At 66.0% G+C, this 55,293-nt stretch carries 56 protein-coding genes and 2 tRNA genes (2 of these 58 running past the window's edge); 42 read left to right on the plus strand and 16 right to left on the minus strand.

Annotated elements, in window-relative coordinates:
• From dnaK to VGT77_RS11625, 3 genes are all read left to right on the plus strand, one after another.
• A protein-coding gene (gene dnaK, locus VGT77_RS11615; RefSeq protein ID WP_327462728.1) for a molecular chaperone DnaK crosses the window boundary here: on the plus strand, positions 1 to 1,221 show its 3' portion. The gene continues 693 nt to the left of window position 1, outside the view; only the last 1,221 of its 1,914 coding nucleotides appear in the window; its start codon lies off the left edge, out of view; it ends in the stop codon at positions 1,219 to 1,221.
• Positions 1,222 to 1,349: 128 nt separating this feature from the next.
• A complete protein-coding gene (gene dnaJ / locus VGT77_RS11620) occupies positions 1,350 to 2,465 on the plus strand; it encodes a molecular chaperone DnaJ (protein ID WP_327462730.1) in 1,116 nt (371 codons plus the stop codon).
• Positions 2,466 to 2,535: 70 nt separating this feature from the next.
• A complete protein-coding gene (locus VGT77_RS11625) occupies positions 2,536 to 3,132 on the plus strand; it encodes a hypothetical protein (protein ID WP_327462732.1) in 597 nt (198 codons plus the stop codon).
• 5 nt (positions 3,133 to 3,137) lie between these two features.
• Here the strand turns inward: VGT77_RS11625 and purB are convergent, their stop codons facing one another.
• The 5 genes from purB to VGT77_RS11650 all read right to left on the minus strand — a co-directional run bounded on the left by purB (position 3,138) and on the right by VGT77_RS11650 (position 7,656).
• Complete coding sequence (gene purB / locus VGT77_RS11630; protein ID WP_327462734.1) at positions 3,138 to 4,454, minus strand: adenylosuccinate lyase; 1,317 nt, start codon at positions 4,452 to 4,454, stop codon at positions 3,138 to 3,140.
• A 56-nt stretch (positions 4,455 to 4,510) separates the two neighbouring features.
• The gene (gene argC, locus VGT77_RS11635; RefSeq protein WP_327462736.1) at positions 4,511 to 5,449 is read right to left on the minus strand and encodes an N-acetyl-gamma-glutamyl-phosphate reductase; all 939 of its coding nucleotides are present in this window, start codon (positions 5,447 to 5,449) and stop codon (positions 4,511 to 4,513) included.
• On the minus strand, positions 5,446 to 5,817 hold the full coding sequence (locus VGT77_RS11640; RefSeq protein WP_327462738.1) for an SH3 domain-containing protein: 372 nt from the start codon (positions 5,815 to 5,817) through the stop codon (positions 5,446 to 5,448). The genes argC and VGT77_RS11640 overlap by 4 nt, the downstream gene beginning before the upstream one ends.
• On the minus strand, positions 5,756 to 6,118 hold the full coding sequence (locus VGT77_RS11645; RefSeq protein ID WP_327462960.1) for a MarR family transcriptional regulator: 363 nt from the start codon (positions 6,116 to 6,118) through the stop codon (positions 5,756 to 5,758). The genes VGT77_RS11640 and VGT77_RS11645 overlap by 62 nt, the downstream gene beginning before the upstream one ends.
• A 137-nt stretch (positions 6,119 to 6,255) precedes the next feature.
• Positions 6,256 to 7,656: a leucyl aminopeptidase family protein gene (locus VGT77_RS11650; RefSeq protein WP_327462740.1), complete on the minus strand. Its 1,401-nt coding sequence runs from the start codon at positions 7,654 to 7,656 to the stop codon at positions 6,256 to 6,258.
• An 87-nt stretch (positions 7,657 to 7,743) separates the two neighbouring features.
• On the opposite strand from VGT77_RS11650, the gene VGT77_RS11655 reads away from it, so the two are divergent.
• Complete coding sequence (locus VGT77_RS11655; RefSeq protein ID WP_327462742.1) at positions 7,744 to 8,193, plus strand: hypothetical protein; 450 nt, start codon at positions 7,744 to 7,746, stop codon at positions 8,191 to 8,193.
• On the opposite strand, the gene VGT77_RS11660 is transcribed toward VGT77_RS11655, so the two are convergent.
• Positions 8,190 to 8,654, minus strand: a complete 465-nt coding sequence (locus VGT77_RS11660; protein WP_327462744.1) for a PA2169 family four-helix-bundle protein — start codon at positions 8,652 to 8,654, stop codon at positions 8,190 to 8,192. The two genes, VGT77_RS11655 and VGT77_RS11660, sit on opposite strands and share 4 nt — an antisense overlap.
• Positions 8,655 to 8,707: 53 nt before the next feature.
• On the opposite strand from VGT77_RS11660, the gene VGT77_RS11665 reads away from it, so the two are divergent.
• On the plus strand, positions 8,708 to 9,220 hold the full coding sequence (locus tag VGT77_RS11665; RefSeq protein WP_327462961.1) for a DUF1697 domain-containing protein: 513 nt from the start codon (positions 8,708 to 8,710) through the stop codon (positions 9,218 to 9,220).
• Between the two features lie 126 nt (positions 9,221 to 9,346).
• Here the strand turns inward: VGT77_RS11665 and tyrS are convergent, their stop codons facing one another.
• Complete coding sequence (gene tyrS, locus VGT77_RS11670; RefSeq protein WP_327462746.1) at positions 9,347 to 10,576, minus strand: tyrosine--tRNA ligase; 1,230 nt, start codon at positions 10,574 to 10,576, stop codon at positions 9,347 to 9,349.
• A 94-nt stretch (positions 10,577 to 10,670) separates the two neighbouring features.
• On the opposite strand from tyrS, the gene VGT77_RS11675 reads away from it, so the two are divergent.
• From VGT77_RS11675 to VGT77_RS11710, 8 genes are all read left to right on the plus strand, one after another.
• A complete protein-coding gene (locus tag VGT77_RS11675; protein WP_327462748.1) occupies positions 10,671 to 11,522 on the plus strand; it encodes a GIY-YIG nuclease family protein in 852 nt (283 codons plus the stop codon).
• Positions 11,519 to 12,715, plus strand: a complete 1,197-nt coding sequence (locus tag VGT77_RS11680; RefSeq protein WP_327462750.1) for a DUF1343 domain-containing protein — start codon at positions 11,519 to 11,521, stop codon at positions 12,713 to 12,715. Before VGT77_RS11675 ends, VGT77_RS11680 begins: the two co-directional genes overlap by 4 nt.
• Positions 12,716 to 12,904: 189 nt before the next feature.
• Entirely contained in the window at positions 12,905 to 13,027 is a 123-nt protein-coding gene (locus tag VGT77_RS11685) for a hypothetical protein (protein WP_327462752.1), read from the plus strand.
• A gap of 43 nt (positions 13,028 to 13,070) precedes the next feature.
• A complete protein-coding gene (locus VGT77_RS11690; protein WP_327462754.1) occupies positions 13,071 to 13,805 on the plus strand; it encodes a TlyA family RNA methyltransferase in 735 nt (244 codons plus the stop codon).
• A 74-nt stretch (positions 13,806 to 13,879) separates the two neighbouring features.
• Positions 13,880 to 15,796 carry a TonB-dependent receptor domain-containing protein gene (locus VGT77_RS11695; protein WP_327462756.1) on the plus strand — a complete coding sequence of 639 codons (1,917 nt, stop codon included), beginning with the start codon at positions 13,880 to 13,882 and terminating at the stop codon, positions 15,794 to 15,796.
• Positions 15,797 to 15,850: 54 nt separating this feature from the next.
• Positions 15,851 to 16,405 carry a TspO/MBR family protein gene (locus tag VGT77_RS11700; protein WP_327462758.1) on the plus strand — a complete coding sequence of 185 codons (555 nt, stop codon included), beginning with the start codon at positions 15,851 to 15,853 and terminating at the stop codon, positions 16,403 to 16,405.
• Between the two features lie 12 nt (positions 16,406 to 16,417).
• Complete coding sequence (locus VGT77_RS11705; protein ID WP_327462760.1) at positions 16,418 to 16,687, plus strand: accessory factor UbiK family protein; 270 nt, start codon at positions 16,418 to 16,420, stop codon at positions 16,685 to 16,687.
• 118 nt (positions 16,688 to 16,805) lie between these two features.
• Positions 16,806 to 17,315: a YbjN domain-containing protein gene (locus VGT77_RS11710; RefSeq protein ID WP_327462962.1), complete on the plus strand. Its 510-nt coding sequence runs from the start codon at positions 16,806 to 16,808 to the stop codon at positions 17,313 to 17,315.
• A 3-nt stretch (positions 17,316 to 17,318) separates the two neighbouring features.
• On the opposite strand, the gene VGT77_RS11715 is transcribed toward VGT77_RS11710, so the two are convergent.
• Complete coding sequence (locus tag VGT77_RS11715; RefSeq protein WP_327462763.1) at positions 17,319 to 18,461, minus strand: GGDEF domain-containing protein; 1,143 nt, start codon at positions 18,459 to 18,461, stop codon at positions 17,319 to 17,321.
• A 102-nt stretch (positions 18,462 to 18,563) separates the two neighbouring features.
• Between VGT77_RS11715 and VGT77_RS11720 the strand changes: the two genes are divergently transcribed.
• Positions 18,564 to 19,373 (plus strand): pyrroline-5-carboxylate reductase, encoded by an 810-nt coding sequence (locus VGT77_RS11720; protein WP_327462765.1) that lies wholly within the window; start codon positions 18,564 to 18,566, stop codon positions 19,371 to 19,373.
• On the opposite strand, the gene VGT77_RS11725 is transcribed toward VGT77_RS11720, so the two are convergent.
• Entirely contained in the window at positions 19,366 to 19,818 is a 453-nt protein-coding gene (locus VGT77_RS11725) for a MarR family winged helix-turn-helix transcriptional regulator (protein ID WP_327462767.1), read from the minus strand. The two genes, VGT77_RS11720 and VGT77_RS11725, sit on opposite strands and share 8 nt — an antisense overlap.
• 37 nt (positions 19,819 to 19,855) lie before the next feature.
• Here VGT77_RS11725 and VGT77_RS11730 point away from each other — a divergent pair, with 37 nt between their 5' ends.
• Together VGT77_RS11730 and VGT77_RS11735 are read left to right on the plus strand one after the other, a co-directional pair.
• Positions 19,856 to 20,941, plus strand: a complete 1,086-nt coding sequence (locus VGT77_RS11730) for a branched-chain amino acid aminotransferase (RefSeq protein WP_414713399.1) — start codon at positions 19,856 to 19,858, stop codon at positions 20,939 to 20,941.
• A 52-nt stretch (positions 20,942 to 20,993) separates the two neighbouring features.
• Positions 20,994 to 21,068: transfer RNA gene (locus VGT77_RS11735), tRNA-Gln, on the plus strand.
• A gap of 12 nt (positions 21,069 to 21,080) precedes the next feature.
• On the opposite strand, the gene VGT77_RS11740 is transcribed toward VGT77_RS11735, so the two are convergent.
• Positions 21,081 to 21,947, minus strand: a complete 867-nt coding sequence (locus VGT77_RS11740) for an oxygenase MpaB family protein (RefSeq protein WP_327462771.1) — start codon at positions 21,945 to 21,947, stop codon at positions 21,081 to 21,083.
• 75 nt (positions 21,948 to 22,022) lie between these two features.
• Between VGT77_RS11740 and VGT77_RS11745 the strand changes: the two genes are divergently transcribed.
• Positions 22,023 to 22,098 (plus strand) — tRNA-Thr (locus VGT77_RS11745).
• 142 nt (positions 22,099 to 22,240) lie between these two features.
• Here the strand turns inward: VGT77_RS11745 and VGT77_RS11750 are convergent.
• Complete coding sequence (locus tag VGT77_RS11750; RefSeq protein ID WP_327462773.1) at positions 22,241 to 25,855, minus strand: PAS domain S-box protein; 3,615 nt, start codon at positions 25,853 to 25,855, stop codon at positions 22,241 to 22,243.
• Between the two features lie 206 nt (positions 25,856 to 26,061).
• On the opposite strand from VGT77_RS11750, the gene VGT77_RS11755 reads away from it, so the two are divergent.
• From VGT77_RS11755 to VGT77_RS11770, 4 genes are all read left to right on the plus strand, one after another.
• Positions 26,062 to 27,501 carry a M48 family metalloprotease gene (locus VGT77_RS11755; protein ID WP_327462775.1) on the plus strand — a complete coding sequence of 480 codons (1,440 nt, stop codon included), beginning with the start codon at positions 26,062 to 26,064 and terminating at the stop codon, positions 27,499 to 27,501.
• 72 nt (positions 27,502 to 27,573) lie between these two features.
• A complete protein-coding gene (locus VGT77_RS11760; protein ID WP_327462777.1) occupies positions 27,574 to 28,374 on the plus strand; it encodes a crotonase/enoyl-CoA hydratase family protein in 801 nt (266 codons plus the stop codon).
• On the plus strand, positions 28,375 to 29,523 hold the full coding sequence (locus VGT77_RS11765; RefSeq protein ID WP_327462779.1) for an acyl-CoA dehydrogenase family protein: 1,149 nt from the start codon (positions 28,375 to 28,377) through the stop codon (positions 29,521 to 29,523).
• Between the two features lie 56 nt (positions 29,524 to 29,579).
• Positions 29,580 to 30,182 carry an acyl-CoA dehydrogenase family protein gene (locus VGT77_RS11770; RefSeq protein ID WP_327462781.1) on the plus strand — a complete coding sequence of 201 codons (603 nt, stop codon included), beginning with the start codon at positions 29,580 to 29,582 and terminating at the stop codon, positions 30,180 to 30,182.
• On the opposite strand, the gene VGT77_RS11775 is transcribed toward VGT77_RS11770, so the two are convergent.
• The 3 genes from VGT77_RS11775 to VGT77_RS11785 are packed head-to-tail and all read right to left on the minus strand — an operon-like array spanning position 30,179 to position 32,823.
• The gene (locus VGT77_RS11775) at positions 30,179 to 31,366 is read right to left on the minus strand and encodes a CoA transferase (protein WP_327462783.1); all 1,188 of its coding nucleotides are present in this window, start codon (positions 31,364 to 31,366) and stop codon (positions 30,179 to 30,181) included. The genes VGT77_RS11770 and VGT77_RS11775 overlap by 4 nt on opposite strands.
• A complete protein-coding gene (locus VGT77_RS11780) occupies positions 31,367 to 32,086 on the minus strand; it encodes an SDR family oxidoreductase (protein WP_327462785.1) in 720 nt (239 codons plus the stop codon).
• The gene (locus VGT77_RS11785; protein WP_327462787.1) at positions 32,083 to 32,823 is read right to left on the minus strand and encodes a methyltransferase; all 741 of its coding nucleotides are present in this window, start codon (positions 32,821 to 32,823) and stop codon (positions 32,083 to 32,085) included. Before VGT77_RS11785 ends, VGT77_RS11780 begins: the two co-directional genes overlap by 4 nt.
• Before the next feature lie 62 nt (positions 32,824 to 32,885).
• Here VGT77_RS11785 and uvrC point away from each other — a divergent pair, with 62 nt between their 5' ends.
• The 4 genes from uvrC (at position 32,886) to VGT77_RS11805 (ending at position 37,803) form a co-directional block, all read left to right on the plus strand.
• Positions 32,886 to 34,808, plus strand: a complete 1,923-nt coding sequence (gene uvrC / locus VGT77_RS11790) for an excinuclease ABC subunit UvrC (RefSeq protein WP_327462789.1) — start codon at positions 32,886 to 32,888, stop codon at positions 34,806 to 34,808.
• A gap of 101 nt (positions 34,809 to 34,909) precedes the next feature.
• Positions 34,910 to 35,491 carry a DNA repair protein RecO gene (gene recO, locus VGT77_RS11795; protein WP_414713393.1) on the plus strand — a complete coding sequence of 194 codons (582 nt, stop codon included), beginning with the start codon at positions 34,910 to 34,912 and terminating at the stop codon, positions 35,489 to 35,491.
• A gap of 78 nt (positions 35,492 to 35,569) precedes the next feature.
• A complete protein-coding gene (gene leuB / locus VGT77_RS11800; RefSeq protein ID WP_327462791.1) occupies positions 35,570 to 36,613 on the plus strand; it encodes a 3-isopropylmalate dehydrogenase in 1,044 nt (347 codons plus the stop codon).
• Between the two features lie 104 nt (positions 36,614 to 36,717).
• Complete coding sequence (locus VGT77_RS11805; protein WP_327462793.1) at positions 36,718 to 37,803, plus strand: glycosyltransferase family 2 protein; 1,086 nt, start codon at positions 36,718 to 36,720, stop codon at positions 37,801 to 37,803.
• Here VGT77_RS11805 and VGT77_RS11810 read toward each other — a convergent pair.
• Entirely contained in the window at positions 37,800 to 39,020 is a 1,221-nt protein-coding gene (locus tag VGT77_RS11810; protein WP_327462795.1) for a glycosyltransferase family 39 protein, read from the minus strand. The two genes, VGT77_RS11805 and VGT77_RS11810, sit on opposite strands and share 4 nt — an antisense overlap.
• Before the next feature lie 146 nt (positions 39,021 to 39,166).
• Between VGT77_RS11810 and metZ the strand changes: the two genes are divergently transcribed.
• The 5 genes from metZ to VGT77_RS11835 all read left to right on the plus strand — a co-directional run bounded on the left by metZ (position 39,167) and on the right by VGT77_RS11835 (position 43,426).
• Entirely contained in the window at positions 39,167 to 40,372 is a 1,206-nt protein-coding gene (metZ, locus tag VGT77_RS11815; protein WP_327462964.1) for an O-succinylhomoserine sulfhydrylase, read from the plus strand.
• A complete protein-coding gene (apaG, locus tag VGT77_RS11820; protein ID WP_327462797.1) occupies positions 40,369 to 40,767 on the plus strand; it encodes a Co2+/Mg2+ efflux protein ApaG in 399 nt (132 codons plus the stop codon). The genes metZ and apaG overlap by 4 nt, the downstream gene beginning before the upstream one ends.
• Complete coding sequence (locus VGT77_RS11825; RefSeq protein WP_327462799.1) at positions 40,764 to 41,549, plus strand: LysR family transcriptional regulator; 786 nt, start codon at positions 40,764 to 40,766, stop codon at positions 41,547 to 41,549. Before apaG ends, VGT77_RS11825 begins: the two co-directional genes overlap by 4 nt.
• A 152-nt stretch (positions 41,550 to 41,701) precedes the next feature.
• On the plus strand, positions 41,702 to 42,382 hold the full coding sequence (locus tag VGT77_RS11830; RefSeq protein WP_327462801.1) for a PEPxxWA-CTERM sorting domain-containing protein: 681 nt from the start codon (positions 41,702 to 41,704) through the stop codon (positions 42,380 to 42,382).
• Between the two features lie 195 nt (positions 42,383 to 42,577).
• Entirely contained in the window at positions 42,578 to 43,426 is an 849-nt protein-coding gene (locus tag VGT77_RS11835) for a PEPxxWA-CTERM sorting domain-containing protein (protein WP_327462803.1), read from the plus strand.
• Positions 43,427 to 43,457: 31 nt separating this feature from the next.
• On the opposite strand, the gene VGT77_RS11840 is transcribed toward VGT77_RS11835, so the two are convergent.
• Complete coding sequence (locus tag VGT77_RS11840; protein ID WP_327462805.1) at positions 43,458 to 44,096, minus strand: 2OG-Fe(II) oxygenase; 639 nt, start codon at positions 44,094 to 44,096, stop codon at positions 43,458 to 43,460.
• A gap of 127 nt (positions 44,097 to 44,223) precedes the next feature.
• Here VGT77_RS11840 and VGT77_RS11845 point away from each other — a divergent pair, with 127 nt between their 5' ends.
• The 12 genes from VGT77_RS11845 to gspN all read left to right on the plus strand — a co-directional run.
• Positions 44,224 to 45,066 carry a type II secretion system protein N gene (locus VGT77_RS11845; protein ID WP_327462807.1) on the plus strand — a complete coding sequence of 281 codons (843 nt, stop codon included), beginning with the start codon at positions 44,224 to 44,226 and terminating at the stop codon, positions 45,064 to 45,066.
• On the plus strand, positions 45,066 to 47,273 hold the full coding sequence (gene gspD / locus VGT77_RS11850) for a type II secretion system secretin GspD (RefSeq protein ID WP_327462809.1): 2,208 nt from the start codon (positions 45,066 to 45,068) through the stop codon (positions 47,271 to 47,273). The genes VGT77_RS11845 and gspD overlap by 1 nt, the downstream gene beginning before the upstream one ends.
• Before the next feature lie 65 nt (positions 47,274 to 47,338).
• Positions 47,339 to 48,817, plus strand: a complete 1,479-nt coding sequence (gene gspE, locus VGT77_RS11855) for a type II secretion system ATPase GspE (protein WP_414713400.1) — start codon at positions 47,339 to 47,341, stop codon at positions 48,815 to 48,817.
• Between the two features lie 104 nt (positions 48,818 to 48,921).
• Entirely contained in the window at positions 48,922 to 50,139 is a 1,218-nt protein-coding gene (gspF, locus tag VGT77_RS11860; RefSeq protein ID WP_327462811.1) for a type II secretion system inner membrane protein GspF, read from the plus strand.
• Positions 50,139 to 50,636 carry a type II secretion system major pseudopilin GspG gene (gspG, locus tag VGT77_RS11865; RefSeq protein ID WP_414713394.1) on the plus strand — a complete coding sequence of 166 codons (498 nt, stop codon included), beginning with the start codon at positions 50,139 to 50,141 and terminating at the stop codon, positions 50,634 to 50,636. Before gspF ends, gspG begins: the two co-directional genes overlap by 1 nt.
• 97 nt (positions 50,637 to 50,733) lie before the next feature.
• Entirely contained in the window at positions 50,734 to 51,168 is a 435-nt protein-coding gene (locus VGT77_RS11870; protein WP_327462813.1) for a GspH/FimT family pseudopilin, read from the plus strand.
• Positions 51,143 to 51,601: a type II secretion system minor pseudopilin GspI gene (gspI, locus tag VGT77_RS11875; protein WP_327462815.1), complete on the plus strand. Its 459-nt coding sequence runs from the start codon at positions 51,143 to 51,145 to the stop codon at positions 51,599 to 51,601. The genes VGT77_RS11870 and gspI overlap by 26 nt, the downstream gene beginning before the upstream one ends.
• On the plus strand, positions 51,598 to 52,170 hold the full coding sequence (gspJ, locus tag VGT77_RS11880) for a type II secretion system minor pseudopilin GspJ (protein WP_327462817.1): 573 nt from the start codon (positions 51,598 to 51,600) through the stop codon (positions 52,168 to 52,170). The genes gspI and gspJ overlap by 4 nt, the downstream gene beginning before the upstream one ends.
• Positions 52,167 to 53,144 (plus strand): type II secretion system minor pseudopilin GspK, encoded by a 978-nt coding sequence (gene gspK / locus VGT77_RS11885; RefSeq protein WP_327462819.1) that lies wholly within the window; start codon positions 52,167 to 52,169, stop codon positions 53,142 to 53,144. The genes gspJ and gspK overlap by 4 nt, the downstream gene beginning before the upstream one ends.
• A complete protein-coding gene (gene gspL, locus VGT77_RS11890; RefSeq protein ID WP_327462821.1) occupies positions 53,141 to 54,211 on the plus strand; it encodes a type II secretion system protein GspL in 1,071 nt (356 codons plus the stop codon). Before gspK ends, gspL begins: the two co-directional genes overlap by 4 nt.
• Positions 54,208 to 54,684, plus strand: coding sequence for a type II secretion system protein GspM (gene gspM / locus VGT77_RS11895; RefSeq protein ID WP_327462823.1), 477 nt, complete (start codon positions 54,208 to 54,210; stop codon positions 54,682 to 54,684). The genes gspL and gspM overlap by 4 nt, the downstream gene beginning before the upstream one ends.
• Positions 54,684 to 55,293, plus strand: the 5' portion of a protein-coding gene (gene gspN / locus VGT77_RS11900) for a type II secretion system protein N (protein ID WP_327462825.1). 101 nt of this gene lie beyond the right edge of the window; 610 of the gene's 711 nt are visible here — the first part of the coding sequence; its start codon is at positions 54,684 to 54,686; the stop codon falls past the right edge of the window. The genes gspM and gspN overlap by 1 nt, the downstream gene beginning before the upstream one ends.

The following is a 55,293-nucleotide window of genomic DNA, read 5'->3' on the forward strand; positions in this document are numbered from 1 at the left end:
GTCGAGTATCTGGCCGACAAGTTCAAGGCCAAGGAGCAGATGGATCTGCGCACCGACAAGCTCGCGCTCCAGCGGCTGAAGGAAGCGGCCGAGAAGGCGAAGATCGAGCTGTCCTCCACCCAGACGACCGAAATCAACCTGCCGTTCATCACCGCCCGCATGGAAGGCGGCGCGACGACGCCGCTCCATCTGGTAGAGACGATCACCCGCGCCGATCTCGAAAAGATGGTCGCCGACCTGATCGAGCGCACCAAGGCGCCGATGAAGAAGGCGCTCGAAGATGCCGGGATCAAGGCGTCCGACGTGGACGAGGTCGTGCTCGTCGGCGGCATGACCCGCATGCCCAAGGTCCGCGAGGCGGTGAAGGAGTTCTTCGGCAAGGAACCGCATACCGGCGTCAACCCGGACGAAGTCGTCGCCATGGGCGCGGCGATCCAGGCGGGCGTGCTGCAGGGCGACGTCAAGGACGTGCTGCTGCTGGACGTGACGCCGCTGTCCTTGGGCATCGAGACGCTGGGTGGCGTCTTCACCCGGATGATCGACCGCAATACGACGATCCCGACCAAGAAGACGCAGACCTATTCGACCGCCGACGACAATCAGCAGGCGGTGACGATCCGCGTGTTCCAGGGCGAGCGCGAAATGGCGGCGGACAATAAGCTGCTCGGCCAGTTCGACCTGGTCGGCATCCCGCCGGCGCCGCGCGGCGTGCCGCAGATCGAAGTCACCTTCGACATCGACGCGAACGGTATCGTCAACGTGTCGGCGCGCGACAAGGGCACTGGTAAGGAACAGCAGATCCGCATCCAGGCCTCGGGCGGCCTGTCGGACTCGGATATCGAGCAGATGGTCCGGGACGCCGAGAAGTTCGCCGAGGAGGACAAGAAGCGGCGTGCCGCGGCCGAGGCTAAGAACAACGCCGAGTCGTTGATCCACACGACCGAGCGCCAGCTGGCCGAGCATGGCGACAAGGTCGACGAGTCGGTCAAGTCGGAGATCGAGACGGCGATCGCCGATGCCAAGTCGGCGGTTGAGAGCAATGACACCGATCGGATGACTTCGGCGACTCAGACGCTTGCCCAGGCGGCGATGAAGCTCGGCCAGGCGATCTACGAGAAGGAACAGGCAGCGGCGGCGTCACCGGGCGCCGATGCTCCGGAGAGCGCCAACGACGATGTCGTCGATGCCGAATTCTCGGAAGTGGACGAGAACAAGGGTTAAGCCATGACCCCCCTTCGTCATTCCCGCGGAAGTGGGAACCCAGCTTTTCTTCCGGATGAGGACAAGCTGGGCCCCCGCTTTCGCGGGGGTGACGAAGGAAGGGCGGACGATCTCGAGGCGGAGCCCCGATGAGCACCGATGTAGATTATTACGAGCTGCTCGGGGTCGAGCGCACCGCGGACGACGCGACTATCAAGGCCGCGTATCGCAAGCTCGCGATGAAATATCACCCGGACAAGAATGGCGGGTGCAAGGATCATGAAGCCAAGTTCAAGGCCGTCAATGAGGCCTATGACTGTTTGAAGGACCCGCAGAAGCGCGCTGCCTATGACCGCTTCGGCAAGGCGGCGTTCCAGAATGGCGGCATGGGTGGGGGCGGCTTTCGCGGCGACCCTGGCTTTGAAGGTTTTTCGGACATCTTCGAAAGCATCTTCGGCATGGGCAGACAGGGTCCGCGTGGTCCCCAGCGCGGCGCCGATCTTCGCTACGATCTCGAGATCACGCTGGAAGACGCCTATCACGGCAAGCAGACCGAAGTCGCGATCGAGGTCTCGACCCAATGCGGCACCTGCGCTGGCACAGGCGCCAAGGCGGGCGCCGGCGCGCGTGCCTGCAACACCTGCGGCGGCATGGGCAAGGTCCGCGCGCAGCAGGGCTTCTTCGTCGTCGAGCGGACCTGCCCGACCTGCCACGGTGCGGGCGAAGTCATCTCCGACCCGTGCAATGTCTGTTATGGCGAGGGCCGCGTCGACAAGCAGAAGACACTGAGCGTCAACATCCCACCAGGCGTGGACGAGGGTACGCGCATTCGCCTGTCAGGCGAAGGCGAGTGCGGCCCGCGTGGCGCGCCCTGCGGCGACCTCTATATCTTCCTGCACGTGAAGCGGCACCCGATCTTCGAGCGCGAAGGCACGACGCTCTATTGCCGATGCCCCATCAGCTTCACCACGGCGGCACTGGGCGGTACCATCGACGTGCCCGGCCTCGACAAGCAGACGCACGAGATCCGCATCCCGGCCGGAATTCAGTCGGGCAAGCAGTTGCGGCAACGCGGTGCCGGAATGCCGGTGCTGAACGGCCGCGGCCATGGCGACATGGTCGTGCAGGTTGAGGTTGAAACGCCGACCAAGCTGACCGCGAAGCAGAAGGCACTTCTGGAGGAGTTCCGCGCTACCGAAACGGGTGACGAGTGTCCGCAGAGCCGTGGCTTCTTCGACAAGCTGAAGGCCGCTATCGGCGGCTGATCGCGGGGTCGCGCCGGCTGGCGCGATCACGGTGCCTGGCTTAGGATTATGGTCCTGACAGGGGACCGCCATGCAATATGTCAATCAGCGCTGGTTTGACCGGCACGACGCCTTGCTGATGGCGCGGGGCGCCAGTTCGCGAAATCCGATTGTCGATCCGAAGGGAGAGGTGGTCGCCTGGGTGATGAACGGCGGTATCAAGGCGCCTCTCCGCACGGTGCTGCAGCCGTCCGAGCGCCTGGTGCGGCTCGGTCAATCAGGAATGCCGAGTCAGGTCGTTCAGGGCGCCTGGTGGCTGCGGTTCAGCGAGTATCGGAAAGTAGAGCTATTTGCCAATCGCAGGCAGCTCCCGATGCAAGTGGCGGTGCGTCTGCTGTGCGCGGTTCCGCTGGAGTGGAGCTCCATGGACACGGTGGTGCAAGCGCGGGTCAAGTCACCCCTGCTCGCCTATGAAGGGGTCGGAGCACCTGCCATCCAGCGGCACCAGAAGACCAAGACGGTCGAGTTCCTGGACGCCTTGGCTGAAGGTGCCGGTAATCCCGTCTCGCAGCTCTTCATTCCCGGGCTCGGCAGCGGCGATGTGCGGCATGATGCCCTGATGGTCGAGGGCTATGGTCATCTTCCCCCCGAACAGTCGCGCTCCGGCTACATCATTCGGCCTTGCTGAAGGAGTCAGGACTGCCCGAACACCCGTTCGAAGATCGTGTCGACGTGCTTTAGATGATAGTCCAGGTCGAATTTGTCGGCGATCTGGTCAGGGCTGAGGAGCGCCGTCACTTCGGCATCAGACTTGAGCAGCTCTTCGAGAGACAGGGCGCCATCCGAGTCCCAGACTCTCATCGCGTTGCGTTGAACGAGGCGATAGGCGTCTTCGCGTGACGCGCCGGCCTGGGTGAGGGCGAGCAGAACGCGCTGCGAGTGGACGAGCCCGCCCATGCGGTTCATGTTCTTCGCCATCCGCTCCGGATAGACGAGCAGTTTGTCCATCACGCCGGTCAGACGGGCGAGCGCGAAGTCCAATGTGATCGTCGCGTCGGGCCCGATATAGCGCTCGACGGAGGAGTGGCTGATGTCGCGCTCATGCCACAGTGCGACATTTTCGAGGGCGGGGATCACATAGCCGCGCACCATTCGGGCCAGGCCGGTCAGGTTCTCGGTCAGCACCGGATTGCGCTTGTGCGGCATTGCCGACGAGCCCTTTTGGCCGGGCGAGAAATATTCCTCTGCCTCGAGTACTTCCGTGCGCTGCAGATGCCGCACTTCGGTGGCGAGCCGCTCGATCGAAGAGGCGATCACGCCCAAGGTCGCGAAGAACATCGCGTGGCGGTCGCGCGGGATCACCTGGGTGGAGACCGGCTCAACGGTGAGGCCGAGCCTGTCGGCGACATATTGCTCCACGCGCGGATCGATGTTCGCGAAAGTGCCGACCGCGCCCGATATGGCGCAGGTGGCGACGTCCAGCCGCGCGGCCATAAGCCGGGCCTTGTTGCGGGTGAACTCCGCATAGGCCTCTGCCATCTTCAGACCGAAAGTGACCGGTTCGGCGTGGATGCCATGGCTGCGGCCGATGGTCGGGGTGAGCTTGTGCTCGAAGGCCCGTCGCTTCAGCACCTCCAGCAGGGCGTCTAGGTCCGAGAGGAGGATGTCGGCGGCGCGGGACAGCTGCACGGCCAGGCAGGTGTCGAGCACGTCGGAGCTGGTCATGCCCTGATGCAGGAAGCGTGCTTCCGGTCCGGTCCGCTCCGCGACGTGGGTGAGGAAAGCGATCACATCATGCTTCGTCTCAGCCTCGATCGCATCGATGCGCGCGATGTCGAAGGGCGGCGCTTGCTTGTGCGCTTCCCAAACCTTTGCCGCCGCTTCCTTGGGCACGATCCCCAGCTCGGCCATCGCGTCGAGTGCGTGCGCCTCGATCTCGAACCAGATCTGGAAGCGAGTCTCGGGCGCCCAGATGGCGACCATCTCGGGTCTGGAGTAACGCGGGATCATCGTTTTTCTTTCAGTCGAAGGATCGGCGGCTCGGTAGCAGCGTCCCCGGCGCGGGCCTAGAGGCGCAGGCCGCTGAGTTGGTTCAGGCCCAGCATCAGGTTCAGGTTCTGGACGGCGGCGCCTGCCGCTCCCTTGCCGAGATTGTCGAGCACGGCGACGAGCCGCGACTGGCGGCGCTCTTCGTTGCCGAAGACGAACAGCTCCAGGCGATCGGTGCCCGCCTGGCGCTCTATCGTGAGGAGGGACATGGCTTCGCACTCCTCCCGCGCAGTCACAGTCACCAGGGGACTAGAGGCGTATGCCTCTTTCAGCGCCGCCCGGATCTCCTCCAGCGGCGGTGCGGCGGGCAGCGGCACTTCCACCACCATCCCACGATAGGTGCGAGCGACCGCGGGGGCGAACAGGGGAGGGTGGGTCAGCCCTGCATGGCCTTGCATTTCCGCCACATGCTTGTGGCCAAGCGTCAGGGCGTAGAGGCGAAAGGCCGTGTCGGTTGCGTCCGGCGCCTGCGGGTCCTCGAACGCTGCGATCATCGCCTTGCCCCCCCCCGAATAGCCAGAGGTGGCGTTGACCGTCAGCGGCACATCGGGCGCGAGCAGGCCGGCGCGGACCAATGGGCGAACCAAGGCCAGAAAGCCCGTCGGATAACAGCCGGGGTTCGACACGCGGGTCGAGCCAGCGATGCGCGCGGCGCCGTCGGGTTCGAGTTCCGCAAACCCGTAGGTCCAACCCGGCGCGATCCGGTGGGCGGTAGAGGCGTCGACGACGCGGGTCCGCGGATTGTCGATCAGCGATACGGCCTCGCGGGCTGCATCGTCCGGCAGGCAGAGAATGACTGCGTCGGCGTCGTTCAGCGCTTCGCGGCGGGCCGCGGGGTCCTTACGGCGCGACTCGTCGAGCACGACCAGCGACAAATCGTCACGGCCGGCAAGCCGATCGGCGATCTCCAGCCCAGTGGTGCCTGCCGCCCCGTCGATGAAGACCTGAGCAGTCACGGTGCCCGGTCCAGCGCGGCGACGGGCACATAACCGACCCGGCCATCGCTTTCCTGAAAACCCCAGGCCCAGTCGCCGGCAATCTCCAGAACGGCGAAACTTTCGCCTGCGGCAATGTCGCCGAGCGCCTCGCCCTCCCGAGCCGCGTGAAGCGTGCACCCATTCGTGCAGGTCCAGCTCTCTGCCACTGCGTAATGCGGCGCGAACCAGCGGCCCGCCAAGCGGACATCGGCCAGGTCGCGGCGCGCGGCGTTATGGGTCAGGTCGAGCGGCCGAGAGGGCCCGGAAAGAGAGAAACGCTTCCGCTCAGGCGTGGGCTGGCTCGCGTGTTTCGGCGCGATGACTGCTGCGCTTTTCGCTGCCGCCATTGCCGTTGCCGCTCCCGCTGCCGATGAGCGATTTGAAGTGCTCAAGAAAATCCGCCCCTTCGCGCGTCGGTGCGACGAAGATGTTGCGGCGGTCCGCATCGTCGCGCTGGCGGCGCAGATAGCCCAGCGCACCAAGTCTGTTCAAGGCGCGGGTGACCACGGGCTTGGACACGTTCAGCGCCTTGGCCAGACCCCGGACCGTATGCGGACCGGGCTTCAGGTAAACCAACAAAAGCAACGCCATTTGCCGGTTCGTCAGATCCGGATCGCCGGATCGGACATAGCTCAAGAGAGTTCGCATCCAGGAATGCAGGCCGGTTTCCGCCACGGACATTCTCCTCGGCCATCCGGGCATCTGCTGCTGTCGATCCGGATGGCTTTACATCTTGGAGACTCGAACGCGTGTCGGTGGCGTCGGTTTCGCCAAAGAATCGAAAATTAACCAGCCGCGACCGAAAGGTAGCGGCGGCGAAGCAGTTCCCAGCAGGCGCGTAGCCCTAGCGCCTCGCCTCCCTTGGGCCGACCGGGCTTGGCTGCAGAGCGCCAGGCGAAGGTATCCAGATGCGCCCAAGGCGTGCCCGGATCGACGAAGCGCTGGAGGAAAAGCGCGGCCGTGATCGCGCCGGCCATGCCGCCTTCGGGAGCATTGTCGAGGTCGGCGATGTCGGACCGAAGCATCTCGTCATAGCCAGGCCAGAGCGGCAGGCGCCATAAAGGGTCCGCTTCATCCTTGCCGGCGACGAGCAGTTCGTCCGCTAGCGCGTCGTCATTGACGAACGTCGCGGGCAGATCGGGGCCGAGCGCCACCCGCGCCGCGCCGGTCAGGGTCGCGAAATCGATAATCAGCTCCGGCGACTCCTCGCCTGCCCGGGTGAGCGCGTCCGCGAGGATCAGCCGGCCCTCGGCATCCGTGTTGCTGACTTCGACGCTCAGCCCCTTGCGGCTGCGCAGCACGTCGCCGGGACGCATGGCGTTGCCGGCGATCGCATTCTCGACCGCTGGGATCAGTAGGTGAACACGGATGGGGAGGCGATTCTGCATCACCAGTTGCGCCAAGGCCAGCGCATGGGCTGCGCCGCCCATGTCTTTCTTCATCAGCCGCATGCCCGAGGACGGCTTGATGTCGAGCCCACCCGTATCGAAGCAGACGCCCTTGCCGACGATCGCCACCCGCGGGTGGGACGGGTTGCCCCATTCCAGCTCGATCAGCCGGGGCGCACGGTCGCTTGCAGCGGCACGGCCCACGGCGTGGACCAGCGGATAGCCGCCCGCAAGCTCGTCGCCCTTGGTCACGCGCACGGTGGCGCCGCCCGCCCTGGCGACCGCTTGGGCCTGAGCTTCGAGCTGGACCGGCCCCATGTCCTCCGTCGGAGTATTCACCAGGTCCCGCACCAGAGCCACGGCGCCTGCAAGGCGGATGGCGTCCTCCATGCGCGCCGGATCGGAGGTGACCAGCACTCGGGGCCCGGACGACGCTTCGGACTTACGGTATCGCTCAAAACGATGCTGCGCGAGCAGCCAGCCGAGCAGGGCCTGGCCCGGCGTTCCGTCCAGCCGGTAACTGCCTTCGGGCAAGGCTTCGGCCGCCTTGGCCAAGCTCCACGGTCCGAGCGTTCCGGATTGTTCGACGCCGACGGCCGCCGACCAGTCTTCCGGATCATCGCCCGACAGGATCGCCAGTTCGCCAGCCTTGCCGGCGAAACGCTGGGCCGTCGCGGCAGAGCGCGCGCGCGGCGGCAGGCCTTTCAGCCACTCGTCGAAGCCTTCAGCGTCGACCAGATTAAGGGAGCGGGCGGGCTGGCCGCGATCGGGCTGCAAAAGTTCGCTGAAAGAGTTCACTAACCCTGTTCCGAAACCAAGAGGTCAGGGCTCCTCGCATATAGCAAGGCGACCGCAAAGCGCGGTTCTGCAATGTGCGAGTAGCGTATGCGTAAGCTGATCCGGGCAGTGCCGCTTCTTTTGTGCCTTGGCGCTGGCCCGGCAGTTGCCGGACCCAAGCTGCTGGTGCCGGTGACGAGCAACGACCAGGTCGGCGTGGCGGTGACCGGCAAGGCTCAGGGCAGCCGCGGCCTCGCCGCGATGTTCGGCATGTGGAGCGAAGATGGCGCGCTGGAGCTGGGCGGGTTCCAACACGGCAACCGGATCGATCCGGCAACCGCCCGTGCCGCGGCGATTGTTTCGGGCAAGGCGATGCAATCACGCGGCGTGCGGGTCACCGGCTCCTTCTATCGCCGACAGAACTCCAAGGGCGCTGGCTGGACCCTGTCTGTCGATGCCCGGCAGCAGGAAGTGAGCGATGTCGGCGCGGCGCTGGCCGGTGCATGGCGCACCGCCAGCGACTCGCGCCTGACGTTCGGCGGCAAGCTCCGCTTTTAGGCGTTGGTGCCTTCGAGGGCGTGCTTCAGGTCACGTACGCGGTCATGGCCGCGGCGGACCGAGTCGTAAGCCTGCTGCACGACTTGACGGGCGTCTGCCGACAAGGCGGTGTCATTCAGCGCGGCTTCGTATTTGTGCTTGATATGATCCTCGCCGCGCTCGACTTCGTTGATCACGGCCTTGTCGTCGCGGCCGGTGATCGCCGACTTCAGGTCGACAAAGGTGCGGTGGGCGGCGGCGAGAGTGGTGCCGTCGTCCTCGGGATTGCCGCCCATGCGCGCAACGGCGGCCTGAAGCTGCGGCAGAACCTGCTGGCGGTCGCGGGCGAGTTCCTGAAACATCTCGCGGAACTGCGGATTCTCGACGGCGTCGGCCGATTCCTGGTAGCCGTTGATGCTGTCAATCGTCGTCGCGATGAGCGAGTTGAGCGTAGTGACGTCCGTGTTCGAGCCGATCATCATGTGTCTCCTTGTTGGATCGGCTGAACAACGAGCGTGAGGCGGAAAGGGTGCAGATGACAGCCTATGTGGCGCTGCTGCGCGCGGTGAATGTCGGCGGGCTAACGCTGCCGATGGCGGAGCTGAAGGCGATTTGCGACGCGGCAGGGTTTGCGAATGCCCGAACCTACATCGCCAGCGGCAATGCCGTCTTCGCGTCCGATCTGACGGAGAGTGAAGTCAAGACCCAGCTCGAGCCGCCGCTTGCCGCCTTTGCGGGCAAGCCGATCCCGGTCATTCTTCGGACCGCAGAAGAGATGAAGCAGGTGCTTGACGCCAATCCGTTCCCAGTCGCGGAGCCGAAGTTCAACTATGTACTCTTCCTCGATTCAGCGCCTGCGCCGGACGCCATTAGCAGCATACGGCACAGGACGGCTGAAGAAATCAGTGCCGGGACGCGCGAGCTCTACATCCACTATCCGACAGGGATGGGGAAATCCAAGCTGGTCGTGCCGACTGCCCGGAGCGGTACGGCGCGCAACATGAACACTGTCGCGAGGCTGGCCGAGATGGCGGCTGAGTTGGGTTGAGTCCAGGAACGCACCGGAGCACTCACCTTCGTCATTGCGAGGAGCATAGCGACGAAGCAATCCAGCGCCGGCCGCAGCCCGATTGGATTGCTTCGCTACGCTCGCAATGACGAGATTGGCTAAACGTTAACCGCGGACCAGCAAACCGTGGTTCTTCTTGCCGGCGGAGATGCGCACAGGCTGGTCGCCGATGCCGATGGCCATGGCTTCGTCCTCGACCCGCTCGCCCTCGACGCGTGCACCGCCGCCCTTGATCAGCCGGCGCGCTTCGTTCTTCGAAGCGGCGAGGCCGAGAGCAACAAGCGCATCGACGATGCCGATCGTGCCGCCCGCGACACTATGAGTCGGCAAGGCCTCGCCGGCGGCGCCTTCCTCGAAGGTCCGGCGCGCGGTGTCGGCCGCTTCCTCGGCGGCCGCGCGGCCCCGGCACATGGCGGTAGCCTCGTTCGCGAGCAGCTTCTTGGCTTCGTTGATCTCGGCGCCTTCGAGGGTCTCGAGCCGTGCGATCTCGTCCAGTGGTAGGTCGGTGAACAGGCGCAGGAATCGGCCGACGTCGCGGTCGTCGGTGTTCCGCCAGAACTGCCAATAGTCGTATGCGGAGAGCTGGTCTTCGTTCAGCCAGACGGCGCCCGACATGGTCTTGCCCATCTTGCCGCCATCGGCGGTGGTGATCAGGGGGGTGGTGACGCCGAACACCTCGACGCCGTCGACGCGGCGCGTCAGCTCGATGCCGTTGACGATGTTGCCCCATTGGTCCGAGCCGCCCATTTGCAGCCGGCAGCCGAACCGCCGCGACAGCTCGCGAAAGTCATAGGCTTGCAGGATCATGTAGTTGAACTCGAGGAAGGACAGCGACTGCTCCCGGTCCAGCCGCAGCTTTACGGAGTCGAAGCTCAGCATCCGGTTGACCGAGAAATGCTGGCCGATGTCGCGCAGGAACGGGATATATTCGAGGCGTTCGAGCCATTCGGCATTGTCGACCATCACCGCGTCGGTCGGCCCTTCGCCGAAGGCCAGAAAGCGCTCGAACACCGTCTTGATCGAAGCGACGTTGGACCGGATGGTCTCGTCCGTCATCAGCTTGCGTGCTTCGTCCTTGAAGCTCGGATCGCCGATCTTCCCGGTGCCGCCGCCCATCAGCACGATCGGCTTGTGCCCCGCCTGCTGCAACCGCCGCAGCAGCATGATCTGCACTAGGCTGCCGACATGGAGCGACGGCGCGGTGGGATCAAAACCGATATAGCCTGGAACAACCTGCTTCGAGGCGAGCGCATCGAGCGCGGCCGCGTCCGTCGCCTGATGGATATAGCCCCGTGAGGAGAGCAGGTTTAGGAGGTCGGACTGGTATTCGGTCATGGCGGCTGGGGTGTTAGCCGATATTCCGCAGTCTTCCACCCACTCGGTTCGGGCTGAGCTTGTCGAAGCCCTCCCTTTCTTCTTTACCGAGAGGATGAGCTTTTGGACTTACATGATCCAATGTGACGACCGCACACTCTATGTCGGTCATACCAACAATCTGGAGCAGCGATGGTCCGAGCATCAGTCGGGCATCCATGAAGGATACACATCGGCTCGTCATCCTCTTCATCTCGTCTGGAGCCAGGAGTTCGGCACTCGGAACGAAGCGCTGGAGGCCGAGCGGCGGATCAAGGGCTGGAGCAGGGCCAAGAAGCTTGCTCTGATCAGGGGAGATTGGGACCTGATTTCTGCTCTTGCGGCATCACCGAAGAAAGAAGGGAGGGCTTCGACAGGCTCAGCCCGAACCGGTGGAGAGGGCGGAGAACTCTTCCTGCACCCACACCTTGCCCAACTGCCCAGCCAACCGTTCGGCCTTGAAGTCGATCTGAAGCGATTGGTTGACCGTCTTCGCGTGCGCTTCCGTCTTCTCGGCGGAATCGAGGCCGTTCGTGTCCCGGCCGCGGCTGCGCCAGCTCGCCGCGACAATCTTTGGCAGCACACGTGCTTCGAAGTCTTTGCGCAGACTGCGGGTGGCTACATCGAGTTCAACCTTTCGCCCTCGACCGAATGGGCGGCCTACGGCTTCACCGGCTATCGCGAGGGGATGACCGAGCTCGCAACCGAGGCGCCCTCGATCCACGTCGATCGGAGTGAGCATCGGTTGCAGTTGACCGCCGAACTGGTGCTTCCGGCCGGCGTCACCCGTGTCGGCCTCTCCGCCGTCATCGAGGAACTGGACGGCTCCAAATCCTATTGGGCGCTCCGCCACCCTCCCGGCGACAAGCCCGATTTCCATCATCCGGATTGCTTTGCGCTCGAACTCCCGCCAGCAAGCGACGCATGAAATTCGGCATCGATCGGCTGCTCGCCGACCCTGATCTGCGCAAGCCGCTCGAAGGCAAGCGCGTGGCGCTGCTCGCGCATCCGGCGTCCGTCACCGAGGACCTGACCCACTCGCTCGACGCGCTGGTCGCTGCCGGGCTGAACGTCTCGGCGATGTTCGGGCCGCAGCATGGCGTCCGCGGCGACCTGCAGGACAATATGATGGAGTCGCCGGACTTCACCGATCCGACCTATGGCATCCCGGTTTTCAGCCTTTATGGCGAGGTGCGGCGGCCGACCGGTCAGTCGATGCACACGTTCGACGTGATGCTGGTCGACCTGCAGGATCTGGGCTGCCGCATCTACACCTATGTGACGACGCTCCTCTACGTCCTCCAGGCGGCTGCCGAGCATGGCAAGGAAGTATGGGTGCTCGACCGCCCCAACCCGGCGGGGCGCCCGATAGAAGGCCTGACGCTGCGGCCAGGCTGGGAGAGCTTCGTCGGCGCCGGGCCGATGCCGATGCGGCATGGCCTGACTTTGGGCGAACTCGGCCGCTGGTTCATCGCGCACTACAAGCTCGACGTCGCGTACCGCGTGATCGAGATGGAGGGCTATGCGCCCGATGCGGCGCCAGGCTTTGGCTGGCCGACGGATCGCATCTGGATAAATCCGAGCCCAAACGCCGCCAATCTCAACATGGCACGCGCTTATGCCGGCACGGTGATGCTTGAGGGGGCGACGCTGTCGGAAGGGCGGGGCACGACGCGACCGCTGGAGCTGTTCGGCGCGCCTGACATCGATGCAAAGGCCGTGCTGGCGGAGATGCGCCGGCTCGCGCCCGAATGGCTGGGCGGCTGCGCGCTGCGGGAGATCTGGTTCGAGCCGACCTTCCACAAGCATGTGAAGACGCTGTGCAGCGGGCTGCACATCCATGCCGAGGGAAGATTCTACGATCACGGGGCGTTCAAGCCGTGGCGGTTGCAGGCGCTCGCGTTCAAGGCGATCAGGCGGCTCTATCCCGACTATCCCCTGTGGCGCGATTTCCCGTACGAATATGAGTTCGACAAGCTCGCCATAGACGTGATCAACGGCGGCCCGGCGCTCCGCGAATGGGCCGACGATCCGGCTTCGCAGCCGGGCGATCTCGACTCGCTCAGCCGAGCCGATGAAGCTGCCTGGTCCGAGGAGCGCGCGCCCTTCCTGCTTTATTGAGGAAGCGTTCCGTAACTGAACCGAAACGTGCTGGAATCCCGACGAAATGATTTCTGCCGCTCTTCGAGAATCTTCGGGGCCGGTTTAACCATCATTTTACGTTTGCGGGGCAGCATTCGTTCGAGGGCGATGGGGATCGCTTTTGAGCGCCGGGGAGAGGTCGCTGTGGAATCGAACGGTCGTTATTACATGCGTCGCGCTGCATTCGAAGCTGCTGCCGCCCGCCAGGCGGTGACGCCGGAGGCGGCGATGCGCCGGCAGGCGCTGGCCGAGAATTTCGCCCGCAAGGCCCGCGAACTCTGCGGCGCCTGATCTGACTGTTGGCGGCCCGATCGGGGGTCGCTAAGCCGCGCGCATGGCCAAGCAGCGCGCCGACCAGCTTCTCGTCGACCGTGCCCTGGCCGAAAGCCGCACCCGCGCTCAGGCCCTGATCCTCGCGGGTCTAGTCTTCTCCGGCGAGCGGCGGATCGACAAACCCGGACAAACTCTCGCTGACGACGTACCGATGGAGGTGCGCGGCCGCGATCATCCATGGGTATCGCGCGGCGGGGTCAAGCTGGCCCACGGCCTGGACCATTTCGGCTGGGACGTATCGGGCGCGCTCGCTATTGATGTCGGATCATCGACGGGCGGCTTCACCGATGTGCTGCTCACCAACGGCGCTGCGCGGGTCTATGCGGTCGACAGCGGCACCAACCAGCTGGCCTGGAAGCTGCGGCAAGATCCGCGGGTGGTCGTGCTGGAGCAATTGAGCGCCCGCCTGCTGACACACGCGCACATTCCCGAGCCAATCGACCTGATCGTCTGCGACGCGAGCTTCATCTCGCTTGCGAAAGTGCTGGAGGTGCCGCTCGGCTTTGCGCGTGCAGGCGCCCGTCTGATGGCGCTCATCAAGCCACAGTTCGAGGCCGGACGCGACGAAGTCGGCAAGGGCGGCGTCATCCGCGATCCGCTCGTACACGAACGCGTTTGCGACGTGGTGCGCAGCTGGCTGGAAAGCGCGGGCTGGCCGGTCGAGGGTGTGGTGCAAAGCCCGATCACTGGCCCTGAAGGTAATATCGAGTTCCTGATCGCCGCCAGAAAAGGCTGATGTTGCTGGTCGAAAGCGGTTGCCGCTGGTCGAAAACGTCGCGCCGCAGGGAGCGGAGACGGTGAAGAGGCGCAATGCGTTTCCTCCTGTCGAGCGCGGCCGTTGCCGCCCTGATCGCGCCGTCTGCCGCTTTCGCTCAGCGGACCGACGACAACGCCACCACCCAGTCCACTGACGCGTTCGGCAAGAGCGTCGGGGACGAGCGGATCGGCATCTACGACCCGTATAATGTCCGGGGCTTTTCGGCGGTCGAAGCGGGCAACACCCGCATGGAGGGACTCTATTTCTTCCAGCAGGCTAACCCGACGGACCGGCTGGTGGATGGCTCGACGATGCGCGTCGGCATCGCCGCGCAGGGCTATCCCTTTCCGGCGCCCACCGGGATCGCAGACTATTCGCTGCGCAAGCCCGGCGCCAAGCCGCTGGTCAGCGTCGTCGGCCGCTTGGGACCCTACAATGCTAAGGTCGGCCAGCTGGACGTTCAGCTACCTCTCGACGGCGAGCGGCTGGGGGTCGCGGCGGCGGTCGGATATTTCGACGAGCCGCAGCATTTCGGCGGCACGCCAAAATATCTTTCGATGGCGGTCACGCCGGTGTGGCGGCCGCGCGAAGATGTCGAGGTGATCGGCTTCTGGAGCTCGATCCAGACCAGCTCCCAGGAAGCGCAGACGCTCGCCTTCACGCAGAATAATGCGTTCCTGCCTCCGCGCGTGAAGCGCAAGGTGTTCGCTGGCCAGCCCTGGGCGACGACGGAGGGCACCAACTGGAATATGGGCGCGATCGTCAAGGCGCCGGTGCTCGGCTTCGATCTGGCCGCCGGCGCGTTTCGCTCGGTCGTCCATGACGACCAGAATATCCTCGACCTGATCACCAACATCGACCGTGAAGGCAACGGCCAGCGGCTGACCATTGCCGATCAGAACAACGTCTTCGCCACTAACTCCGGAGAAGTTCGCCTGTCGCGGAACTTTGACGAGGGCACCCGGCGGCACACTGTGCTGGGAACGGTCAGGATACGCGAGCAGCGGCGCCGTTATGGGGGAACGGCCGTGCTGCCCCTCGGCGACGCAGTCTATGGCGAGCCCAAATTCCTGCCGCGCCCGAACTTCGTATTCGGAGAGAAGACGCGCGACCAAGTCAGCCAGAAGACTTTCGGCCTCGGCTATCAGCTGCGCTGGGCCAAAGTCGGCGAGTTCGGGGTCGGCATCCAGAAGTCACACTATTCGAAGGCGGTCGATTTCCCCGACCGTGAGGATATCGAAAGCAAGTCCTCGCCTTGGCTGCCGACCGCGAATGTGGCCCTCAACCTGAGCGACAGCATCGCCATCTATGCCAGCTATTCGAAGGGCCTCGAGGAAAGCCCCGTCGCGCCCGAAGCGGCCGTCAACCGGAACGAAGCGCCGCCGGCGATCCTGACCGAGCAGAAGGATGCAGGCATCCGCTGGGCTGTGTCGCCTCGATTTACTGCCATCGTCGGCGTCTTCGAGATCACCAAGCCTTACTACAATCTCGACATGGAGTCGCGCTTCCGCAACCTGGGGCAATTGCGTCACCGAGGCGTCGAGATTTCGGTCGCGGGTCAGGTGCTGCCGGGCCTCAATATGGTCGCCGGCACGCTGTTCCTCGACGCCGATGTGAGCGGCGAACTGGTCGATGCGGGCACCATCGGCCGCAAGCCGGTCGCCTCGATCAAGCGCCGAAGCATCGGCAGCATCGATTATCGTTTTCCCAACAGCCCTTTCTCGATCGACGCTATCGTGGAGGAGACGGACGAACGGGTCGCCAACATCAAGAACACCGTCGTCGTGCCGCCGCGCGCCGTGCTCTCGATGGGCGGCCGCTACCGGTTCAAGGTCGGCAAGGCCAATGCGCTGGTCCGCGCCCAGGTCGGCAACGTTTTCAACAACTTCGGCTGGGGCGTCGGCGGCAGCGGCTTCTATATCTACAATCTGCCGAGGCGCTACAGCATCACCCTCTCGGCCGACATCTGACTCGACTCTGGTCGCCGCCGCGCTAGGGAGCCGCGCGACAGGGTGGAGGTTCGGTTGAGCGAGATCGCGTCGCGTGAACAATTGAGAGGCGCGCTGTTGCGCCGTGCGCTGGTGACGGTGCCGGCCGTGTTGCTGCTCGGCATGTTGTCCGGTCGGCTGGCCAACTCCGGCTATGACAATCAGTGGTTCGCGATGCTGACCAAGCCGGAGGCGATGCCGCCGGGCTGGGCATTCGGCGCGGCCTGGACTGTCCTCTATATCCTGCAGGGCCTTGCTCTGGCGATGATCCTGAACGCCCGCGGTAATCGGCTGCGCGGGTCCGCCGTCACCTTGTTCGTCGTTCAGCTGGCCTTGAACCTTGCCTGGTCCCCGCTCTTCTTCGGTTTGCACCAGGTGACGGCGGCCTTGTGGCTGATCGGCGCAATCTTCCTGGCGGCACTGGCGACGACGCTCGTCTTCGGCCGCATCCGGCCGCTCGCGGCCTGGCTGATGCTGCCCTACCTCGCCTGGCTGTGCTTCGCGGCGGCGCTGAACAACGACATTCGCCGGCTGAACCCGGACGCCGAACAGCTTGTGCCGGGCTTCGCCAGCACCCAGATAGAGCGTTGACCAGGAGCGACCATGCAGACCGAAAACCGTTTTTTCGACGATCTCGCCAAAATGCTGAACGGCGTTGCCGGCACCGTTGCTGGGATGGGCCGCGAGGCGGAAGGCTCGATGCGCGAGCGGATGAAGGAATGGATCGGCGGCATGGACTTCGTCAGCCGCGAGGAATTCGAGGCGGTGAAGGCAATGGCGGCCGCTGCCCGAGACGAGGCGGAGGCACTGCGCGCGCGGGTCGCGTCGTTGGAGGCCTCACTCCCGGGGGCGCAACAGCCGCCAGTTATTTGAACAGCTTGTTCCAACGCTATCCACAGCTTTATGAACTCGCCCACAGGGGCGCGCTTGTCGGCCTGACCGCACGCTGCGATCATGACCGGCATGGGGCTGCTACCGGGGATCGGCCATGATGACGCTTGAAGATTTCGAAGAAGCCGAAGGCGAAACCGCCGCCCCGATTGAAATGCTGGAAAGCTATTACGCCGCGCATGGCTGGTCCTACGAGCGCTCCGCCGACGACGAGATCATCGCGACGGTGAAGGGCAGCTGGACCGAATATGAGCTGCGGGGCGTCTGGCGCGACGAAGACCGGGTCCTGCAGTTCCTCGCGCTGCCGGACATCAAGGTGCCGCAAGACAAAAGGGCGGCGCTCTACGAGACGATCGGGCTCGTCAACGAACAACTGTGGCTCGGCCATTTCGAGCTGTGGTCGGCAAGCGGCATCCTGCTGTTCCGCCACGCCGCGCTGCTTGAAGGCGATGAGCCGAGCATGTCGCTGCCGCAGACGGAGAGCATCATCGAGTCCGCGATCGACGAGTGCGAGCGCTACTACCCGGTGTTCCAGTTCGTACTATGGGGCGGCAAATCGCCCCGCGAGGCGATCGCCGCCGCCTTGATCGAAACTCAGGGCGAGGCCTGAGCCTCAGCCCGCCAGCTCGACGCGATTTCGGCCCTGCTGCTTGGCCCGGTAAAGAGCCTGATCTGCCGCCCGCAGCATCGTGCGTCCGGTCTCACCTTCGGAAAGTTCCGCCACCCCGGCCGAGAAGCTGACGCGACCGATCGGCTCGCCCGATTGCTTCGCCACCAGCCGGCGCTCCTCCAGATCGACGCGGACCGTGTCGACGATCTTGTAGGCCTGATCTGCGGTTAGGCCTTCGAACAGCATTACGAACTCCTCGCCGCCATGCCGCGCGACGAAGCAGTTGTTGCCGGACGCGGAGGCTAGGCGCTGGGCGACGAACTTCAGGATGCGGTCGCCGACATCATGGCCGTGCGTGTCGTTGATCTGCTTGAAATGATCGATGTCGCAAAAGGCGAGCGCCAGCGGCTTGGCCGTTTCCCGCGCCTGAATGATCGCCCGGCGCAGACGGTTCTCGAAGGCGCGGCGGTTGGCGAGGCCGGTCAGCTGATCGCTCTCCGCAAGTCGGCGCGCTTCGGCCAGGCTGCCGCGCAGCTGATTCATCTGCTTGCCGGCGTCGCGCAGCTGCTGTTCGGCGGAGCGCGTCTTCTCGATCATCGAGCCGGTAAGCTCGACCAGGGCGGCGATCGTCTCGTCGGGCGATCCGCCCTTCAGGTCGGCGACCTTCGTCTCCAGCGCTTGGCCATAGGCCTTGGCATCGGCTCCCGACTGGCGGGCGAGGCCGGCGATGTGGGTCAGGCCGGACTGCGCCTTGTCGATCAGCCCTGCGAGCATCTCCGCCGACATGTCAGTGCGAACTTCGCTCAGGATCAGTTCCGCCGTTTCGGGCGTCAGCCGACCGAGCCGGGCGATGGCTCTGTCCACCGCCTCGACCAGCTTGCGGTCGACCTTGGTCAGATAGCCATGGACCAGTTCATAGTGCGGCGGCGTCGGCTCGAGCTGATGCGCGTCGAGGAACATGCCGATCTGCTGGAACAGCGACGGCTCCGAGGCATCATTTGCCTCTTCCTTGCCGAACCAGCTGCGCACGGCCTGCGATAACCGCCCACCGCGCTGGCGGGCGTCATCCTGGTGCGGGGTACGCCGGTTCACCCCCGGCTCGGCATCGATTGGAACGGCGCGGGCGGAGGGGACGGGCGTGCTCATGTCGATCTATACGGCAGCAGCGCCGGGTTCTTGAGGGCCGGGTCTAGAAAAAAATGGCAAGGGAACTTGCCGTCTGCGCCCGCCGCTCGCTACGCGCCTGGCATGGACTGGCCCACGGACGCCCCCATCTGGCTGATCGGCTGCGGGAACATGGCAGGCGCCATGCTGCGCCGCTGGCTCGAGGTTGGCCTGCCGCCGTCGGCGATAACGGTGGTGCGGCCGAGCGGCGAGCCTCCCGCGGCCGGTGTCCGGACCTTGACGCAGTTTCCGAAAGGCGAGCCGCCGCCCAGCCTGTTGCTGCTCGGCGTGAAGCCGCAAAAGCTCGACGAAGTGGCGGCGGAGGTTGCCGAGGTCGTCGGCCCGGGGACGATGCTGGTGTCGATTCTCGCCGGAACCAAGCTCGACGCGCTCAGACAACGGTTTCCCGGCGCCGGACCGGTCATTCGCGCAATGCCGAACACACCGGTAGCGCTCGGCCGCGGTGTCGTGCTGCTGCACGGGCCCGCGGGTGAGAGGCGGAACGGGTTGGAGAAGCTGTTCGCCCCCTTGGGATCGAGCGAATGGCTCGCGGACGAGACCCTGTTCGACGCTGCCAGCGCGCTGACCGCCAGCGGCCCGGCCTTCGTGTTCCGCTTTATCGCCGCGCTCGGGTCCGCGGGAGAAGCGCTCGGGATCGATGCGGATCAGGCACTAAGATTGGCGCTGGCCACCACGGACGGCGCAGCGGGATTGGCGCTGGTGTCAGGCGAGCACCCGGATCAGCTTGCGGATCGCGTGGCCAGTGCGGGCGGCATGACCCGCAAGGGGTTGGACGTGCTCGACACGGACCAGGCGCTGACGGCACTGATAGCGAAGACGATCGCGGCCGCCGAGCAACGCGCGCGGGAACTGGGTCAGGAAACGTCTAGCTGAGGCCTTCGAGCACCGACCAGAAGCCGCCGACTGCCTGCTGGCCGGCCTTGGCATAAGCAGAGGCGAGGCGTTCCCGCATCGCCTCGAACAGCTCACCTTCGAGCGCGCGCCCGCTCTCCGTCAGCCGCAGCAGCCGCTGGCGCCGGTCGTCGCGGCCGACCCGTGCTTCCACCAGCCCCCGCTCCAGCAATTCGGTCAGCGTGCGATTGAGGGATTGTTTGGTGACTCCCAGCTTCCCCAGTAGCGCCCCGACGGTCTGGTCGGGCTGGCGGCCAATATAATAGAGCGCCCGCTGGTGCGGCCGGCCGAGGTTCGCTGCAGCCAGGATCGGCGCCACGGCACGTGCGAGTTCGGCCTGACCTGCGAACATCAGTTCGAGCCCGCGGCGCACTTCGGCCTCGCGAAGGAACAGGGCGGATGGGAAGGACGCCATTGCCTTCGCCATGCCATTGGCCCTAGGCGGCGGCAAGCAAGAGGGGACGATGAGCCTGACCTTCGAATACCAGCCCAACCCGACGCCGGTGGCGCCCGGCGAACGAGACGCCATGCTCGCCGATCCCGGTTTCGGACGCGTCTTCACGGACCATATGGCGCTGGTGCGCTATTCGGACGGTAAGGGCTGGCATGACCCGCGCATCCAGCCGCGAGGTCCGATCGCGACCGACCCTGCCACCGCCGTGCTTCATTACGCGCAGGAGATATTCGAAGGCTTGAAAGCCTATCGCCTGCCCGATGGAGGCATAGCCCTGTTCCGGCCCGACGCTAATGCTCGCCGCCTCCAGGACTCCGCGCGCCGCATGGCGATGCCGGAGCTGCCGGAGGAGATTTTCCGCGAGTCGCTGCGCGCGCTGGTTCGCGCCGACAAGGATTGGGTGCCGCGCATTCCCGAGGGCGCTCTCTACCTGCGCCCCTTCGTCATCGCGAGCGAAGTGTTTCTGGGGGTGAAGCCCTCGTCCGAGTATATTTATGCGGTGATCGCCTCGTCAGTTGGCTCCTACTGGAAGGGCGGGGTGAAGGCGGTGACGCTTTGGGTTTCGCGCAACTACACCCGCGCGGCGCCTGGCGGCACTGGCGCGGCCAAGTGCGGCGGCAACTACGCTGCCAGCCTGGTGGCGCTCGCCGAGGCGCAGCGTCAGGGCTGCGACCAAGTCGTGTTCCTCGATGCGGTCGAGCGGCGCTGGATCGAAGAGCTGGGCGGCATGAACGTTTTCTTCGTGTTCGAAGACGGGCGGCTGTGCACGCCCCCGCTCGGCGGCACGATCCTGGCCGGGATCACGCGCGACTCGCTGATCCGCTTGGCCCGCGACCAGGGACTGACGGTCGAGGAGGAACCTTATTCCATCGACCAGTGGCAGGCGGATGCAGCGAGCGGACGGCTCACCGAGGCCTTTGCCTGCGGCACTGCCGCGGTCGTGACGCCGATCGGCCGGGTCAAGGCCGACAATCTCGACTTCACCGTAGGCAGCGGCGGACCGGGCCAGGTCACCGAGAGCTTGCGCCAACAGCTGACCGACATCCAGTTCGGACGCGCGCCCGATCCGCATGGCTGGATGGAACGCATCGTCTAGCGATTAGAGGGTTTTCACCGCATCGGCGGCCGCTATAGAGGCGCCCGCCTGCTGGGGCGTCGCCAAGCGGTAAGGCACCGGTTTTTGGTACCGGCATTCGGAGGTTCGAATCCTCCCGCCCCAGCCAGTTCCTTGATCTTCAGGGCCGTGCCCAGCGGAGCGTCTGCGCCAGCCCCAGCGTGCCGGCGCGGATGAGCGGCTTCAGCGGCGCGGGCGTGGCAAGGCCGTGCATCCGCTGCGCCCACCCGGGCAGCAGGTCGATCGCCGCCTGCATCGTCAGACGCAGCGCCGGCTCGAGCGCACGGCGCTGCGCCGGCGGGTTCAGAACCAGCGCCGACACCTCGCGTGTGCGATCGTCCACCTTGAGCTGCGGCCGCATTGCCGCGATCACCGCCTGAGCTTCGGTGCGGTTGCGCGGAACCGGGTCGGCGCCGAGGGCCGTGCCAAGCACCGCCATCTCCGCGAAATAGCGATCCTGATCCGCCGCGCTCATGCCCGGCTCGGCATAGCGGCGCCAGGCAGCGAGGAAGCTGATGGTCTCTGTCACATGTACCCAGGCGAGCAGTTCGGGATCGTCCGCACGATAGGGGGTGCCGTCCGGCAACGTGCCGCCGACATAGGCGTGGATCGCTCGCACTCGCGCGATCGCGGCCTCGGCGTCCCCGCGTCCGCCATAGCTGGTGAGTGCGATGAACCGGGCGGTTCGGCGGAGCCGGCCATGCATGTCGGTCCGGAAGTTCGAATGGTCCCACACGCCCGCGAGCACGCTAGGGTGGAGCATCTGCAGCAGGAGGCTGGCGATGCCGCCGACCATCATCGACGTGACGTCGCCATGTACGCGCCAGGTGACCGAAGCGGGCCCGAACAGCCCATCATTCTGCCGAACCACCGGGCGTTCGCTCCGTGGGCCATCGTTGAAGATCGCAACCACTTCGCGCGCGATCCGCTCCTTGATCAAGCTGCTGAACGGCAGGTTCGGCAGAGGGAGAGCAAGCATTCGCACCATGACACGCATTTAGTGTCGCCGCGGCTGCTTGCCAGCGCCGCGAGCCGCTGATAAGCGCGCGCTTCCCAAGCCAGGGCCGCTTTAGCTCAGTTGGTAGAGCATCGCATTCGTAATGCGGGGGTCACAGGTTCGAGTCCTGTAAGCGGCACCACTCCCTGAGACGAGGTCGAAATCTTCGTCGCACTGGTTGACGATCTCCGAAGAAGGACTTCGGCTCTGTGCCACTGCGGCAGTGAATGCATCACTCTCTAGCAGCTTTGTGAACACGGCAGAGATTATTGGGTGGCGCTACCCTATGCGGGCGTCAGTTCATCCAGCTTGGCCGCAAGTTCCGAGTTGCGAAACGGTTTGGTCAGGCGCGGCAGGTCGGGGGTGACGCCATCGGCCTCTGCATAGCCGGACACGATCAGAACCGGCAGGTCGGGCCGGGTCTCCCGCAGCTTGCGCGCAAGCTCCGCTCCGCTCATGCCCGGCATCAGATGGTCGGTGATGACGATGTCCGGCTTCGCGCCGGTCTCAACGGCGTGCCAGGCGTCCTCGGCAGAGCCCGCCTCGACCACGTCGAAGCCAAGGTCGATGAGCATCTCGGCGGTGCTCATCCGCACCAGTTCCTCGTCGTCGACAAGCAGGGCCGTGCCGCGGCTGCGGTGGTCCTCCGCAGGTGCCGCGGCGCCCTCCAGCACCTTCACCGGGTCGGCGCTGATCGGCAGCCAGAGTTCGATGCTGGTGCCCTGGCCGGGCGCACTGTCGATTGTCAGCCCGCCGCCAAGCTGGGCGACCAGGCCGTGCACCATGCTGAGGCCCAGACCTGTGCCCTTGCCGATACCCTTGGTGGAGAAGAAGGGCTCCACCGCCCGCGCGCGGGTCGCCTCGTCCATGCCGACGCCGGTGTCGGCCACGCTCAATACGACATAGTCGCCGCGGTCCAGCTTGGCCTCATGCTGCCGACCCACGTTCCGGCGCTTGGCCGCGATCGTTAGTGCGCCGCCCTCCGGCATCGCGTCCCGCGCATTCACAGCGAGATTGAGGAGTGCCATTTCAAGCTGGTTTGGATCTGCGGTGACCGGCGGCAGGTCGGGGCCGAGGTCGACGCGGACGTCGATGGCTGGTCCTAATGTCGAAGCCATCAGGCCAGCCATGCCCTCGACCACCGTGCGAAGGTCGACCGCCATCGGCTGCAGCGGTTGGCGTCGAGCGAAGGCGAGCAGCCGTTGCACCAGCATCCTGGCGCGCTCGCCCGATTGCAGCGCCCCGTCGATCAGACGGCGCTCCCGTTCGCTGCCGATGCCCTTGCGCATCAGCATGTCCAGCGAGCCGATGATCGGCGTCAGCAAATTGTTGAAGTCATGCGCCACCCCGCCCGTCAGCTGGCCCATGGCTTCGAGCTTCTGACTTTGGCGGAGCTGCTCCTCGGCCACGAGCTGTGCCGTCAGGTCGCGGCTGGACCCGATCAGCCGCACAATCTTGCCATCGGCATCGCGGACTGGAACGAGCACCGTGTCCCAATGGCTGGTCCTGCCGTTGAGCTCGAAAGTCTCGCGATATTGGTAGACGCCGCCTTCGGCGATCACCCGGCGATAATGGTCGATCACCGTCGCCGCTACCTCGGGCGGGAGGATGTCGTCCAGCCGCTTCCCCTTCACCTCGTCCAGCGGCAGTCCGATGCTGGCCTGGTGCGCGGGGTTAAGGTCCTCGACCGTGAAGCCGCCATCATCGAGCACGTTGACGACGAACAGCGCCTCGGCCGTATTCTCGAAATAGGCGCGGTAGAGCGCGTCGGCTTCGCGGCGCGCCGCCTCCGCTTCGGCGAGCTGCCGCTGTTCCGTGATTCTTTGGGTCACGTCATAGACGAACTGATAAGCGCCGATCAGCTCGCCTTCGGCGTCGCGCAGCACATTATACTTCATCTCGTAGAAGCGCCGATCACGGCCTGGATCGCCAAACTCGCCGATCTCGGTGAAGCTCTCGCCCGCCAGCGCGCGGCTCCAGACAGCGCGCACCGCGTCGCGATGTTCCGGCTGGTCGCCGAGCACCTCCAGCATGGACTGGCCCACCACTGGCCGGACGCCGAAAATGCGGTCGAACTCGTCGGCGGCGGCCCTGTTGATCGCCAGCCAGCGGAACTCCGCGTCGACGACCTGAACGAAGGCGTCGGTGCCTTCGACAATGTCGGCGAGCAACTTCCTTTCGGCGAGCGCTTCCGCGACCCTGCGCTCCAGCGTCTCGTTCAGCTCACGCAGGCGCTCCTCCACGGCCTTGCGCGCGGTGATGTCGATCACCGTTCCGATCACGCGCAGGCAGCGCGCCGCCGCGCCTGGGCCATCGAACACGCCTCGTCCTTTTGCCGCCACCCAACGGATACGACCGTCTTCCTTCCCGACCGTCCGGTACTCGACGTCGTAGAGAAGCCGAACTGCCGGGTCCGCAGCCGCCGAATAGGCACGGCTGGTCGCCTCGCGGTCTTCCGGATGCAAACCGTCGTAGAAGTCCTGCATCGTAACCGGCACATCGGCCGATATGCCGAACATGGCCTTCGTTCGCGGCGGCCAGATCAGCACGTCGTTGATGACGTCGACGTCCCAAAAGCCGATCTCAGCATTGTCGACGGCGAGTCTCAACCGCTCCTCGCTGACGCGAAGCGCGTCCTCGACCTCGCGACGCTGGTCGATGTCGATGACCGAGCCGATATAGCCCAGAAACTCGCCGTCCGGACCTAGCCGAGGAGAGGCTGCGTCGATCGCCCAGCGGTAGGTGCCGTCGGCCCGCCGCAGCCGATACTCCAGCCGGAACGGCGCCTGCTTGGCGTTGGCGGCGACGAACATATCGCCGGACCAGCCGCGATCATCGGGATGGACGGCATCCAGCCACCCAAAGCCTTCGCCCTCCGCCGCGCTCTGGCCGGTGAACTCGTACCAGGACCGGTTGAGATAGATGCAACGCCCGTCCGGGTCGGTGACCCACATCATCACAGGCGCCTGATCAGCCATGTTGCGGAATCGCGCCTCGCTCTCCTGAAGCGCGAACTCGGCGCTGCGGCGCGTGGTGATGTCGGTGAAAAGGATGGCGACACGACGCGCCTCCGGCTTACCCGTGCGGAAGGCATAGACATCGAACCAGCGGCCGAGCATGTCGGAGCCCTGTTCGAAACGTGCCGGCTCGCCGGTTCGCGCGACCCGGCCGTATGTTTCGTACCAATGCTCTTCGAGCTGTGGCGCCGCCTCGCGTAGCCAGCATCCCAGAATCGCCTCGGGGAAGCCGGTCTGGCGGAAGAAGGCGGGATTGGCCTCCACCACGCGATAGTCGATCCGTCCGCCGAAGGCATCCAGGTCGACCTCGACGACGCAGAATCCGGACTCAATTGTCTCGAACAGCGCACGATATCGCGCCTCGCTCTCCTGCAGTTCAGCGTCGGCGGTTACCCGCGCCGTCACTTCGCCCAGCGGATGGAATATGCCGGCCACATTGCCGGCATCGTCGCGCACCGGCTGAAAGCTGCCGGTGAAGTATCGCTCCTGGGTCGTGCCGTCCGGCTTGCGCAACGGAATGGCGGTTTCGTTTACCGTCACAGTCTCGCCCGCGAAAACACGGTCGAAGGCAGGCCGAAGGAAATCCGCAAAGGCTTCCGGCCAATTCTCGGCTGCAGGCCTGCCGAGCGCCTTTGGGTGCCGCTCCCCAGCGATCGGCACATAGGCGTCGTTGTAGAGCTGGATGCGCTCCGAACCCCACAGGATCGACACCGGCCCCGGCGAGGAGAGCATGAGCTCGACCGCGGTCTTCAGATATTGCGGCCATTGCTCGATCGTCCCGAGCGAAGTCGAGGACCATTCATGCGTCCGGATTCGGGCCGCCATGCCGCCGTCGTCGATCAGGGTATCACAAGCAGCAATGACAGTGTCGATCGAGGACATCCAGGTAACTCGCCCTCTTCTCAGGCGGCCGGACCTCCCCTCCGCGCCGCACATACTGCCCCGGCAACTGACATAAGCGAACGTTAGCAGCCGCGAAAGACGTTTAAGGTGGGGTGAGGCGCGCCGCCATGGCTGCATCATCAGGCGCCGATGGGAACCGGTTCGTTTCAGAAACGATGTTTCGTCCGGAACATCGGAGTAGGACCATGCGGCGGCTAACTACAGCCTTTGTCGGAATCTGCGGCGCGACAGCCCTTGTCGCCGGCACTATCGGACATGCGCAACCGAGAGCCATTTCGCAGAACGAGCGAGCGCAGGGCGACCAGGTTCATCCGCAGCTGCTTCGGCAATATGGCGGCGCTTATGGCGGACCGCAGGCCGCTTATGTGTCGCGGGTCGGCAAGCGGATCGCGGTGCAGTCGGGCCTGTCCAATTCAGAGCGGGACTTTCAGGTCACGCTCCTCAACTCGCCCGTTAACAACGCCTTCGCCATCCCGGGCGGCTATGTGTATGTGACGCGTCAGCTGCTTGCGTTGATGAATGATGAAGCGGAGCTGGCGGCGGTTCTGGGGCACGAAATCGGCCATGTCGCGGCGCGCCACAGCCGGTCGCGCAGCCGCACCTCTACTGGCACCAGCCTGCTCGCGACGCTGCTGGGCGCGGTGACTGGCAGTTCGGCGGTCGGGCAGCTCGCGGGACAAGTCGGCCAGCTCTATACCTTGAGGTTTTCGCGAAAGCAGGAAATCCAGTCGGACGATCTGGGCGTCAGCTATTTGTCCGGGGCGGGTTACGACCCGCTGGCAATGTCGTCAGTGCTGGCGTCACTGGCGGACCAGAACCGACTCGATCAGAGCAGCAGCGGACCGGGCGGCTCCGCTCCGGAATGGGCCAGCACTCATCCCGATCCCGCCAGCCGCGTGCTCCGTGCGAGACAGCGAGCCCAGCAGGTGGGGCGCATGGGCGGCGAGCGCAACCGGGACGCGTTCCTCGCGGCGATCGACGGGATGATCTATGGCGACGATCCGCGCCAGGGCGTGATCGATGGCCGCAGCTTCCGCCATCCCGACCTGCGCATCGCCTTCACGGCGCCGCTGGGCTACACGCTAAGCAACAGCCCGGATGCCGTCCTGATTACCGGGCGCGGCGGTCAGGCACAGCTGTCCACTCTGCCGTTCCGCGGCGATCTCGCCGATTATGTGGATCGCGCCTTTACGGCGCTCAGCCAAAGCGGCCGCGCTCCTGCACCAGCCGTGCAACGCACCCGGGTGAACGGCATGGAGGCGGCCTATGCGACGACGCGGGCGAGCACGGGGCGGCAGGCCGTGGACGCAACCGTCTTTGCGATCGCCACCTCACGGGACAATGCCTATCACTTCCTGCTGGTCACGCCGGCCGGCCAAGGCATCGGACCCTTCGGGCCGCTGATCGACAGCTTCCGCGCGCTTTCGCCCGGTGAGGCCTCTCAAGTGCGCACCCGTGTCATCGACGTGCGGACGGTCCGTCCTGGAGACACGCCCGAACGCCTGGCGCAGGACATGGCGTATGAAGATCTGAAACTGCAGCGTTTCCTCGTGCTGAACGGCTTTTCGGGCAACGCAGCGCTCCGCGCCGGTGAGAAGGTGAAATTGGTCGTCTGGCGGCGCTAAGTCACGCCATCGGAGCCCTGCCAACGGAAGCGGCTCTGGTCAAAGATGAGCAGTGCGGGCAAGCTTGAGCCCATGACCGAACCCGTGCTGAGCGCCCGCGACGGCGCAATCCTGACCGTCACGCCGAACCTGCCGGACAAGCGCAACCCCATTTCCGATCCGGCGGTGATCGAGGCGCTAGAGGCGATCCTTACCGATGCGGACGAGGATATCAGCGTGCGCGCGGTGATCCTGACTGGCGCCGGCTCGGCCTTTTCCTCGGGCGGCGATCTGAAGGCGATGAAGTCGGGCGCGGGGCTCCGCGCATCGCTGCCGGCACAGACGCGCCGCAACTACCGCGCCGGCATCCAGCGGTTGCCCCTGCTGTTCCAAGCGCTCGAAGTGCCGGTTATCGCGGCCATCAACGGACCGGCGATCGGCGCCGGGCTGGACCTGGCCTGTATGTGCGACGTGAGGATCGCCTCGAAAGCCGCTGTCTTTGCAGAAAGTTTCGTCAAGGTTGGCATCGTGCCCGGAGATGGCGGCGCCTGGCTGCTGCCGCGCATCATCGGCTTCTCGCGGGCCACGGAGCTGGCGCTGACCGGGGAGACCTTCGGTGCCGACGAGGCGCTCGCCATGGGGTTGGTCTCGCGCGTGGTGGAGCCGGATGCCCTGCTCACTACCGCCCGTGAGGTAGCCGACAAAATCGCGGCCAATCCGCCGCATGCAGTGCGGATGACCAAGCGGCTGCTGCGCGAGGGGCAGACTGCGACTCTCGCCAACATCCTCGAAATGTCCGCGGCAATGCAGTCGCTGGCGCACGCCACGCGCGACAATGACGAAGCGATCGACGCGTTCCTGGAGAAGCGGGCGCCGCGCTTCACCGGCGAATAGATGTTCGACCAGCTCGCTTTCGCCGAAATCCCGCACGAAGACGAAGCGTTTCGTGCCCGGATTCGCCGGCTGATCGAAGATCATGTGCTGGATCGCCCCGTCAGCAAACGCGTCCGCTCCTGGATCGGCGTGGATACCGCTTTCAGCCGGGCGCTTGCCGAAGCGGGCCTGCTGGGGCTGACTCTGCCGGAGCGATATGGCGGCGGGGGGAGAGGGCCGTTCGCCCGCTATGTCGTGGTGGAGGAACTGCTCGCGGCTGGCGCGCCGGTCGGGCTGCACTGGATCGCCGACCGGCAGAGCGCGCAAGTGATCCTCGGCTTCGGCAGCGAGGCGCAGAAGAGCTTCTACCTGCCGCGCATCTGCCGGGGCGAGATTTTCTTCTGCATCGGCATGAGCGAGCCGGGCGCGGGATCCGACCTCGCTTCGGTCCGCAGCCGGGCGGAGCGGGGCGAAGGCGGCTGGCAGCTGACGGGGCAGAAGATCTGGACCACCGGCGCCCATCTTTCCGATTATATGATCGCGCTGGTGCGCACCTCCGGCTGTCCCGAGGACCGGCAGAAGGGGCTATCGCAGTTCATCGTCGACCTGCGTGCTCCGGGCGTGACGATCCGCGGTATCGAGGATGCGACCGGCCATCGCGACTTCAACGAGGTGTTCTTCGACGACGTGCAGCTGAGCGACGACGCGCTGCTCGGCGACGAGGGGGCGGGCTGGGCCCAGGTCAACGCCGAGCTCGCCTTCGAGCGCAGCGGTCCGGAACGCATCTGGTCGAGTTCGGTGCTGTTCGACGCGTGGATCGATCATCTGCGCCGGGTCGGCGCGTCCAGCGCGCGGGTGGAGCGGGTCGGCGGACTGACCGCGCAGCTGGCGGCGCTTCGTGCCATGTCGATCGCAGTGACGGCGCGGCTTGCCGCCGGCGAGCAGCCGGTGATCGAGGCATCGCTGCTGAAGGATCTCGGCACCGGCTTCGAGCAGAAGGTTCCGGAGGTGATCGCCGACGATCTCGGCAGCCATCCCGAAGAGGAGGCCGCTCCCGATCTCAGAACCGCCCTCATACATGCATTGGCGCTCGCACCCGCTTACTCGCTGCGAGGCGGCACGCGCGAGATCCTGCGCGGCATCATCGCCCGGGGCTTGGGGCTGCGCTGATGGATTTGGTTGCGTCATTCGAACGGATCGCAGCCGCGCATTCCCCTGATCAAGCGATGCTAGCGCTCGACGAGGCCGGGTTTCTCGATGCTCTGACGGAACTGAGTTTGAGCGAAGTCGAGCCCCTCCTCCGCGCTGCTGGACGCCACGGCATCGCGGGCATCGGCGAAGCAATGGCCGCACGCCTTACAAACGCGCCCGGCAGGCCGCTGCTCGCGGTTCTTGCCGCGATCGAAATGGCCGGCATTGGCGAGCGGTTGCTGGAGATGAGCGTCGAGCATGCCAATCAGCGTAGCCAGTTCGGCAAGCCGATCGGCCGCTTCCAGGCGGTCCAGCAGCAACTGGCATTGATGGCCGAACAAGTGGTGCTGGTGCGGATCGCCGCTCAGGGCGCCTGCCGCTACGGCGTCGCGCCGCCAGTATCCGCCGCCGCCATCGCGAAGTCGGTTGCGAGCACCGCCGCCCCAACCATCGCCGGCATCGCGCACGCGGTGCATGGGGCGATCGGCATCACCGCCGAGTTTCCGCTGCACCGACTCACGGCAAGGCTCCATGCTCTGCGCATGGCGCATGGATCGGAAGGCTATTGGAACGCAAAGCTGGGTGCCGAGCGAGTGGCGTTTGGCAGCGACACGCTGTCCTTCCTGCGATCGCTTTAGCCGATCAGTCCATCGTCGTGCAGCCGCCCAATCTCGGCAGCGGACAAGCCGAGCCGCTCAGCGAGCACTTCCTCCGTGTGCGCCCCGAGCTGGGGTGCTGACCGTGGCGGCGCCCGCGGCTCCGACAGGAAGGCGCTCGCCGCAGGGTAACACTCGCCGCTCGGATTGGCCGCTGACCCGAACAGAGGATTGGCGGTGACCAGAGCGGGATCGTGTGCGGCCTCGGCGACGCTTTGGTAACCGCCAAAACAGCAGCCGTGGCTTTCCAGTGCGGGGATCAGCTCGCCCGAAGTGCGCCGCGCGAGCGATGCCTCTATTAGAGGGAAGAGAGCGTCGCGGTGCGCGAAACGAAGGCCCTCGTCCACCGCGAAGCTCACGCGTCGCTCTGCTTCTACCCTGGCCACGGCCTCACCGAGCCCGAGCACCGCAACCAGCCCCGACCATTGTTTGGGCGTGATCGCCATCAGCATCAGCCGCTTGCCATCGGCCGTCACGAAGTCGCGCCCGAACGCGCCGAACACGTCATTGCCGAGGCGCGGGCGCGGCGCGGTGACAAGCGCCTCGGCAATCATACCCAGATTGGCGATGCTACCGGTGGCAACGTCCTGGAGCGGGATGCGGTATTCGCCTCCCGAGCCGCTCGCGGCGCGGTGCTGCACGGCCGCGAGCATCGTGAAGGCGGCATAGGCGCCCGTCAGCAGGTCCCAGGCGGGGAGCACATGATTGACCGGAGTGTCGCCGAGTTCCGCCGGTCCCGTGATCTGCGGAATGCCGACTGCGGCGTTGACGGTGTAGTCGAGCGCCGGACCGCCTTGCGCAGTGCCCATGACTCGGACGGTGATGAGTTCGGAGCGCCGCTTTGCCAGGGCCGCATGCGCCAGGAAGCCGTCAACAGGATAGTTGGTTAGGAATTGCCCCGTCGACGCGGCGAGCGCCTGCATCAGCTCGCGCCCTTCGGGTCGCGCCAGGTCGAGCGCGACCGACTTCTTGCCGCGGTTGAGGTTCTCCCAATAGAGGCTCGCCCCATTGGGCGCCTGCGGCCAGCGGCGAAAGTCGGGACCGCCGCCGATCTGGTCGATCCGGATCACCTCTGCGCCGAGCTGGGCGAGATAGAGGCCGGCGGTCGGCGAAGCGACGAAGGAGGACGCCTCGACGACCGCGAGGCCGGACAGCAGCCCCGCCACTCAATATTTGATCATGATGTGCCGGGCGGCGGCAGGTGAGAGCTCGCTCACCACCCGCAGCAGCTTGGTTGCGCCGATGAATGCCTCCGCCTTGTTCGTCTCGATCGCACGAACGATCTCGGCCGCGCAGTCTGCGGGCGCCATCTTCTTGCGCGGGTTCTCGGCGGTCATGCGCGTGTCCACCACTGGGGGCAGCGCTTCGATGACCGTGATGCGCGTGTCCTTCAGTTGGTGCCGGAGCGCCTGGGTGAAGCTGCGCAGCCCGGCCTTGGTCGCGCAATAGACCGGACCGCCGGCGCGCGGGGCGATCGCCAGGCCGGAGGTCACGTTCACGATTGCCGCTTCCGGTCGCTCGCGCAGCGTCGGCAAGAAGGCCGCGATCAGGTGCATCGGCGCGTTCAGGTTGAGGAAGATCGCCTGATCCGTCTTGTCGAGGTCGAAGTCGGTGAGCAGGTCGGACGGGCCGCCCATGCCGGCATTGTTGACGAGCATGTCGATGGGAGCGCCGCCAATCTCCTCAACGAGGTGGTCGCAGCCCTGTTTGGTCGACAGGTCGGCCTTAACGGTCTCGAAACCTTCGTCCCGAGCCGAGGCGAGCCGGCCGGGATCGCGGCCCACGGCGATCACCGTCGCGCCTTTTGCCCTGAGCTGCCGGGCGATCTCGAGGCCGATCCCGTCCGTGCCGCCGGTGACCAGCGCGGTCTTGCCCGCGATCCTCATTTAGGCTTCCGGAACTTGAAGACGAACTGGTCGGTCTTGCCGCGGATTTCGGGCGCGAACACGTTGGTGGTGTGCGGGTCGTCGGTGCGGCGGAGGATGTCGAGCGATCCGTCGAACACGAATCCCGCGGCCTCGATCTCCTTCCGCGCCGCGTCGGGATCGATCCGGTGGAGTGTGTCGGGCACCTTGAAGTCAGGGTCGGCGTTGGCGACGTGGTCAACGACCAGCAGCACGCCGCCCGGCTTCAGCGAATCGTACAGCTTCTTCGCGACGACGCCGGCAAAGCCCGGCGGCGCGATCTTCAGGTGCAGGTCGTGGTAGTTCTGCACGGTGATGATTGCGTCCAGCGGCTCGGCGAAGCTGAAGCTGGCGAGCGATGGACGCAGCGGCGTCACGTTGGCCAGGCCTTTCACGGCCTCGTCCTGTTCGGTGCCATAGGCGGCGCGGAAGCCGATGAACTCGGCTGGCTGATAGGCGTAGACGCGGCCGTTTGATCCGACGAGTCCGGCCAGGATCTTGGTCCAATAGCCACCGCCCATGATGAAGTCGGCAACCTTGTCCCCCCGCTTTATGCCGGAGAAGGCGAGAAGCTCGCCTGCCTTGCGGTTGGCATCACGGGCTCTGTCGGCGTCCGGCCGAGCAGGATTGGCGAGCGCCTGCTGGATGGCCGGCGTGACGGTCTGCGCGGCGGCGGGCGCGGCGAGCGCCAGGGCGATGGCGGTGGCGATCAGCTTCATGATGTCCTCCCCTATTCGCCGCGATTGTCCGGCGGCGCGGCAATGCCTAACTGTGCCACCCCATGTCCCGTCCGCAAAGCCCCGATCGGTTCAACGAGGAGACCGCCACCTACAGCGTGCGCGGGGCCGATGCGCCGGACCTGGAGCAGGGCGTCGCCGCGATCCGCAACGTGCTGAAAACCTTGCCGGTGCGGCCGGGCGTCTACCGGATGCAGGACGCGCGCGGCGATGTGCTTTATGTCGGCAAGGCGCGGGCGCTGCGGAACCGGGTGACCAACTACACCCAGGTCTCGCGCCTTTCGAAGCGGCTGCAGCGCATGGTCGCGCAGACCCGGTCGATGACGATCGTGACGACCAACAACGAGGCCGAGGCGCTGCTGCTCGAAGCGCAGCTGATCAAGCGTTACCGCCCGCCCTACAATGTGCTGCTGCGCGACGATAAGAGCTTCCCCTATATCCTGCTCCGCTCCGATCACGCCTATCCCCGCGTGCAGAAGCATCGCGGGGCGCAGAAGATCAAAGGCAATTATTACGGCCCCTTCGCCAGCGCCGGATCGGTGACCCGCACGCTCAATGCGTTGCAGAAACTCTTCCTGCTAAGGTCCTGTTCTGACAGCTTCTTCGCCAATCGATCGCGGCCATGCCTGCTCTACCAGATCAAGCGCTGCTCCGCGCCCTGCGTCGGCCGGATCGACGAATCCGGCTATGCCGAGCTGGTCGGCGATGCGAAGGCGTTCCTGGCCGGAAAGTCGACGCAGGTGCAGGCGAAGCTGGGCGCCGCGATGCAGGCAGCGGCCGAGAATATGGATTTCGAGCTCGCCGCGGTGTTTCGCGACCGGCTGAAGGCGCTCACCTTCATCCAGGGCACACAGGCGATCAACGCGGAGGGCGTCGGCGACGCCGATGTCTTCGCGCTCGCCTGCAAGGCCGGCACGATGTGCATCCAGGGTTTCTTCATCCGCGGCGGTCAGAATTGGGGCCATCGCAGCTTTTTCCCGACCCACACCGAGGACTCGTCCGAAGAGGAAGTGCTCGCCGCCTTCCTGATGCAATTCTATGAGGAAGTGACGCCGCCCCGTTCGATCCTGCTCGACCGCGCACTGGCCGAAGGCGATCTGATCGCCGAAGCGCTTGCCGAACAGGCGAAGGGCAGGGTTGCCATCACCAACGCCCATCGTGGCGACCGGCGGCGGCTGATCGAACAGGCCAAGCGCAATGCCGAGGAAGCGCTGGACCGCCGGCTGGCGGAGAGTACGACCCAGGCCAAGGTGCTGCGCGAACTCGCCGACCTGTTCGAACTCGATGGGCCGCCCGATCGCATCGAGGTGTTCGACAACTCGCACATCATGGGCACCAATGCGCTTGGCGCGATGATCGTTGCTGGACCAGAGGGCTTCCGCAAGAATAGCTATCGCAAGTTCAACATCAAGCGGCCGGAAACCGCGCCGGGCGACGACTTCGCGATGATGCGCGAAGTGTTCGAGCGGCGCTTCGGGCGCGCGAAGAACGAAGATCCGGAGCGGGAGGGCGGCGACTGGCCCGATCTGGTGCTGATTGACGGCGGGCGCGGGCAGCTCAACGCGGCTGCGAAAACGCTGGACGAAATCGGCGTCGAGGATGTCGCGCTAGTCGGCGTAGCCAAAGGTCCGCATCACGGCCGCGAGGGCAGGGAGGTGTTCCACCTGCTCGACGGCCGCGAAATCACCCTGCCGCCCAACTCGCCCTTGCTCTTCTACCTTCAGCGGCTGCGTGACGAAGCACACCGGTTCGCGATCGGCGCGCATCGGCAGAAGCGCGCCAAAGCGATCGGCGTCAGCTCGCTGGACGAGGTGCCCGGCATTGGCCCCGCGCGGAAGAAAGCGCTGCTGATGCATTTCGGCACCGCCAAGGCCGTGCGGGCGGCGTCCTTAGAGGACCTCGCCAAAGCGCCGGGCGTAAGCCGGTCGGTCGCGCAGCAGGTCTACGACTTTTACCATGCGCGGTAGCTCGAAGGAGCGCCCTTCGACTATGCGCTGCGCGCTTCGCTCAGGACGAGCGAAATGAATTGGACCGCTCGTCCCGAGCGAAGTCGAGGGGCGCCTGCTCCATGCTGATCTCCACTTCCGCTCTGGTCCTCGCCGTCCGCGCCCATGGTGAGCATGGCGCGATCCTGCGCGCGCTGACGCCGCGCAATGGCCTGCAAGCCGGCTATGTCCGCGGCGGCCGTTCGCGGCGGCTGCGGCCGATCTTGCAAGCGGGCAATCTGATCCAGGCCGAGTTCCGGGCGCGGGTGGAAGAGCAACTCGCCGCCGCTACGGTGGAACTGGTGCACAGCCGAGCTCCCTTGCTGTCCGAGCCGCTGCCAGCGGCTGCAATCGAGTGGGTTTGCGCGTTGACGGCGGTGACGCTGCCGGAGGGGCAGCCTTATCCCAATCTCTATGAAGGGCTGTCGGGCCTGCTTGGCGCCATCGAACATGCGCCAAGCGCGCGGGGCTGGATGGACGGGCTCATTCGCTTCGAAGCACTGCTGCTGGCGGAGCTGGGCTATGGCGTCGGCGCCCCGAATCTCGACCGCAATGCTCGTGCCCTCGAAACGCACTTGTTCGCTGGCCGGAAGGTCGATGTGCTCGCCGCCCGGGAGCGGCTGGTGCAAAGATTGAAACGCTTATCACCGTCACCCCGAGCTTGACCCGGGGGCCCGCTTTGGCTCCAGAGCCAGGAGAAGCGGGATGCCGGCTCGAGGCCGGGATGACGGATAGGGGTGAGCATGTTGATCGCAGTTCTACCGGGTGACGGTATCGGTCCTGAGGTAGCCGCCGAGGCTCTGCGCGTCCTGCAGGCACTCGATCTCGACCTGACTTTCGAGGAGGCGCCCGTCGGCGGCGCGGCGTATAAGGCGCATGGCCACCCGCTCCCGCCTGGAACACTCGATCTCGCCCGGCACGCCGACGCCATCCTGTTTGGCGCGGTCGGCGATCCGGACTGCGACGCGCTTGAACGCGCGCTGAGGCCGGAGCAGGCGATTCTCGGCCTGCGGCGGGAACTCGGCCTTTTCGCCAACCTGCGTCCGGCCAAGGCGTTTCCGGAGTTGCTCGGCGCCTCGGCGCTGAAGCCGGAGATTGCCGCCGGAATCGACCTGATGATCGTGCGCGAACTGACCGGCGACGTATATTTCGGCACGCCCCGCGGCCGCCGCTCGACCGACGTCGGGCTGCGCGAAGGCTATGACACCATGCGCTATGACGAGGCCGAAGTATCGCGGATCGCGCGGCTCGGTTTCGAGACGGCGCGGAAGCGCAAAGGGCGGCTCTGCTCGGTCGACAAGGCCAATGTGCTGGAAACGTCGCAGCTGTGGCGCGATGTCGTGATCGAGACGTCCACCGACTATCCGGACGTGGCGCTCACCCACATGTATGTCGACAATGCCGCGATGCAGCTGGTGCGCGATCCGGGCGCGTTCGACGTGATCGTCACCGGTAACCTGTTCGGCGATATCCTGTCGGATCAGGCGTCAATGTGCGTCGGATCGATCGGGCTGCTGCCCTCGGCCTCGCTCGATGCAGCCGGCAAGGGGCTGTACGAGCCTATCCACGGCAGCGCGCCGGACATCGCGGGCAAAGGCAAGGCCAACCCGCTGGCGACGATCCTCTCCGCCGCGATGATGCTGCGCTATTCGCTTGGGGAGCCGGAAGCGGCGGACCGGATCGAGAAGGCAGTCGCGACTGCGCTGGCGGGGGGCGCCCGCACTGCCGATCTCGGCGGCAGCCTGAGCACATCGGAGATGGGCGACCGGGTGCTAGCGGCATTGTGACCGTGACATCCCCCGACCGTTCGCTTCGAGCGCAGCCGAGAAGCGGTGGCGGGAAGCGGGAGGGCACCCGCTTCTCGACTTCGCTCGAAACGAACGGACAACTTTTGGAACTCGCCATCGTCATCCCGACCTTCAACGAGGTCGAGAATGTGGAGGAGTTGGTGCGGCGGCTCGACAAGGCGCTCTCGGGCTTCAGCTGGGAAGCGGTCTTCGTCGACGATAATAGCCCGGACGGCACGGCCGAGCGGCTGCGCGTCCTCGCCCAGGGCGACCGGCGCATCCGGGTCATCGAGCGCATTCGCCGCCGCGGCCTCTCTTCCGCCTGCATCGAGGGGATGATGGCGACGGCGGCGCCGCTGATCGCCGTGATTGACGCCGATCTCCAGCACGACCCCGATGTGCTGCCGCGTCTGGCCGCTGCCCTCTATGCCGATCCCGAGCTCGACCTGGCGATCGCATCGCGCTTCGTGCCAGGCGGCGGGACCGGCGATTGGGAGCGCGAGCGGCTGGCCAAGTCGGAAGCGGCGAGCCGGATTGCGCGGCTGGTGCTGAAGTCGGAACTGCACGACCCGATGAGCGGCTGCTTCATGATCCGCGGCGAGACCTTCCGGAAACTGGCACCGCGCCTGTCCGGCATCGGATTCAAGATCCTGCTCGATCTGCTGACCAGCGCGGCCACGCCGCTCCGGTTCGCCGAAGTGCCGCTGCAGTTTCACCGCCGCGAGATTGGCGAATCCAAGCTCGATCATGTCGTCGCGCTCGAGTTCCTGATCGCGCTCTACGACCGGCTGTTCGGCCGATGGATCCCGACGCGGTTCGCCATGTTTGGGGCGATCGGCGCGCTGGGGATCGCCGTGCATATGAGCATCTTCTGGCTGCTGCATGGGCCGGGTCTCGCCTTCCGCACGGCGCAGGCCATTGCGACCTTGGGAGCGATGACCTTCAACTTCTTCTTGAACAACGCGCTGACCTATCGCGATCGGCGGCTGCACGGCATCAAGGCGCTGACGAAAGGCTGGCTGAGCTTTTGCGCGGTGTGCGCCGTCGGAGCCTTCGCCAATGTCGGCGTGGCCGATTTCCTGTTTTCGGGGCGCTATGCGCAAGCGACTGTTTCGGCGCTCGCGGGCATCGTGGTCGGCGCGGTCTGGAACTTCGCCTTGTCAAGCCGCTTCGTGTGGAGCCGCTATTAAGGCCAGGTCGATAGCCACATCCAACGGTGGAAGGCCTGATCATTGGGCAGCGGGGCAGCCGACAGGATCGGGTAGAAATAGGTGAACAGCCCGAAACTGACCGCCAGGAAGCCGGCCGGCAGCCAGCGCTCCTTCACGCGATAGGCATGGTGGAAGGTTGCGGCGATCAGCAAGGTCAGGAACAGGCCGGGGAAGTAGTAGTAATAATAGAAGCCGATCTTCTTCGGGATCACGATCAGGATCGCGAAGGAAAAGATGTAGAGCGCGCACAGGAGCAGGAGCGGACGGCTGCGCTCCTTCCATCCGTCCCACAGGCAAGCGGCGAGCGCGATCAGTCCACTCCACATGATTGCCGGATTGCCGATCAGCAGCACGCCGCGCTGAACGCCCTGCACGGGCTCATAGAGGTACCAGATCGGCCGCGTGATCAGCGGCCATTGCCAGGGCGTGCTCTGATAGGTGTGCTGCTCGAGCGGCCGCGTCTGCAGCTGGAACATGTACATTTGGAAGGGGATGATCTGGTCGAGCTTGATCGGCTCGTTCGCGTAGAAGACGGCGGGTAGAAACGTCACGAGGTAGGCGACCACCGCCGCGCCGCCGAAGACCGTGCCGGCCCGGAACCGCCGCTCTCTCCAGCCGATCAGCACGCCGATCCCGAGCAGCGCCAGAAAGGGCATCGCGCTCCACTTGCAGCCGATCGCTAGGCCCAGGCAGATGCCGGCTGCCAGCAGCCAGCGCTGTCCCGGGCGGCCATGGCCCCAGACCAGCAGTGCGATGCTGACGAAGAGGAACGCGCCGGCGAACACGTCGAGGGTGGCGATCCGCGCCTGCACGAACAGCATCTGATTGAGCAACGCGAGCAGCGCCGCCGTTGCTGCGGTGCGCACATCGCCGAACAGCTTCAGGGCGATCACGTAGATGGAGACCATGGTTGCTATCCCGGCGACGCTGGCCAAAGCGCGCCATCCGATCGGACTGTCGCCGAATATGGCGACCGAAAGGCCGATCAGCCATTTGGCGAAGAGCGGATGCTCCTGGTTGGAGCGGCGGACCATGTCGAACACGTCCTTGCCCGCCGGAACGTAATAGACCTCGTCGAACATCAGCAGCGCGGGGTCGTCGAGCCGCACGAAGAACAGCAATGCTGCCACTAGGATTAGCAGCGACGCCATCTGCGCGGCAGTAAGCCGTTCGAAACGCGAAAGGATGTTACGCACCGAAACCCCCGCTCCGTTCGGGCTGAGCCTGTCGAAGCCCTGTTCTTGTTTGTCGGCCCGCTAGAAGAAAAAGCAGGGGTTCGACAAGCTCAGCCCGTACGGGCTTTGGGTTGACCGGAACCATGGTCGCCCGGCAAAGCGCCGATGTGAAGAGACGATCGGGACAGGACCGCAGCATCACCGCCAGATGGCGGCCGGCCACCCTCGCTGTGCGGGGCGGGACAGCGCGTTCGGAATGGGGCGAAACGTCCGAAGCGCTCTTCCTGACGTCCGGCTATGCCTATGATTGCGCCGGCGACGCCGCGGCGCGCTTCGCCGGCGAGCAGCACGGCATGACCTATAGCCGGCTGCAGAACCCCACGGTCGAGATGCTGGAGCAGCGCATCGCCTTGCTGGAAGGAGCGGAGGCGGCGCGCTGCATGGCGAGCGGCATGGCGGCGATGACGGCGGCTTTGCTCTGCCAGCTCTCTGCCGGCGATCATCTGGTTGCGGCCCGCACCATGTTCGGGTCCTGCCGCTGGCTGACCGACAGCTTGCTGCCCCGCTTCGGTATCGAGGTGACGATCGTTGAAGGCTCGGACACGGCGGCCTGGGAAGCGGCAGTGCGGCCGAACACCCAGGTCTTCTTCTTCGAGACGCCCGCGAACCCCACGCTGGAGATCGTCGATTTGGCGGCCGTCTGCGGCATCGCCAAGGCGCACGGCATCGTGACCGTCGCCGACAATGCCTTCGCCACGTCCGCGCTGCAGCGGCCGATGACCTTCGGCGCCGATGTGGTCGCCTATTCGGCGACCAAGCTAATGGACGGGCAGGGGCGGGTGCTCGCCGGTGCGGTGTGCGGATCGAAAGCCTTCATCAACGACGTGCTGCTGCCGTTCTTACGCAACACCGGGCCGACATTGTCGCCCTTCAACGCCTGGGTGGTGCTAAAAGGGCTCGAGACGCTCGATCTCCGCGTCCGCCGCCAGTGCGAGAATGCGATGCAGGTCGCGACCTTCCTGGAGGGCCGCGTGTCGCGCGTGCTCTATCCGGGGCTCCCATCGCACCCGCAGCACAACCTCGCGCTCGCGCAGATGAGTGCCGGCGGCACGATCATGTCGCTGTTCGTGCGCGACCGGGCTCAGGCGCACGGCCTGCTCGACGCGCTGGAGCTGATCGACATCTCCAACAATATCGGCGATTCGCGGTCGCTAATGACCCATCCGTCGTCGACCACGCACAGCAGCCTGGGCGCGGACGTGCGGGAGTCGATGGGCATTACCGAGGGCATGCTGCGACTCAATGTCGGCCTGGAAGACCCAGCCGACCTGATCGACGATCTCGACCGGGCGCTGGGGAGCGTCGGCCTTTGAAGGCGCTCTTCCCCCATGCGCAGACGACGCGCGGGGTGACCGTGCGCGTGTCGGTCAGCTTCCTGCCCGAACAGTCGGATCCGGCCAAGGGCCGCTGGTTCTGGGCCTACCACATCCGGCTGGAAAATGAGGGGCGGATGGCGGTGCAATTGCTCACGCGCCACTGGATCATCACGGACGGACGCGGGGCACGCCACGAAGTGCAGGGCGAAGGCGTGGTCGGCGAGCAGCCGGTGATCGAGCCCGGCGGCTCCTACGACTATGTCTCCGGCTGCCCCCTCGCGACGCCGACCGGACAGATGCGCGGCAGCTACCGGATGGTCGGCGAGGACGGATCGATGTTCGACATCGCCATCCCGCGCTTCCCGCTCGTCGCGCCGGCGGTGCAGGCATGAAGCGGACCCACCTGCCGCTGAACGGCCTGCGCGTGCTCGATGCTGCGGCGCGCCATCTGTCGTTCACGCGCGCCGCCGACGAGTTGGCCGTCACCCCCGCGGCGGTGGGTCAGCAGATCCGGGCATTAGAGGACACGCTTGGCACGGTGCTCTTCCGGCGCACGACTCGCGGACTGGAGCTGACGCCCGAAGCCGAAGCAGGGCTGGACGCCTTGCGCCATGGCTTTCTCTGCTTCGAGGACGCGGTGCGCGCGATGCAGGCTGGCCAATCCTCCAAGGTGCTGACGATCGCTGCACCGCGTGATCTCACCGCCCGATGGCTATCGTCGCGTCTGGGCGACCTCGCCAAGCAGGACCCGGAGCTGCGCTTCCACTTGATTGCAGCCGACGAGGCGATCGACTTCACCGAGGCCAATCTGGACCTGGCTATCCGGCTGATGGTCGACAAGGGCGAGCTGGAGGGGGTTTCGGTCGGCTCCGCCAGCTTCTTGAAGGTCGCCAGTCCCAGCGGCGAGGCCGATCGCTGGATCGCCTGGCCGGGCCATGCCGCGCCGGAACCGATCCTGCGCGTTGCCGATGCGGGCCTCGCCATCGAAGCCGCTGCTGCCGGACTTGGGCGGGCGTTGGTACCGGAGCTGCTGGCCCGCGGTGACGTCGAAGCAGGAAGATTGCGCATCCTGGGCGATCCGGTGGATCAGGGACTGCGCTATTGGCTCATCGCGCCCACACCGCAATGGCGGCAGGCGAAGGTCAAGCGGCTCGTGGAGCATCTTTCCGCCTGACTTCAGCGAATGTGCCAAAACGGCACCCTTAACCTTTTATTTACCTCTTTCGCTCGGAGGCCATTTACATGTATTAGAGGCCTGCAGGACCGCATGTAACGAGTCGTGTACCAGGTCACCCCCTTGCGGGTGGCGAACTTGTAAGGGGGTTTATGATGAAGAAGTTTCTGCTCGCGGCGGCTGCGCTAGCCGCTTTCCCGGTCCAGGCGGCCGTGGTTCTGCCGGGCTCGACCGGCGTCGCCATTGATCCGTTCGCGCCGGTTGCCGCCACCCAGGGCACCCGCATCGCCTATCGCGAAGACGTCGCCACTGCGCTGACGTTCCAGGCGCTCGTCCGTCAGGCCGTGTATCGCAACACGCTTGGCCAGCTGGACTTCTACTACCAGGTTCAGCGCCTCGGGCCGGGCAACAACTCGACCGACAATGATCATGAGATCTTCACGCTGACCGGCGCGCAGTTCGGCAAATTCTCGGTCTTCGCCTATCGCGAAGGTCCGAACGACGTTGATGGCGCTGGTCCGTTCCAGGCCGGTGCGAATCCGGGCATGTTCACCTCGACCGCTGGCCGCACCGCCAACGGCAACCGCGTCGAAATCGAGTTCGGCACGAATGGCCTGGTCGGCACGGAGCGTAGCGCGGTCTACATCCTGCGCACCAACGCTTATGCGTTCAAGCCCGGTACCTTCGGCCTGATCAACGGTTCCGCCATCGGCGGTCAGTCGTTCGCTCCGACCGTTCCGGAGCCGGCGACCTGGGCGATGATGCTCGGCGGCTTCGGCCTGCTCGGTGCCGCTGCGCGCCGCAGCAGCCGTGCGAAGTCCGTTCTGGCCTAACAGCCTCGAACAACAGGGAAAGGGCGGCTTCTGCCGCCCTTTTTTTTGTGCCTCCAAGCGCCGGCTTGTCCCGATTCGGGAGTGGTTAACGAGCTTTTCACCTCTTCCGGCCGCCATCTCCTGCCCGTAGCAGCACGAACAGCGGAAGCGTGTCTTGCCTCCGCGTTGTTGTTGTTGCGTTTTGGGGGTGTAAACATGAAGAGCTTCTGGAGCGGCGCTGCCGCCATCGCTGCCACTCTAGCCTTTGCCGGCGCCGCCGATGCGGCCGTCACGACCTTCGCTTCGTTCAACGCCACCAACAGCGGCAATATCGTCTGGCAGAATGACGGCACGGGCGGAACGGCGAACAGTTTTCGCGCAAACGGCACCGGCGGCAGCCTGTTCACCCAGACCAACCTGGCCGCGAACGGCTATAATCCGAACGCAGCCGTTGCCGCGCCTGTGAACGTCAAATTCTCGTTCCTGACCGATGCGCTGGCGCCGTTCGTCACGGACGTGGACGCCAAGTTCATGATGAACCTGTCGGTCGCGGCCACGCCGGCCAGCCAGATGATGGTGTTCGGTCAGCCCTATGTCGCTCAGTGGGGCCTGGCGGGCGGCTTCTCGTTCAAGTCGGCCCATGACATCGTTATCGGCAACAAGACCTACGCGGCCGGTGCGAACCTGCTCAGCGCGACGCTGATCAACGACCAGACGGTGTTCGGCCAGAAGAATGCGACCTCGGGCGGGCTGTCAGCGGCGACGAGCAGCGGCGCGACCATCACCTACACGTCGGACTTCCTGGACCTTTCGAACACGACCGAGCGCGACGCGGCCTTCTCGCTGACCGCGATCCAGTCGCTCGTTAACGGCGCCAATAAGGGCCTGAACCAGGCGACCACGTCCAACTCGCTGCGCAGTTTCCGCGCCACCGCGACCGGCAGCTTCTCGGCTGATATCGCGGCGGTGCCCGAACCGGCGACCTGGGCGATGATGCTGGGCGGTTTCGGCCTGATCGGCGCCATGTCCCGCCGCAGCCAGAGGGTGAAGTCGGTCCTCGCCTGACCTTTGGAGAGCCCTGCTGTGAAGGCAGGGCTTACCAGCCCCAGGGTCGCTCCCTGAACCATTTGGTGATCACGAATTTTTCGCCCGCCCGCACCTTCATCGCATGATGAATGGTGGACGGATTTACGGTGCCATCCGGCCGACGATTGTTCCACGCGAGCAGTTTGCCCGTTTCCGGCTGCACCATCTTGTCGATCGCCTTGAACCGCGTCGCGCCGCCTGCCTCGGGCTCGTTCAGATAGACCATCACCGTCCAGGTGCGCTGGCCCGCGACCGACGTGTATTTCTGGTAGTCGACGCCCTGCGGCTCGAAATAGTCGGTGTGCGCCTTGAATTCCTGCCCGACCTCATAATGCTGGCCTTGCAGCGGCTCGCCATAGATCGGATCGAGGCGCGAGAAGGCGGTGATCTTGTCCTCGATTGCGCGCACGACCGCGTCCTCGGAGTCGAGATCGCAGGTCTGCGAAGTCCGGAAGGCCGCATCGCCATTGAAGTTGGCAAGCGTCGAAGGTCGGCGGTTGGCGCGAATCCGCTCGATCAAGGCGCTGCATTCCTCCGCCGAAAGGAAGTTGCGCTTGATGAACAGATGCAGCTTCGCGCTCGGCACGCGCTGGACGCCGGGCGCGCTCATCATGCTGTCGATGACCATCTGGTCGAAGGGATTGTCCATGCAGCACTCCGGCCCGTATAAGCGAGCGAAGTGCGATGCTTAGGGGCGGAGCGTCAAGCCAGGAGAGTGACGCAAAACTGTCACCGAATCGTCGCAAAGGCAGCTTCTGCCCCGGGGGAGTGAGGATTTGCGTCTCGCAATCGATCCGCGCCAATGGCGCCTCTTCCGGCGCTTGCCGCGCTATAGCCTGCTGAGCCTGACCGAAATCGCGCTACTGGCACTGCTGGCGTTACAAAGCGCGCGGCTGGTCTGGGCGGTGGTGACGCCGCTGGGCCCGCTGGGCGACTGGCAGCCGGCTCAAGGGCCAGACATCGATCGTGCGCGCGCCGTGCTGTCGAGTGGCTTCGATCCCTTCTTCCGGATGGGCCGTGCAGGCGGTCCGGCAGTTGTGACGTCGCTGCAGCTGAAGCTCTTCGGCGTACGGGTCGATGAGGCGACCGGGCGCGGCTCGGCGATCATCGCCGGGCCGGACAATGTGCAGACCAGCTATTCCGTCGGTGAGGCGATCCAGCCAGGCGTGACGCTCAAGTCGGTGGGCTATGACAGCGTGGTCATCTCGCGCGGCGGCGCGGACGAGACCCTGTTCCTGGATCAATCCGGCGCGGCACCGGTCGCCGCTGCGCCAGCAGCGCCGCCGGTGACGAACACAGCCTTGCTGAGCACGCCGGGCGGGCAGACGTCAGCGCCGGGCAACGTCTCCGTCGCCGATCTCCAGTCGCGGCTGAACCTGGCGCCACGTCAGGCGGGCGGCCGGGTCACGGGACTGGTGCCGCGTGGCGATGTCGCCTTTCTCGCACGGATCGGCCTCCAGCCCGGCGACGTGATCGTGCAGGTCTCCGGCCGGCCGATCGGCTCGGTGCAGGATCTTCAACGTGCGGCGGCGGGCCTCGTCCGCGGCGGTAATCTCTCGATCGCGGTAGAGCGCGGCGCGCAGGTCGTGCCGATCGCCGTGAGCATTTCAGGACAGTGATGCGTCAGTTTCTCATCCCCGCGCTGCTGCTTGCGGTCGCCAGCCCCGTCGCCGCGCAATATTCGTTGAACGTGCGCGACGCCGACATCCGCGCCTTCATCCAGGACGCGGCCAAGGTCACCGGTCGCACCTTCATCATCGACCAGCGCGTGCAGGGGAAGGTCTCGGTCGTCACCGACCGGCCGCTCAGCCGCTCGGAATATTATGAGGTTTTCCTGTCCACGCTGCGGGCGAACGGCCTGGTGGCGATCCCGTCAGCAGGTGGTGCCTTCAGGGTACAGCCGATCGAAGGCGCGGCGACGCAGCCGAGCCGAGTGGGGAGGGCGGCAGCCGCCAACTCGCTTGTCACGGAAATCGTCCGGCTGCGCGCGATCGACGCACCCTCGGCTGTTGAGACGATCCGGCCGCTGATCAGCCCGCAAGGCTCGGTCACGGCCAACCGCGCCGGCAACTCGCTGGTGATCGTAGATTTCGGCGACAATGTCCGCCGGGTGCGCGAAGTGCTTCGTCGGATCGACCAGGACAGCGCCTCGACAGTGGTCGTGCCGCTGCGCAACGCCGGGGCACGCGAGATCGCCCAGTCGCTCGGGCAGCTGGTTGGCGGTAGTGCCACAGCCGGGCCAGGCGGTACGGCGGCGGGCCCGGCGGCGTCTATTGTCGCGGTCGACAGTTCGAACTCGATCGTGCTTCGCGGCGATGCCAGCACCGTATCGCGACTGGCGGCCGTAGCGCGCGATCTCGACCGCCGCGCAGCGAACGGCACCGAAGTCCGTGTCTATTGGCTCGAAAATGCCGATGCCGAGCTGCTGCTGCCGGTGTTGCAACAACTGACGGGCCAGCCGGTCACCCAGCCGGGCGCGGCGCGCGGGCTCGCGCAGGTTACGCCCCGCGGCAGCAGCCGCAGCAAATCCGTCGGCAACACAGCCACGCCCCTGCCAGCCAGCGAGCCGGCCGCGGTTGTGCCGTCCGCGCCCACGGGCGAGAGCATCACTGGCCGTAACAGCGCTATCGTGACGCGCTACGAGGGCGCCAACGCGATCATCATCGCCGCCAATCCGGACACACAGCGCACTTTGGGCGAAGTGATTCGCCAACTCGACGTGCGGCGCGAGCAGGTGCTGGTCGAAGCCATCATCGTCGAAATTTCGGACTCGCTCGCCAAGCGCCTGGGCGTGCAGTTCCTGCTCGGCGGCAAGCCGGGCAGCGACATCCCGTTCGCCGTCACCAATTACTCGAACGCCCAGCCGAACATCCTGACCATCGCCGGCGCGATCGGTGCACGTGAGCTCGACCGCACCACGACGACCACCGACGATGGCGTGACAACGACCACGCGGACGCCCAGCCAGGCGTCCCAGCAGCTCGCTCAAGCGGCGGTCAACTCGATCCTGAACGCGACCGGCGGCATTGGCGGGTTCGCCACAAACATCGGCAACAATGGCATTTTCGGCGCGATCATCAATGCCGTTCGGACTGACAGCACCTCGAACATCCTGTCGACGCCGTCGATCGTCACGCTCGACAATCAGGAGGCGCGCATCCTGGTCGGGCAGGAAATCCCGATCACCACCGGCCAGGCCCTGTCCAACAACTTCGACAACGCCTTCCGCACGGTGCAGCGCGAGAATGTCGGCATTCAGCTGCAGGTCCGGCCACAGATCAACGAGGGCGGCGCGGTCAAATTGCTGCTGCGTCAGGAAGTCAGCTCGATCGCCGGCCCGGTTTCCAATGACAATAGCGAGCTGATCCTCAATAAACGCGAGATCGAGACCACCGTCACGGTCGACAATGGCGAGATCATCGCGCTCGGCGGACTGCTCGACGACAATGAGCGGCGCACGATCGAGAAGATACCATTGCTGGGCGATCTCCCCTTGCTGGGCGAGCTCTTCAAGTCGCGCTCGCGCTCGCGGCAGAAGACGAACCTGATGGTCTTCATTCGCCCGACCATCATCCGCTCCGCCGCCGATGCGCGGGCGCTGGCCGAACGGCGGTACGGCTATGTGCGCGAGCAGCAGATGCTGCAGCGTCCAAACGTCGAGCCGAGCCTCGACGAGCTGGTGCGCGAATATATGGGCACGCTGCCGCCGACGCCTCCTCCCAATCTGCCGGGCAGCACGCCACCTCCCGCCGCTCCGCCGCAAATCATCGTGCCCCAGGTGCGGAACTCGACCACAACGATCCCCGTGCCGGAGCCCAGACGGTGAGCGAGGTCTTGAGTTCCCCGGCGCAGGCCGGGGTCGATGGGCTCCGGCCTTCGCCGGAGCACAGCATTCCGTTGATCACTGTCCCCTACGCCTTCGCGCGCAAGTTCGGCGTGATCCTGCTCGAGCCTGATGGCGAGCGGTTCAAGGTGGCGCTGCGGGAAGGTGCCGATCCCCGCGCCTTGCTCGAAGTGCGCCGGCACCTCGCCCAGCCGCTCGTGATCGAAGCGGTCGCACCCGAGGCTTTCGACAAATTGCTTTCCGATCATTATGCGATGAACGGCGAGGCGGCCGCCGCTGCAGCCGGTTCGCTCGGGCTCGGCGACGATCTCGCACTGATCGCGGGCGACTTGCCGACGGCCGACGACCTTCTCGACAGTTCCGACGACGCGCCGGCGATCCGACTGATAAACGGCGTGATCGCGGACGCAGTGCGTCAGGGCGTGTCCGACATCCATGTCGAGCCTTATGAGACTGGGCTGATCGTGCGCATGCGCATGGATGGCGTGCTGCGCGAGACGCTGCGCATGCCCGCCCATGTCGCGCCGGTGCTGGTCAGCCGCATCAAGGTGATGGCGCGGCTCGACATTGCCGAGCGGCGCGTGCCGCAGGACGGGCGCATCTCGCTGACGCTGGGCGGAAAATTGCTTGACGTGCGCGTCTCGACCCTGCCGAGCCGGGCGGGCGAACGCGTGGTGCTGCGCATCCTCGACAAGGAAAATGCCGGCCTCGATCTAGCTGTGCTTGGCCTATCGAAAACGGCCGAGGCAGTGCTGCACGAAGCGCTGCGCGAGCCCAATGGCATCATCCTCGTGACCGGCCCCACCGGGTCCGGCAAGACGACGACGCTCTATTCCGGTTTGCGCCTGCTCAATGACGGCAGCCGTAACATCCTGACGGTCGAGGACCCGGTCGAATATGCAATCGAGGGCGTGGGGCAGACTCAGGTGAACGCCAAGGTTGGCCTGACCTTCGCCGCTGGGCTCCGTGCCATTCTCCGGCAGGACCCCGACGTGGTAATGGTCGGCGAAATACGCGACCGCGAGACGGCGGAGATCGCGGTGCAGGCGTCGCTCACCGGGCACCTGGTGCTCTCGACCGTCCACACCAACGACGCTGTCGGTGCCATCACCCGCATGCGCGACATGAAGGTCGAACCCTTCCTGCTCGCCTCCACCTTGCGAGCAGTCATCGCGCAGCGCCTGGTGCGGCGCCTGTGCGAGCAGTGCCGGCGCGCAGAGCCGGCGAGCGAACAGGCGCAGGCGCTGCTGGGGCTGGAGCCCGGCAGCACGGTGTACGAGCCGGGCGGCTGCGAGGCCTGCGGCCAGACCGGCTTCCGCGGCCGCGTCGGCGTGTTCGAAGCGGTGCGGGTGGACGACACGATCCGCCGTCTGATCAACGAAGGCGGCGACGAAGTTGCTATCGCCCGCCACGCCTTCGCCCGCGCGCCGAACCTGGCAAGCGCTGCCCGCGCCCTGGTCGTCGAGGGCCAGACGACGCCGGAGGAAGCCGTTCGCATCACCCGCCGCGAGCAGGTGAATGCCTGATCCTCTTCCTAATCCGTTCGCTTCGAGCGAAGTCGAGAAGCCGAGTGAAGCGTCCGGTGCGTTTCTCGACTTCGCTCGAAACGAACGGGGTTGGAGCCGGGCTCATGCCTGACTTCGACTATCTCGCGATTGACACGCGCGGCGGGGAGAAGCGCGGCAGCGTCGTCGCGCCCTCGCTGGACGATGCGCGGGCGAAGCTTGACGGCCGGAAGCTCTACGTGCTGCGGCTGGAGCCCGGCTCAGGTGCCCCGAAGGAGTCGCGCCCGCTCTTCTCCTTCCGCCGGCGCAAGCTGACGGCTAAGGAACTGACGCTCTTCACACGGCAGATCGCGACTCTCGTGCAGGTCAGCCCGCTCGAAGAATCGCTGCGCACGATATCGCGCCAGACCGAGAAGCCGCACGTCCGCGCGATCACCGGCGCGGTGCATGCCGGCGTGCTCGAGGGGCGGCGCATGTCGGAAGCGATGGGGCGGGAGCCCAAGAGCTTTCCGGCGCTCTACCGGGCGATGGTGAGCGCGGGCGAAAGCTCGGGCACATTGCCGACGATCCTGGAGCGGCTGGCCGATCTTCAGGAACGTCAGGCACAGGTGCGGTCCAAGGTGATGACGGCTCTGGCCTATCCGGCGGTGCTGTCGGCGGTGGCGCTGTTTGTCGTGGCGGCGCTGATGATGTTCGTCGTGCCGAAGGTCGTCGAACAGTTCGAGACCGTCGGCCAGCAGCTGCCATTTCTGACCCGGCTGGTGATCGGCGTCTCTGACCTGCTGGTCAATTGGTGGTGGGCGATCCTGCTGGCGCTCGCGCTAGGCGGTCTCCTGTTCTGGCGGGCGCTCAAGGACCCGGCGACGCGGCTGCGCTTCGACCGCTGGCTGCTGCGGCTGCCCTTGCTCGGTCGGCTGATCCGCGACCTGCATGCGGCGCGGATGGCGCGGACGCTGTCGACAATGGTCGCGTCGCGGCTGCCGCTGCTGGAGGGGCTCGCGCTGACCACCGGCACGATCCACAATCGTGCGCTGCGGGCGGCGTCGGAGGAGATCGTCGAGGCGATCCGCGGGGGAGGCAGCCTGTCGGCGGCACTGCGGCGGACGGGCGTGTTCCCGCCTTTGCTCGTCTATCTGGCGGCGAGCGGCGAGGCCTCAGGACGGCTCGACACGATGCTGGAGCGCGCTGCCGACTATCTCGAGCGCGAATTCGACAGCTTCACTGCGACGGCGCTGTCGCTTCTCGAACCGGCCATCATCGTACTGATGGGCGGCATCGTCGCGGTGATCGTGCTCTCCATTCTCCTTCCTATTCTTCAGCTCGAAACGCTGGCAGGCGCGTGATGATGTCCAATCCAACTCCACTGTTCTCCGGCGAAGGCCGGAGGCCTTGGGCCCCGGCCTACGCCGGGCCACTCTCGCGGGATCGCGAGAGTGGCTTCACCCTTGTCGAGCTGATGGTGGTGATCGTCATTCTCGGCCTCCTCGCCACCATCGTTGCGATTAACGTGCTGCCCGCGACCGGCCGCGCCAATGCCGAGAAAGCGCGGGCTGACATCGCGACCATTGAGCAGGCGCTGGAGATGTACCGGCTCGACAACCTGACCTACCCGTCGCCCACTGACGGGCTGCAGGCACTGGTGGCGCCGCCGCCGGGACTGGCGCAGCCGCAACGCTATCGACAGGGCGGCTACATCAAGCGGCTGCCGGACGATCCCTGGGGCAATCCATACCGCTACAGCTTCCCCGGCCAGCATGGCGCCTTCGACGTGTTCTCGCTGGGCGGGGACAACAAGGAAGGCGGCGAGGGCGAAAATGCCGATATCGGCAACTGGGGGTAGTACACCCCTCTCTCGTCATCCCCGCGAAGGCGGGGACCCAGTTGGGGATCTCCGCAGCGGCGGACTCCTGGGTTCCCGCTTTCGCGGGAATGACGAGGTGAATGGGTTTACCTTGGTCGAGCTGATGGTTGTGATCGCGATCATCGGTGCGCTCGCGGCGGGAGTCGTAATGGCCATTCCCGATCCGCGTGGCCGCTTGCGCGACGAGGCCGAGACCTTTGCCGCCCGCACCGTCGCCGCCCGCGACCTAGCCATTGTTGAGGGGCAGCCTGTGGCAGTCCGCGTCACCGCGCGAGGCTATGCCTTCGACCGGCGGCGTGGGGGGACTTGGATACCATTCGCGGACAAGCCGTTCCGGTCCCGGCCCTGGAGCGAGGGCACGTCGGCCTTGGTGGGCAAAGGCGGCACCCTGCGTACTGCCTTCGACGCAACCGGGCAGCCGAGCGAACCGGTGACGATCCTGCTGATCCGGTCGGGGGAGCAGGCGCGGGTGACTGTCGCGGCCAATGGCGAGGTGCGAACCGGTGGGTGACCTTCTTCCTCGCTCGTCCCGAGCGACGTCGAGGGGCGTTTCTCCAGGTCCGTGCTCGCGCCCCTCGACTTCGCTCGGGACGAGCGGAGAGGGCGGGTTTACGCTCCTAGAGATGCTCGTCGCGCTGGCGGTGTTCAGCCTGGCAGCGCTTGCCCTGCTGCGGCTGGAAGGCGCAACGGTGCGTCAGACCGGCGAACTGGACGAGCGGATGCTGGCGCAGCTGGTCGCACGCAATCTGGGGGTGGAAACGATGACCGACCCCGCGCCGCCGCCGATCGGCGAGAGCGCGGGCGAGACGGTCAATGGCGGCCGGCGCTGGCGCTGGACACGGCTGACCAGCCGCACGCCGGACCAGCGGCTCGTCCGCGTCGATATCAGTGTCGCGACTGGCGGGGCACCGGCTCTGCTCACCATCGTGCGGCCGGCGACGTGAAGGACAACGGCTTCACCTTGGTCGAACTGCTCGTCGCCGTGCTGATCTTCAGCATGCTGGCGGTCGCGGGCGTTGGCTTGCTGCGGTTCAGCGTCGATGCGCAGGCTGCGACCGGTGAGCGGCTAAAGTTGCTGGCATCTCAGCGGCGCATCGAGTCCCTGATAATGTCCGATGCGGCACAGGCGGTGCCGCGCATCACCCGCAACGAAGCCGGCGATCCGATCCAGGCGTTCGTGGGCGATGGGCAGGGCTTCACGCTGGTGCGCGGTGACATTGATTCGTTGACGGATGTCGCACGGCCGGCACTCCAGAAGGTGCGCTACCGGCTGGAGAATGGCACGCTGACGCGCAGCAGCTACGCCATGCTCGACGGTGCCCAGCCGAACGCCGGAATGCCCCTGCTGTCGAACTTGGCCGCCGTTCAGCTGCGCTACCGGTCCAAGGACGGTTGGCGCGAAGTCTGGGACCCGCTCCGCCCGGACCTGATGCCCCGCGCGATCGAGATGATCGTCCGGCCAGCGCAGGGCCCGGAGATGCGCTATCTCTTCCTGGTGGGAGCGGCGGCATGAAGCCAGGAGAGCGCGGTGCGGCGCTGCTGACGGTGCTGATGCTGGTCTCCGTGATGGCTGTGCTGTCGGCGTCCGCGCTCGAGCGGCTGCGCCTGTCCACCCGCCTTGCCGCCAATGCCGGCGCGATCGACCAGGCGCGTGCCTATGCCGTAGCCGCCGAAGGCATAGCGCTGTCCCGCATCACGGCGCTGGTGGAAGCCGATCCGGCGCGCACCGCTGCGCCCGAACAATGGAATGGTCGCGAGACTGCGCTGCCGCTCCCAGGAGGAACGGCCTCTGCCGTGGTGGGCGACGGCGGCAACTGCTTCAATCTGAACAGCCTGGTCGTGGGGCAGGCGGGCGAGCCGCTGATGACCCGGCCGCAAGGCATCGCCCAGTTGGTCGCGCTGATGAAGCTGCTCGGCATTGGCGAAGGCGAAGCGCGCAAGGTTGCGGTGTCGCTCGCCGACTGGATCGACAGCGATCTGCAGCCGCAGCCGGAAGGCGCCGAGGACCAGGCCTATGCCGGGGCCGAAATACCCTATCGAACCGGCAACACTCTGCTTGCCCATCCGAGCGAACTCCGCGCCGTTGCGGGCGTCACACCGGATATCTACGAGAAGCTGAGGCCTTGGGTCTGCACGCTCCCCGTGACCGATCTTTCGCCGATCAACGTCAACACTCTTCGTCCGGAACAGGCGATCCTCCTGTCCATGCTGATGCCCGACACGCTTTCTCCGGACCGTGCCCGCGCGCTGCTGCTCGCTCGGCCGGCCGGCGGCTATGAGAGCGCTTATGCCTTTTGGCGGAACTCGGCCTTGCAGGGCGTGGCGCCCGGCCCCGACGTCGAGGCGCAGACCGGCGTGCGGACGCGCTGGTTCACTCTGCAGCTGCGCGTGCAGCTTGGCGACAGCGAAGTGAACGAGACGGCGCTGATCGATGCCGGGCTACCGCCGGCCAAGCTTGTGCGGCGCAGCTGGGGGGAAGGGGATTGAGCACGCTCATTCTCTTCATCTCGCCGGCGGACCGGCTCCATTCCTGGTGGCTAGTTGACGGGGAAGTGCGCGCGCGGGGCGACGGCGAAACGCCGCTGCCCGCCGAACTGCCCGAGCGCGTGGTAGCGGTGGCCCCGGCCGAGGCGATGACCATTCACGCGGCGGAGCTGGGCAGCTTAACTGCGCAGCAGGCCCGGACTGCCGCGCGGCTGTTGCTGGCGGAAACGAGTGTCATGCCCGTTGAGACGCAGCATGTCGCTGTCGGCACCCCGGAGGGCGCCGACCGCAGCGTCGCGGTGATCGGCAATGGCCGCATGTCGGCGTGGCTGGAGTCGCTCCAGGCGCGAGGAATCGATCCCGACGCGGTGCTCGCCGCGCCGTTGCTGCTGCCGCGACCGGAACAGGGCTTTGTCCGGGCGAGTATCGGCGCCGAGACCGTGCTGCGAGGCCGCAGCAGCGCCTTTGCCGACGAGCCGGGGCTGACCGAGTTGCTGGTCCGCGAAGCCCAGATAGAAGATATCGACGCCGAGCCGCTGGTGCTCGCAGCGCTCGACGCGCCGGAGCTAGACCTGCGCCAGGGCAGCTTCGCCAAGCGCAACCGCTTCCGCATCGATTACGCCCTGGTCAAGCGGCTCGCCATGCTGGGCGGCGTCATCGCCGCTGTCACGCTGCTGATCGCCATCGTGCAGATCCTGCGCTACGGCTCTGCCGCGGACGCGCTGCAGGCTGAGGCCGAGCAGGTGGCGCGGAGTGCGGTTCCCGATGCAGGCAGCGATCCGCGTGCCGCCATGACGGCTCGCCTCGCCGCGCGGCGCGGTGGCGGGCTCGGCTTCACCGCGACAGCCGGGGCGGTCATCTCCGCGATACAGTCGGTCCCGAATGTCGAACTGGCGAGCCTCAGCTTCGACAACGACGGGCTCATGCGCGCCACGGTGCTCGCGCCCGGCGCGCCGGAGGCGGAGGCGTTGCGCAGCCGCATCCGCGCGGCCGGTCTGACCGTGGAGGCGACGCCCTTCACGTCGGAAGCGGGCCGCATTCGCGGGGAGTTCAGGGTGGGCGGACGATGACGGCGCAGTTCATCGCCTGGTGGCGGCAACGGAGCCTGCGCGAGCAGCGGCTGCTGCTCGTTATGTTCGCGCTGCTCGCCGTCACGATCCTGTGGCTCGGCATTTATCGCCCGGTCCAAGGCGCTCTCTCCGCCACGCGGGAGCGTCACCAGCAGGCCGTGGTGGCGCTGGGGGAGGCGCGCGCACAGGCGGAAGCGCTGGGTCAGTTCGGCAAAGGCGGACCGGCGCTCCCGGCCGGGGCACTCGCGCCAGCCGTGACGCAGGCCGCGAATGAGGCGGGCTTCGCGAATGCGACGGTGGCGCCGCAGGGCGATCGGCGCGTGTCCATCTCGATTCCTTCGGCCCGGCCGGCGCCGGTGCTGCAATGGGTGGCCGGGCTGGAAGCGCGCGGTATCGTCGTCGAGCGGCTGACAGCCCGCGCCAACAGTGACCCCACGCTGACGGTGGATGCCACGCTGGCGGCGGGCAGCTGATGCGCATTCTGGTACCCACCCGCCGGCTGGTATTGTTTGCCGCACTGTTCGCACTCGCGCTGCTGATCACCCTCCCGCTGCGGCTGGTGCTCGGAGCCGGAGATGGCGTCATCACTGCGCGTGAAGCGACCGGCAGCGTCTGGTCCGGCAGCCTGAAGGAAGCGCGTCTGGGTCCGGCATCGCTTGGCGATCTGTCCGCCCGGCTGTCGCCACTGGCGCTGCTGACCGGACAGGCGCGCATCGAGGTCGAGCGGCCAAGCGGAGCGGCGGATCGCTTTGCAGGCGCTTTCGCGACCAGCGCGCGCAGGCGTTCGGCCGAGAGCGTCACGGGCATGGTCCCGGTGGAGGGGCTGTTCGGCGCGCTGCCGATCGCGTCCATCGAGCTGACCGACGTCACCGTTCGCTTCCGCGACGATCAATGCGATCGTGCAGAGGGCCTGGTGAGAGCGACACTCTCCAGCGGTGCGGACGGACTGCCGCTCCCCGCAAGCGTCTCCGGGGCCGCACGTTGCGACCGCGGCGCGCTGCTGCTGCCGCTCGCCAGCGGCTCCGGCGCCGAGGGCGTGGCGCTGCGCATCTTTGGCGACGGCCGCTATTCGGCCGAGCTGC

The sequence above is a fragment of the Sphingomonas sp. genome (assembly GCF_035944535.1).
Classification (GTDB): Bacteria; Pseudomonadota; Alphaproteobacteria; order Sphingomonadales; family Sphingomonadaceae; genus Sphingomonas_B.

Bases quoted from the DNA above. Each gene is read 5' to 3' on its own strand.
- gspM (WP_327462823.1), top strand. From the start codon at position 54,208: ATGACGGCGCAGTTCATCGCCTGGTGGCGGCAACGGAGCCTGCGCGAG.
- VGT77_RS11835 (WP_327462803.1), top strand. From the start codon at position 42,578: ATGAAGAGCTTCTGGAGCGGCGCTGCCGCCATCGCTGCCACTCTAGCC.
- gspD (WP_327462809.1), top strand. From the start codon at position 45,066: ATGCGTCAGTTTCTCATCCCCGCGCTGCTGCTTGCGGTCGCCAGCCCC.
- VGT77_RS11760 (WP_327462777.1), top strand. From the start codon at position 27,574: ATGACCGAACCCGTGCTGAGCGCCCGCGACGGCGCAATCCTGACCGTC.
- VGT77_RS11825 (WP_327462799.1), top strand. From the start codon at position 40,764: ATGAAGCGGACCCACCTGCCGCTGAACGGCCTGCGCGTGCTCGATGCT.
- uvrC (WP_327462789.1), top strand. From the start codon at position 32,886: ATGTCCCGTCCGCAAAGCCCCGATCGGTTCAACGAGGAGACCGCCACC.
- VGT77_RS11665 (WP_327462961.1), top strand. From the start codon at position 8,708: ATGACAGCCTATGTGGCGCTGCTGCGCGCGGTGAATGTCGGCGGGCTA.
- VGT77_RS11785 (WP_327462787.1), bottom strand. From the start codon at position 32,823: ATGAAGCTGATCGCCACCGCCATCGCCCTGGCGCTCGCCGCGCCCGCC.
- VGT77_RS11750 (WP_327462773.1), bottom strand. From the start codon at position 25,855: ATGTCCTCGATCGACACTGTCATTGCTGCTTGTGATACCCTGATCGAC.
- gspF (WP_327462811.1), top strand. From the start codon at position 48,922: ATGCCTGACTTCGACTATCTCGCGATTGACACGCGCGGCGGGGAGAAG.
- VGT77_RS11770 (WP_327462781.1), top strand. From the start codon at position 29,580: ATGCTAGCGCTCGACGAGGCCGGGTTTCTCGATGCTCTGACGGAACTG.
- VGT77_RS11780 (WP_327462785.1), bottom strand. From the start codon at position 32,086: ATGAGGATCGCGGGCAAGACCGCGCTGGTCACCGGCGGCACGGACGGG.
- recO (WP_414713393.1), top strand. From the start codon at position 34,910: ATGCTGATCTCCACTTCCGCTCTGGTCCTCGCCGTCCGCGCCCATGGT.
- VGT77_RS11725 (WP_327462767.1), bottom strand. From the start codon at position 19,818: ATGGCGAAGGCAATGGCGTCCTTCCCATCCGCCCTGTTCCTTCGCGAG.
- VGT77_RS11730 (WP_414713399.1), top strand. From the start codon at position 19,856: ATGAGCCTGACCTTCGAATACCAGCCCAACCCGACGCCGGTGGCGCCC.
- tyrS (WP_327462746.1), bottom strand. From the start codon at position 10,576: ATGACCGAATACCAGTCCGACCTCCTAAACCTGCTCTCCTCACGGGGC.
- VGT77_RS11680 (WP_327462750.1), top strand. From the start codon at position 11,519: ATGAAATTCGGCATCGATCGGCTGCTCGCCGACCCTGATCTGCGCAAG.
- gspG (WP_414713394.1), top strand. From the start codon at position 50,139: ATGATGTCCAATCCAACTCCACTGTTCTCCGGCGAAGGCCGGAGGCCT.
- VGT77_RS11660 (WP_327462744.1), bottom strand. From the start codon at position 8,654: ATGATGATCGGCTCGAACACGGACGTCACTACGCTCAACTCGCTCATC.
- VGT77_RS11755 (WP_327462775.1), top strand. From the start codon at position 26,062: ATGCGGCGGCTAACTACAGCCTTTGTCGGAATCTGCGGCGCGACAGCC.
- VGT77_RS11655 (WP_327462742.1), top strand. From the start codon at position 7,744: ATGCGTAAGCTGATCCGGGCAGTGCCGCTTCTTTTGTGCCTTGGCGCT.
- VGT77_RS11830 (WP_327462801.1), top strand. From the start codon at position 41,702: ATGATGAAGAAGTTTCTGCTCGCGGCGGCTGCGCTAGCCGCTTTCCCG.
- gspI (WP_327462815.1), top strand. From the start codon at position 51,143: ATGGCGAGGTGCGAACCGGTGGGTGACCTTCTTCCTCGCTCGTCCCGA.
- VGT77_RS11710 (WP_327462962.1), top strand. From the start codon at position 16,806: ATGACGCTTGAAGATTTCGAAGAAGCCGAAGGCGAAACCGCCGCCCCG.
- VGT77_RS11695 (WP_327462756.1), top strand. From the start codon at position 13,880: ATGCGTTTCCTCCTGTCGAGCGCGGCCGTTGCCGCCCTGATCGCGCCG.
- VGT77_RS11685 (WP_327462752.1), top strand. From the start codon at position 12,905: ATGCGTCGCGCTGCATTCGAAGCTGCTGCCGCCCGCCAGGCGGTGACG.
- VGT77_RS11720 (WP_327462765.1), top strand. From the start codon at position 18,564: ATGGACTGGCCCACGGACGCCCCCATCTGGCTGATCGGCTGCGGGAAC.
- purB (WP_327462734.1), bottom strand. From the start codon at position 4,454: ATGATCCCGCGTTACTCCAGACCCGAGATGGTCGCCATCTGGGCGCCC.
- VGT77_RS11690 (WP_327462754.1), top strand. From the start codon at position 13,071: ATGGCCAAGCAGCGCGCCGACCAGCTTCTCGTCGACCGTGCCCTGGCC.
- VGT77_RS11640 (WP_327462738.1), bottom strand. From the start codon at position 5,817: ATGGCGGCAGCGAAAAGCGCAGCAGTCATCGCGCCGAAACACGCGAGC.
- VGT77_RS11645 (WP_327462960.1), bottom strand. From the start codon at position 6,118: ATGCGAACTCTCTTGAGCTATGTCCGATCCGGCGATCCGGATCTGACG.
- VGT77_RS11765 (WP_327462779.1), top strand. From the start codon at position 28,375: ATGTTCGACCAGCTCGCTTTCGCCGAAATCCCGCACGAAGACGAAGCG.
- VGT77_RS11715 (WP_327462763.1), bottom strand. From the start codon at position 18,461: ATGAGCACGCCCGTCCCCTCCGCCCGCGCCGTTCCAATCGATGCCGAG.
- VGT77_RS11625 (WP_327462732.1), top strand. From the start codon at position 2,536: ATGCAATATGTCAATCAGCGCTGGTTTGACCGGCACGACGCCTTGCTG.
- leuB (WP_327462791.1), top strand. From the start codon at position 35,570: ATGTTGATCGCAGTTCTACCGGGTGACGGTATCGGTCCTGAGGTAGCC.
- VGT77_RS11740 (WP_327462771.1), bottom strand. From the start codon at position 21,947: ATGGTGCGAATGCTTGCTCTCCCTCTGCCGAACCTGCCGTTCAGCAGC.
- VGT77_RS11675 (WP_327462748.1), top strand. From the start codon at position 10,671: ATGAGCTTTTGGACTTACATGATCCAATGTGACGACCGCACACTCTAT.
- gspK (WP_327462819.1), top strand. From the start codon at position 52,167: ATGAAGCCAGGAGAGCGCGGTGCGGCGCTGCTGACGGTGCTGATGCTG.
- VGT77_RS11840 (WP_327462805.1), bottom strand. From the start codon at position 44,096: ATGGACAATCCCTTCGACCAGATGGTCATCGACAGCATGATGAGCGCG.
- dnaJ (WP_327462730.1), top strand. From the start codon at position 1,350: ATGAGCACCGATGTAGATTATTACGAGCTGCTCGGGGTCGAGCGCACC.
- VGT77_RS11705 (WP_327462760.1), top strand. From the start codon at position 16,418: ATGCAGACCGAAAACCGTTTTTTCGACGATCTCGCCAAAATGCTGAAC.